The organism is Syntrophales bacterium, from assembly GCA_026417625.1.
Taxonomy (GTDB): Bacteria; Desulfobacterota; Syntrophia; order Syntrophales; family UBA8958; genus JAOACW01.
This window is the reverse complement of the sequence record JAOACW010000011.1, coordinates 1-51,786: the sequence shown is the minus strand read 5'-3', so window position 1 is coordinate 51,786 and position 51,786 is coordinate 1. Positions and strand designations below refer to the sequence as shown.

The window sequence follows — 51,786 nt, the reverse complement described above, 5'->3', positions numbered from 1 at the left end:
GGTTAAGCCTGATCCGGAACACCTCATGATCGCTCTGAATGTCCTCGATATACTGCCCCCTCAAGCAGTTGTGGTGGGAGATCATCCTATTGATATTCTGTTGGGGCAGAGGGTAGGAACAGTTACAGTTGGAGTTTTAACAGGATCATCAACGTATGGTGAACTAGTTGCGGCTGGTGCACATTTTATAATTGAAAGAGTTGAGCTTTTGATAAATTTGATAACTGAGAGGACATTTTTTATCTCGTGACGTACGACAAAGATGTTAAGCATTATAAGAGTTAATACTAACTTCACTTTTTTGAGATAGTATCCACGTAGAAGAGGTGTAGGAGATGGTGGATCCTTCAATTTTTAGAGAATACGACATCAGAGGTGTAGTAGATCTCCAACTGAACTATGAGATTGTTTACCTCATAGGAAGAGCTATTGGAACGATGGCGCGGCGAAAAGGTGTTGGAAAGATGACGGTAGGCAGGGACTGTAGATTGACTTCGGAAGAATTTGCAGAAGCATTGATTGAGGGCCTTAAGGGAACAGGCATAAAGATTATAAATATAGGACTTTGTACCACACCTATGCTCTATTTTTCCATACGGCAGTTTAATGCAGAAGGTGGGGTTATGGTTACGGGAAGTCATAATCCTCCAGAATTCAATGGTTTTAAAGTGTGTATAGGGCCGGATACCATTTATGGTGAGGATATTCAATTTTTGTATCATCTGATTAGATCGGGTGAATTTGAGAGGGGCATAGGTGAGGTAGAGAGTTCTTCGGTATTTGATGCATATGGGGACTTTATTCTAAAATCAGTGTATATTGAACCGGGTATAAATGTTGTTTTGGACGGGGGCAATGGTACAGGAGGTTATTTTGCCCTTCCTTTATTTGAGAGTTTTGGTTGCAAAGTTACCCCCCTTTACTGTGAGCCTGACGGGAGATTTCCCCATCACTTTCCAGATCCGACAATACCTGAATATTTAGAAGACCTTATAAAGGAGGTTAAAAGACAAAGGGCGGATGTGGGGATCGCTTACGACGGTGACGCAGATCGTTTGGGAGTCATAACTGACATGGCTAAAATCCTATGGGGCGATGAGCTTCTTTTGCTTTTTGCTCGTTACATACTAAAGGATAATCCTGGTGCTGCGATAATTGGGGAAGTGAAGTGTTCGCAAAAGCTATACGACGAAATTGCGAAGAATGGGGGACGTCCCATTATGTGGAAAGCGGGACATTCGCTGATAAAACAAAAAATGAAGGAGGAAAAGGCATTGCTTGCCGGCGAAATGAGTGGGCATCTTTTCTTCGCCGATAGGTACTTTGGTTATGATGATGCCGTTTATGCGTCATTTCGTCTATTGGAGATCATTTCTCGTACAGGTAAAAACCTGAGTGAGTTGATGGCAGATATTCCTGTAACGTACGCCACACCTGAAATAAGAATTGATTGTCCCGACAGCATAAAGTTTCGTGTTGTTGACGAGGTAAAATCTCGTTTGGAGAAAAAATTCTCAATTGTAGATATCGATGGTGTACGTGTCCAGTTCATCGATGGTTGGGGGCTGATAAGGGCTTCTAATACTCAACCGGTGCTTGTACTTCGGTTTGAAGCAACAACCGAAGAGCGTTTACGGGACATACGGAGAAGTATAGAATATACTCTAAATGAGGTAATGAATGCCTTTATCCACGATTAGAACTAATAGCCGCATCCATTCAATTAGTTTTGTCGATTCCTGAGAGTGTGTTTTTGATCGGTGATCAACTTTCTTTCCTCCTGGTGATTTTCCCATTGTTTTTTCCGTTTTGCGTTTTAACTTTGTCCAGGGATGACACCAGAAGAACTTGTCCGGCAACTACTCTGTCAGTTTTTATATTGTTAATTCTCTTCAATTCGGAGACGGATGTGTTGAAGCGAGTAGCTATTGATGAGAGAGTGTCCCCTTTCCGTACAGTATATGAGGTTTCATTGTGGGAGACGGCTGCAACTTTTGCATGTCTAGGTGAATATAGTGCACTGTAAACCGGAACTTTGAGTAATTGACCTGCGTAAACCCCTTTTGACTTGAGCGTTTTCTTATTGTGTATCTTTATTAACTTTACAGAGGTATGGTATTTCGCGGCAACGGATGACAGCGTTTCGCCTTTCTTCACTTTATGGTACACAAACACGAGGCGTTTCTTTTTGGATAAGCTAACCGGTTTTTCCCAGGAAGGTATCTGATCAGCTGCGAGGAGGAATTGCTCCAAGGATTCTTCTGGAATTTTGAGATTGTATTCCCGGTTAGGTGTCGCTTTGTACCTAAGTTCTGGATTCAAAAAGTAGAGGATCTCTTCTGAGATGTTTAAGTGATTTGCGATGTCCTTTAGTAACATAGGCTTGTTTGTTTTCACTGTGGTGTATGTTGGGGTTGTAACAGGTGTTTCTGTTAGTTCCTTATCAATACCGTATTGTTTTGGATTTTTCACAATATGGAGCGTTGCTAAGAAACGGGGTACGTAACGAGCCGTTTCGTAAGGAAGTTGACGGTACAGATCCCAGAAACGATCGAAATAGTTTATCTTCTGTGATGATATTACCCTGATAACTCTACCTTCACCGCAGTTGTAAGCTGCAAGTGCGGTTAACCAGTCACCGAACATTTCGTGTAGTTCTTTAAGGTAAGCAATGGCAGCTTTGGTGGCTTTTTCGGGGTCAAGACGTTCGTCAATCCAGTCATCCCTTTCAAGGCCGTATTTGTAACCCGTGGACGCAATAAATTGCCATAGCCCCAAAGCCCTGGCAGGGGAAAGTGCAGTTACGTTAAAACCGCTTTCCACTAGGGGTAACCATGATAATTCTTCAGGAAGACGGGCTTTTTTCAATTCCTTCAGAATCATTGGTCGAAAGAGGAAAGACCGTTTGTAGGCAGCGACAAAGAAGTCCCTTTCCCGTCCTAGAAAAGATTCTATCTCCCTTTCCACATCTTCGTTGAGAACTAAAGGAATTTCGCTTCTTATGCCATTGGCACGGTTTTGTTTCGTACTGTAAATTGCAAGGATTTTTTTAGATATCATAAAACGCAAATCATCTTTTTGTCTCGCAATCTCCGGTTCTTCGCTGTCGGTGAGAATTAGACTGTACGCCAGATCCAGCATTTCAATAGCCCTTTCCATGTCTCCTTTTTCCCAGTAATTTTGAGCAGCTTCGATTAGCTTTTCGGCTTCTTCAATAATCTCCTGTTCTTCGTTTTTTTTCTTTTCTCTTTTTAATTTATTTTTCGCATCTTCCTGGGAGTTAGTCTCATCTCGGTGGGTAGCCATCTTTTGTTCTTTTTTATCCATCGCAACCAACGTTGGTAGTGCTTGTCTATTTCCGCTAGGATCTGCGTAGCTTGTTTTTAAGTGTATGCTCAGTAAGGGAAGAAGTAGAAAAATTGTGAAAAAAGAACACACATAGAACTTCTTCCTCTTCACCACCTTTTCTACCCCCTTTGAGAATCTGATGAGGACAAAATTCCAGGATTTTGTAGCAAAAGAAAGATGAAAAGCCAAGCAAAAATTAAATTTATGAGTGCTGCATCAAAAGATAAGCTTCAATAAATTCATCTAGATCCCCATCGAGTACTCTGTTTACATCACCAACCTCGAGGTTTGTACGGTGATCTTTAACGAGTTTGTATGGATGAAGAATATAAGAGCGAATTTGACTTCCCCAGGCTATGTCTTTTTTTGTCTTTTCTATTTCCATTAATTTCTCTCTTTTTTCCTTGAGTTTTAACTCGTAGAGCCTTGATCTCAGGTATTTCATAGCCATGGCCCTGTTCTTGTGTTGGGACCTTTCGTTCTGGCACTGAACCACAATGCCAGTCGGTATATGGGTTATTCGTACAGCCGAATCAGTTTTATTGACATGCTGACCCCCAGCCCCTGAAGAACGGAATGTGTCAATACGAAGGTCTTTCTCGTCAATCTCGATAACAATATCGTCTTTTACCTCCGGATAAACAAACACAGAGGCAAATGAGGTGTGTCGTCTGGCATTGGAGTCGAAGGGAGAAATCCTCACCAACCTGTGAATACCAATCTCTGCCTTCGCGAAGCCGTATGCGTATTCTCCTTCCAAGGTAATTGAGGCGCTTTTTATGCCTGCCTCTTCACCGGGCTGCAAATCAATGATAGTGGTTTTGTACCCCTTGCGTTCTGCCCATCGGAGGTACATTCTAAGTAACATTTCTGCCCAATCCTGAGCTTCTGTGCCACCGGCTCCTGCGTTTATGGATAGTATTGCATTAAGTGCATCCTCCTCAGCCCCCAACATTAGTTTGATTTCCTCTTTACGTATGTCAAGCTGCAATTTTGTGAGTTCTCTTTCGATATCAGCTAAAATTGAAAAGTCGTTTTCGGTTAGTGCTAGCTCGTACATCATTTCTAGTTCGTTTAACATATTTAGGTAGCTTTTCCACCTCGTTACCATTTCTTCCGATTCAGCCTTTTTTTTCAAAAGTTCTCCTGCTTTCTGGGGTTCATTCCAGAACTCGGGTTGCGATGCCTCTTTCTCAATAGCTGTTATTTCGCTTTCTTTGGCTGGGATGTCAAAGACACACCTTTAGATGGTCTATTCTCTTTTTCAGATCTTCCACTTTTTCAGTCCATCCATCAATCATACCTTTTACTCCTTAGAGTTGAGTAAATGAAAAGTCCTAAAAGGGCGAAAAAACACATTAAGACAAATAGATCTCCAATTCTATCATATAATGTGTGATTTTTCATTATTTTAGCTGACCCCTCAATGCCCGTTGTTTCAAACAGACCACTCGAGGAAATAATTCTTCCCGTTGGATCTATTATGGCGGATATGCCTGTGTTTGCTGCTCTTAATAGATATACCCTGTTTTCTACAGCTCTGAAAATGGCCATGGATAGGTGCTGGTAAGGCGCAGAAGTCCATCCAAACCAGGCATCATTAGTTATATTTACGAGTATATTGGTGCCTTTTTCTTTGTACTTTCTGCTTGCTTCGGGAAAGATGCCTTCATAGCAGATGAGGACACCCAACTTTATCCCGTCAATACTCAGTGGTGAATAGTCCTTTCCCCTCCCAAAATCTCCGATTCCGTGGACGAGTTTCTTTATGAACGGGAAGTACTCCCTCAAAGGTACATACTCACCGTATGGAACGAGATGGACTTTGTCATAACGCATGTATCTATCGTCATTAGGTGAGAGTAAATATGCACTGTTAAACAGGATCAATCTATCATCTTTCCGTTCGTAGCTGGGGCTTCCGAAGAGAAGCCACGATTTGAGTTCGCGGCATAGACTGACTATCTGTTCATGAACTTCATCTCTGTCCTGGAAAAATGAAGGTACTGCGGTTTCCGGCCATACTATTAGCCCTCCTTGGGGAGGTGCAAAACGTCGGGTAAGCGTAGTGTAAATTCCCATCGTCGTTTTCTTGTAGAGTGGGTCCCATTTAACAGATTGGTCGACATTGCCCTGAATGAGGCTTACATGGAGTGTTGGTGCCTTTTCCATCCGTGTATCATTAAACTCAATACTCCAAATCCCATAGACGTAAGTTGTGGTGATTACGATGATACCTACTAGAATTAATTTTACTGACTTCTTTGGGTTTTTCGCCAAGATAACTTCAGCGATGAGAGCGTTAATAAGTACAAGGAGAAAGGAAATACCGTATACACCTGTTATTTCTGCTATCTGAATTATTGGTAAATTTTGGTACTGGGAGTGTCCCAGATTTTCCCACGGGAATCCGGTAAGTACAGTTGATTTAACATACTCCAGTAAAGTCCACCAGGGAGGAGCAGTAAGATAAAGGGGTAACCCCCTTTTTTCAAAGAATGTTACACCTGCGGTAAAGAGTGCTATGTATAAAGAAAGGTATCCTGCAAGGAGAAGAGTCGCACATATACCGAATACAAGAGGTAGATTGCCGTATTGAACCACAACGTGGGAGATCCAATACAGGATTCCTGTGTATCCAATTAATCCTGCAAAGAAACCTAGAGCGGCTGCTTTAGTAGAATTTTTGCCGTGGAGCGAGATCAAGAGGGGGACAAGAAAAATCCATGCAAACATTCCGGATCCGAATTTAGGGAAGGAAAAAATCATTAATATGCCGGTAATTAGAGCAAGTATCCAGGGTAGACTTTTAGCTTTAATATGGGTGATTATGTACAGCGACGTCATATGGGTGGAGAGCTTACAAGGGGAAACTGTCTCGATTTGTCATCGGTAGCTTTTCTTATGCGGACTTTTTTGATACTTCTTTCATCTGCAGATTCGATTGTCATCTCAAACGGATCTATACTAATTGTTTCTCCTTGTACGGGTATGCGACCCGTAGCGCTGAGAATCAATCCTCCCAGAGTTTCGAATTTTCCATCGGCGAATTGTACACCAAAATGTTCTTCAATTTTTTCAATCTCGACATGACCGTTAACGAGGCTTGATCCATCCTCTAAATCTATTATTTCCGCTTCTTCAGTATCGTGTTCATCCCGAATATCCCCAACTATTTCCTCCAGCAGATCTTCCAGAGTTACAAGACCTGCTGTTCCACCGTATTCGTCTATAACGATCGCCATGTGATATTTCATCTTTTTTAAATCGCGCAGAAGGGCATGAACGTTTTTTGTTTCAGGAATAAAATATGGTTTCCTGAGACACGTTCGGAGATCATCTTCAGTTATGGGTTTTGACCAGAACTTAAGAAGATCTTTCACGTTTAAAACGCCGATGATGTTATCTATGCTTTTCTCGTATACAGGCATTCTTGTATGACCGTGCTTCAGAACCAAGTCCAATATTTCGTATATGGTAGCGTTGACGGGGATTGCCACTATTTGTGTTCTTGGCACCATAACTTCTCGTACCACAGTATCTCTGAACTCGAGGATGCTTTCTATCATTTCGCCCGATTCTGGATCGATGTATCCCTTTTCTTCACCTTCATCGATGATGGAACGTATTTCTTTTTCCAATCTTTGGGAGTCCCGACCCCATATTGCATCTTTAATGAATGAAATGAATGACTTGAGCATTTCAACCCATCCTTATCATAGTGCCCTCATAAACTCAGGTCTTAGCATTCTTGGGTCACGTGTTTTCAAAACGTAAGATATTAAGTCTAAGACTTTCTCCTTCTCCTGAGGGAGATTTGCCCTTATCGGTAGATAATTGGACGCGTGATTGGAAGTAAAGAGACAATTTGTGAACTGACTGTTAGCTATGATAACACCCAATTCTTTAATGAAACCGAAGTGATTGAGTGGTTCAAATGTACCACTTTGGTAATCTTCATACAGGGGTGTTCCGGGAATCAGCATCAGGGTAAGAGCTCCCACGTAATGGGGATCTATTTCCGTCAGTATTCGAGCTGTCTTTAGGGCGTGATCCTGACTCCCTTTCAGACCACCCAGGCCAAGTATTATCGTAACAGATAATGTCATGCCTGCTTCTTTCACTCTCAGTGCTGCCTCCACCATCTGATTGTACGAAACTCCTTTGTTTATCCTTGAGAGTATTTCTTCACTGCCCGTTTCTACTCCCAAATAAACAATGCCGAGTCCTAGATCCTTTAAGTATCTGAGTTCGTCAACCGTTTTTCTCAATATGCTTTTGGCATTAGCGTATGTACCCACCCGCTCGACTTGAGGTATATGTTTCCTGATGGATTCTAATATATTGATGAGTTTCTTTTGGGGGATTATAAGGGCATCACCGTCGCAGAGAAAAACCCTTTTAATACCTCTGAATTGTTTGGCTTCAATTATATCTTCCTCAATTTCCTCCAATGACTTTATGCGGAATTTTTTACCTTTGTAGCTACCGCAAAAGGTACACCTGTTATGGGAACATCCAACAGTGACTTGCAGCAGGAGGCTTTTGGCTTCACTGGGGGGTCTTATTATCAGTCCTTCGTACTTCATCGGTGGATTAAAAGGGGGTCAACCCTCTGGCTAACCCCCTATTGAATACTGGCGGGGCCGAAGGGACTTGAACCCTCGCCCTCCGGCGTGACAGGCCGGCGTTATAACCAACTTAACTACGACCCCGTGAGTGTAAACTACTTTAAGTTCAGGTTTTCCTATATCCAACCTTGGGAAAAACCACCTTTCAGCATGGACTTACGTACACGCTAAGATGGTTTCCAGAATTTTCAAGTTGATAGGCGGAACAGGACTCGAACCTGTGACTTCCACGTTGTAAGCGTGGCGCTCTCCCACCTGAGCTACCCGCCCATCTGCAAAAATATTATCAACAGTTAGTAACCTTGTCAAGTATCAACAAAGGTTGTAATTTCTTATTTAGAGTTGATTTTATTAATCCAATCTGGCATTTTAATGTTAAAAATTTTCAAGGAGAAAATCAATGACAGACTATCGTTTCAAGGGTATGGCAAGCGTTGATCGGTTTGTTCATTCCCGTCAGGCGAAATTTACCTTTAGCATTTCACCTGTTGCGGTTACCCTGGCTTACCTAGATTGGGTGGTCAATTTGGCCAATTCCCCAGGGAAGCAGTACCTGTTACTCGAGGAGTTTACAAACAAACTTGTAAAGCTCATTGGGGAAAGCTTGCAGGAAATAATTTATAACCGACCTGCCCCTGTTCCTTCCGATCTTGATCCCCGTTTCAGAGAGCCAGACTGGCAGCAATGGCCGTTCAACTTTATGTATAAATACTTCTTGCTTTTTGAAGATCTCTGGAGAAGTGCAACCACGGACACCCCAGGTGTCTCTGAGCATCACCAGAATGTTTTGCACTTTCTGGGCAGGCAAATTTTAGATTTATTCTCTCCATCAAACTGTTTATTCACTAACCCGGTTGTGTTGAAGACCACATTTGAGCAAGGAGGGGCAAATCTTCTTAAAGGATTACAGAATTTAATTGAGGATCAAGTGAGACGTCTGGCTGGTCTTGGGCCAGCAGGTGTGGAGAATTTTCAAGTGGGGAAGAATGTAGCTGTTACCCCGGGTAAAGTTGTTTACTACAACCGTTTAATGGAACTTATTCAGTACAGCCCCTCCACTGAGAAGGTATACGCAGAACCTATACTCTTTGTACCTGCTTGGATTATGAAGTATTACATCCTCGATCTTTCCCCCCACAATTCTCTCGTTAAATACTTGGTCGACAAAGGACATACCGTATTTATGATTTCCTGGAAAAATCCTACGCCTGATTACAGACAGACAGAGTTGGATGATTATAGAAAGCTCGGTGTTATGGAGGCTATTGAAGCGATTTCTAATATTGTGCCGGGGAGACAGATCCATACTGTGGGTTACTGTCTGGGAGGAACGATACTGGTCATTACTGCGGCCACAATGGCCCGGGATGATGATCATCGTTTGAAAACAATGACCCTTTTGGCTGCTCAGACGGATTTCACAGAGGCGGGAGAACTGATGCTATTCATAGACGAAAATCAGGTGAATTTCCTTGAGGATATCATGTGGGACCAGGGTTACCTGGATGCTAAACAAATGGCAGGTGCCTTTCAAGTGTTGCGTTCCAATGATCTTATATGGTCTCGGATGGTAAGGGAATACTTAATGGGAGAACGTGCGCCGATGACTGATCTTATGGCATGGAACGCCGATAGTACACGCATGCCTTATCGTATGCATAGTCAGTATCTGCGTCAGCTATTTTTAAACAATGACCTTGCCGAAGGGAGATATCAGGTTGAGGGCAGAGAGATAGCTCTGCGGGACATCTGTGTGCCTGTGTTCATAGTGGCAACAGTCCAAGACCATGTAGCCCCTTGGCGGTCCGTTTATAAATTCAACCTTTATGCCGACCCTGTGGAGACCACTTTTGTTCTTACAACAGGAGGCCATAATGCAGGTATCATAAGCGAACCGACAAAAGTTAAGAGGACTTATAGATTGGCTACACGAAAGAGAGGGGAGAAGTACGTCGATCCTGACACATGGTTTGAAGAGGCACCGGAATTCAGGGGTTCGTGGTGGATCCCCTGGCAAGAATGGCTGGTTCGGAATTCATCTCCAGAGCTTGTACCCCCACCACCTCTGGGACTGGAAAAGGGAAAATACAGAGCACGTTGGGATGCTCCAGGGAAGTACGTGTTTGATTGAACCATAAGTGAATTATTCAAAAAATTTCCTGTGACTGTTCGGCTATGTTTTGACAATGGTCAGAGATCCTTTCGAGTCGAATTAACATTTCCACAAAAAGGGGTCCTGCCTCTGGTTGGCAGATTCTCTTGTGGAAACGTATGAGATGTCTGTCACGTGCCTCTTTAACGAGAAGATCTATTTTGTCTTCCCGGCTTGTTAAGGCATGAACAATGTCCATATTTTCCCTTTCGATTAGTTGACGAGCGGCTGCTATATTTTCACCCACAAGGGTTTCTATTACTTCCAGATCTCCTTCTGCGTATGTGCTGAAAGGTATTTTCCTTTTAGCTTTGAGTTCAGCGATACGGGCGATAACCACTATATGATTGGCCATCCGCTCTATGTCATCAGCGGTAGCCGTGTAAGCGAATAACATTCGCGACTGGGTTAAAGCGGGTACGCGGCAGGCCAGTGTTCTGAGATACTCCACTATTTCGTCTCTTAGTTCATTAACTACCGATTCTAAATACATTATTTTGTATACTTTTTCCCGCTTTAACTCTTTCCGAAGTGATACGGCTGTGTGATACATCTCTTCTGTAAGTGTTATCTCTCTGATGAGTTCTTTTCTTACACCATCGAGTGCGGCTTCGCTGTTGTCAAGTGCTTCTTCACTTAGGTACTCAGGCCAGATGGAAATGGTTTCCTCTTTTTTTGGTAAGATTCGTTCGATTACTTGGGAAACACCGGAAAGTGCAGGGAAGAAAATGAGAACGATTATCGCATTAAAGAAAAAATGTCCCAAGGTGATCTGCTGAGGAACGCTGTTTGTAAGGTGCTTGAGTGTTGAAATTAAGGGAACCATTGCAAGGATTGATACGACTGCACCCACTGATTTAAAAAGAAAATGGGCCATGGCTACTTTTTGTCCCTCCCTGCCGGACACAAAACCGGCCATGATTGCCGTAATCGTTGTTCCTACATTCGCTCCAAACACTATGGGAAGCGCCATTTCAATGCTTATGAGGCTCTGTTGGGCAAGGATTACAGCGACACCTATTGGAACGGCTGAGGCGTGAACCAAAGCGGCGATGATAAGACCTAGAATGAATCCCAGCCAGGGGTTAGGTGCTCCTGTGAGTGTTTCAACTATCATCGGGGAGTGCCGGAGTGGTTCTGTTGCTTTACCCACAAGAGCAAGCCCAAAAAAGATCAGTCCAAAATGAAATATCATTTCTCCAGTTTTTCGCCAGCGATTCTCCGTTAGAAAGAAAATAGTGCCTCCGCTGAGGACAATTATCGGTGCAATGTCAGTTACTTTCCATGTTATGAGTTGGATGATCATGGTAGATCCAATATCGGCTCCGAGAAGTATGGCGAGGGCGTGATATAAACTTATAAGACCGGCACCAACCATGCCAACGGTAATGGTTGTCGTTGCCGAACTACTCTGGAAAAAAAGTGTTGCTCCAATTCCCGTCAACAAACCTAAAATTGGTCGTTTGACGGCGTATAGAATTATTTTTCTTATCTTAGTTGTAAAGAGGCGCTGAATACCGGCACTTAGGTTCGCCATCCCGTACAGGAATAGAGTAACACCCACAGCTACTGTAAGTAAATGTTGCAAGTACCCCATTTTCTATCTATGGATATGTAAACTCCAAAAACATGCATATTATTATATTGATCTCAGAATGATCAAACTTATTTTGTTTATCACCTTTACATGGGTTATGAATACTGATATGTAGTCGCAAGATGTATAGACGCTATTCTTTACTATGTCCCAACTGTGGTCGCCTGATAGCCTTTGATGAATCAGAATGTCCTTATTGTGGATTAAGAAATCCTCGATGGCGATCCCGTTTTCGTCGCTTTGATCCCTCGCTTTGGAATCCTGTACGGTCTCTCGTTCTTATAAATGTGTTTATGTTCGTTATTTCTCTTCTCATTGTGCCCGAGAATGTGCACAATGTTTTCACACCGTTTAGCTTTCTCTCTCCCTCAGATGGATCCCTTTTTCTTTTGGGGGCAACGGGCACAATTCCTATTATCTACTTTGGTCGATGGTGGACCCTAATTACAGCTTGTTTCCTCCACGGTGGTTTTTTGCACATTCTATTTAACATGATAGCTCTCTACCATATGGGACCCTTCGTTGAAAGAGAATACGGTTTTTACAGATTTATTACTATCTATTTAATTTCTGGTATAGGGGGTTTTTTCCTTTCTCTCATTGCCGGTGTTAAGTTTACAATAGGTGCATCTGCTTCTATATGTGGTTTGATAGGGGCTATTCTCTACTACGGTAAGAGCAGAGGTGATATTTGGGGTGAATTTATATACAGGCAGGCTATGGGATGGGTGGTTGGTCTTGTGCTTCTTGGTCTTTTGATGCCGGGGATTAACAACTGGGCCCACGTAGGAGGGCTTATATCTGGAGTGATTATGAGCGCACTACTAGGACATGAAGGTAAAGTTCCGGAATCATTTTGGCATCGTGTAATAGGTATAATCCTTGTTGTTATTACTGCTATTACTATAGTGGGAAATTTGCTTGCGGTTTTGTTTCGTGTATTTGTTCCATGATATGGGGGTAAATATGAAAAGGATTATTTATTTGAGTATTTTTGTAGGGATTTATATTGTGTTTGTCGCGTGTGAGGGTGGGATTGTCCTTGGGAGTAAATCCGTTAGTTTTCAGTCTGGAAAATTCGTTTATGGGGAGGGTTATGTAGTCAACATATATAGATATCCTTTTGAAATGGTGTGGAGTGCGGTGGAGGAATTAGTAAAGGAAATGAATTTCTCAAACGTTGAAAGGGAAAAGAAAATCGGAGTAGGTCAAATTACAGGCGTATTACACGATGAGAAGGCTGTATTTAAAGTTGTGTACACAGACAGAGATTTAACCGAGGTAAGTGTTCTTGTTGGACTGGGGGGTAACAACGTAGCTGCCCGGTTCCTCCATGAGAGAATAGCAGGAAAACTAAGGAAAGGTTTGTTTTCTGATTAGCTTTCACCAAAAAATTTTCTTCACTTTTTATCATTGAATCCTACTGTGGATCCCCAGTTCTTCAAAACGTATTCTTTTGCTTCCTCTTTGGTTACAATTTGTCCATTCAGCTGGGCATCCTCTACTTCTTTGAGAATCTTCCCGAATAGAGGACCTGGTGTGAATCCCAAGGCAATCAGGTCGTGGCCTGTTAAAAGAGGATTAGGTTTGAGTTTCTCTGGGGGTAGTTCCTCCAATTTTCTTCTGCAGTAGTCGTAATTTTCCAGGATGCCATGACTTGCAAGGCAATCGAGAAGATGGAGTGTGAGGTGAAGAGAAAAATCGGGCATTCTGAGAAATCGTTTGAGAGTTGATAGTTTCATTTCGCGAACATGCAGAAAGCGCATGTGATTATGGATGAGGGAGATTACTTTCTCTGTGTCAGTGTTGGAGAATCTGAGGCGTTTCATTATGCTGGCAGCTATATTTTCACTAGCTTTGACATGACCGTAAAAATGGATCCCATTTTCGTCTTCTGTTTTGGTGACCCGTTTTCCAGTATCGTGGAGGAGCGCTGCCCATGCCAAAACGGGTTCCCAAGAGGTTCCTTTAATATCAGGGAGGATCTCGAATATACGTAGTGTGTGGGTCCAGACGTCACCTTCAGGGTGATATGTGGGTGGCTGTTCCACACCACGTAGGGCAGCTACCTCTGGTAGGATTTCCTCAAGAAGACCAGTAGAAAAGAGTAATTCCAATCCTTTATCTGCGCCTTTTTGGGAGACAATTTTGGTAAGCTCTTCTCTGATTCTCTCCGCACTTATTCTGTTTATCATATAAGCGAGAGAGTTAATAGCGAGAAGTGTGGACTCTTCTATAGTAAAGTTCAGTTGAGCTGCAAAGCGTATTGCACGTAGCATTCTCAAATGATCTTCTTGAAACCTTTCCTCAGGTTTACCTATAGTTCTGATCAGGCGTTTCTCTATGTCTTCCATACCTCCGACGAGATCGGTTATTTCCCCTGTAACGGGATCCATTAGCAGGCCGTTTATGGTAAAATCTCTCCGTTTAACGTCCTCCATAACATCTGCAAAATTCACCTTTGATGGGTGTCTTCCGTTTTTGTATTCTTTTTCCTCTCTGTACGTTGCCACCTCAAACTTTTTGTCGTCAATGATCACTACCACCACACCAAATGCTGCTCCCACCGCTACGGTGTGATTGAAAATCTTTTGGATTTTCTCTGGTTTAGCGGATGTAACTATATCGTAGTCCTCCGGTATAACGCCCATAACAAAATCTCGGACACAACCGCCAACGAAACTTGCCTCGTATCCAGCTGAGCGCAAGCGCTGCACTATGTATGTAGCTTTCTCGAGGGAAGGAGAATGAAATTTATTCAGCTTTAATTTTTTTTTACGAGCTTCCATCATTTTCTTCAGTACCAAGCGATTCGTCTTTGCGTCGCTGAATTTTCCCTTTGATGTAGGAAACGGTGAAAGTAACAGCGAGTCCAATTGTGATGCCCACAAGCAAGACACTTTCTAGGGAGATTTCCTTCTTTAGTATAAGAAGACCTACGAAAAGTATGGTGAGTAGGGTAAAAAGCCATAAAATATTTTGAGCCATGATTTCTACCTCAATTTGTTTTGTAAAAATGTATTCTCCATGTGTTTTCTCAAGAATGAAAAGTGATCCATAGGTTTGTGCCCAGTACCAATGTCCAAAGTATTGTTTATATTGAGCGCAATGAATCGGCTTGCTCGGGCGACGGCCTCCGTTATAGGTGAGCCATTGGCAAGGGCTGTGGCAAGAGCAGCGGAGTATGTGCATCCTGTCCCGTGGATTTCACCAGGTATCCGTTCAAAGGGAAACTCGTAGTAGTTAAGTCCATCGTACAGAATGTCCACTGCTCCCTGCGAAAGGTGTCCCCCTTTTATCACCACATTTCTTGCCCCCATTTTGTGAATGATTGCAGCCGCATGCTTCATGTCAGAAGGTGTCTCGATCATAATTCCGGAAATGTACTCCGCTTCAGGAATGTTGGGAGTTATTACGAACGCAAGGGGTATGAGCTCTCGGATGAGTGTTTGGGCAGCGTCTTCTAATAGTAGATGGACACCTCCCTTGGCTACCATCACAGGGTCAACAATTAGGAGATCCACCTTATGGCGACGCATCCCTTCAGCGACAGCGTGAACTGTGGAAGAGGAAAAAAGCATGCCGGTTTTGACGGCATCCGCACCTATGTCTTCAAGCACTGCATCTAGTTGGAGTTTGATGATCTCTGGGGGAATCTCATAAATTGCTTTTACTCCACAGGTGTTCTGAGCAGTTACAGCTGTTATCACACTCATTGCGAAGCCCCCCAGAAGGGTTATTGTTTTTATATCTGCCTGGATTCCCGCTCCTCCTCCGGAATCTGAACCTGCTATTGTTAAAACTCTTTTAACATTCACTATTTTCACCTCCGGGAAATCTTCCGGGTCTGTGGAACCTAATGACCAGCAGTTTTCCTTTTTCAACTTTTATCGTTGCTTTTTCACGGATAAGACGGTTGCTTATACCGTATGGTTTTAAAGGATACATTTTAGCGTTCTTTAGAGGATATTCGAATCCTTGAAGGGTAATTCCTGTAGCTCTTCCGGGGAATGGAAGGATTGAAACTGTTTGTCCCACTTGGCCTTTTAGTGTGTATTTATCATCGACAAGAAATATTTCACACCACTCATCTATAATTCTTACAGTTATACCTGCTTTGTTGCCTTTCAAAAGAAGAGATAAATTGGCCAAAGTGTGATCTATTCTATAGCCAGTTGCTCCAAATATTACAATTTCATGTGGTGTAAGTTTTATCGCCTCTTCCAGGGCTAACATTGAATCAGCTTCGTCTTTTTTTTCAGGGTGTTTTATAATTTTGCAGTTGCATTCTACCAAGTCACGCATTGTTGCCTCATCGATAGAATCCAGATCTCCCACCGCTAAGTGGGGTTTTATACCCATTCTGAAGGCATGTTTGACTCCCCCATCAGCGCATATAATTACTGAGGGGTTCAGCTGCTGGATGCAGCTAAGCACGAAGTGTAGGTCTGTAAGAGCTCCACCTGCGATGATGCACGCGATTTTTTTCTTTTCTTTTTTATTCATCTTCGTCAATTATGCGGAGGGAGACAGAAGAGAAGGCGAGCGTTGATACTCGTTATCCGGTCTACCTCTTCTAAAGGTACTTCTTTGATTTCCGCTATTTTCCGTGCTGTGTGACCTATATAGGCTGGTTCGTTTCTTTTCCCTCTGAATGGCTGCGGAGGTAGATAGGGAGCATCAGTTTCGATTAGAATTCTCTCGAGAGGTACAGAGCGAACCACTTCTCTTAATTTCTCTTTCTTTGCGTAGGTAACAGGTCCCGCAATGGAGATGTAAAAGCCAAGATTTATGAATTCTTCCGCCATTCTCAAGTTTCCGGAAAAGCAGTGTATAACACCACCCCGCTTTCCATTCCATTTTCTAAGTATTTCCAGTACCTGTGAGTGGGCTTCGCGGTCGTGGATGATCACAGGCAAATCAAGTTCAGAGGCCAGTTCCAGTTGTTCGCGAAACCTCCATGTCTGTATATGTCTCGGTGAGAGATCGCGAAAGAAATCCAGTCCTATTTCTCCAAATGCAACGACTTTTTTATTCTTACATAGTTTACGCAAGCTTTCATATGTATTATCGTTTATTTCCTTCGTTTCATGGGGATGGATGCCTACAGCTGCGTACACACATTTAAAAGAGTTAGCTATTTCTACAGCTTTGTAACAATCCTCAACAGTGGTACCCACTGTTATCATTGCCTCAACCCCGGCATGTTCTGCCCGTTTGATAACTTCGGCACGATCTTTGTTGAATTCTTCCATTTCCAGGTGAATGTGACTGTCTATCATGGTTCCTCTAATTCTATTTCTTCTGCATATTCTGAAAGATCGGGAAGGATAGCGAGGTACTCTTTGAGATCTTCCTCTTTTAACTCCCCTAAGAGTAATTTGCGTTGAATCATACGTTTGTCCAGTTCTTGCTTCGCGAAAGTTTCCTTGATACCCATATATCTAAACCCCCTTTCACTGTGGAGATTTTTGTATGTAGTCATTATTTACGTATATTTACGTATAAATCATGTGTCAATATACATTCTAATGGGAGCTTGGTTTTTTATCTTGATAAGAAACAGAAATTTAGACTATTAGATTAAAATAAATCAAAGTTGTATTTTTTGTATGTCGAAATCTTTAATACTAAGAATACTAATAATTGCCACGATTGTTATTATTGGTGGATGGTTCGTTTATAAGTGTGAACTACACATCATACTGACGGATCGGAAAAAGCTTACCCACTTTTTGAAGTCCTTTGGAGCTTTTTCTGTTATCATTTTTATAGGTCTTCAAGTGCTGCAGGTGATCTTTGCTCCCATCCCAGGAGAAGTAACTGGATTTATAGGGGGGTATCTTTACGGACCTTTCCTGGGTCTTATATATTCAACGGTGGGTCTCACGTTGGGTTCATTGCTCGCCTTTTTTTTGGCGCGATGGTTGGGCCTTCCCTTCGTAGAGAGGATGGTTTCTCCATCGGTATTGAAAAAGTATGACTACTTCATTGAGCATCAGGGGCTCTTGATAACCTTTATACTTTTTCTTATCCCAGGCTTTCCTAAGGATACACTTTGTTATCTCCTGGGTCTAAGTCACATGAAAGTGGGAAGCTTCCTTCTGGTTTCAACGCTAGGGAGACTATTTGGTACGGGCATGCTATCTATTAGCGGCGGGTTGGCATATCAGAATCGCTACGGTTCGCTAAGTGTTTTACTCTTGGTAAGTGCTTTTATGGTGTTTGTTGCTTATATTTACAGGGACAAAATTATTCATAAGTTTCGGAAAAACACTCAATGAGAGGGAATAATTCCTCATGATAAGGGGAATAACTCCCCAAATGTTATACTTAATGACTGTGTATGGTTGGCAAAGACTACGTAGTTTCTTGATATTGACTGGATTGTGTGCGTTAATTTGATGGCATACCTTTCGCATACATAGTAGAAAAAAAAGAAAGGAGGTGACAAATAGATGAAGAAGCTGCTCTCCATTCTCGTATCCGTTCTTTTCGCGCTCTCTCTGAGCGGTCTAGCCTTTGCTCAGCAAGCGCAGCCCGCAAAGCCCGCTGAGCCTGCAAAGGCAGAAGAGAAGGCTCAAGCGAAGGAGAAGGAAAAGAAGGAAGTAAAGAAGGCAAAGAAGGCAAAGAAGGCAAAGAAGGCTGAAGAGAAGAAGGCTGAAGAGAAGAAGTAAAGTCAGCTTTCCATTTTGGGCTTTTGGAAGGACCTCCCGTTTAGAAAGGGGGTCCTTTTTATTTGTAGCGCAAGCGGGGATCAAGGGCGTCTCTGATGCCTTCACCTATAAGATTGAAGCCAAGGACAGTGATGAGAATTGCCAGACCCGGGAAAAGGGAAAGCCACCACGCAATATCTATGTATTCTTTGCCAGCCGTGAGTATGTTACCCCAGCTTGGTGTTGGAGGCTGGACACCTATACCAAGGAAGCTAAGTGCTGATTCTGTAAGTATAGATCCAGCTATGCCAAGGTTTGCTGCTACAAGAATAGATGACATAGAGTTGGGTAAAATGTGGAGAAAGATGATACGGAAATCGCTGGCACCCATGGCACGTGCTGCTTGAACGAACTCTCGTTCTTTGAGGGATAGAAAATCAGCACGAACAAGCCTTGTGATATTCATCCAGTTAGTTGCACCTATAACAACCATTATATTCCAGATGGAAGGTTCTAGAAAGGCGATTACGGCGAGAATGAGAAAGAAAGTGGGAAAACACAACATGATGTCTACAAATCGCATAATTAAGGCATCTACCCATCGTCCATAGTAACCAGCAAGTGCACCCAGTATTGTGCCGATAACAAGGGATATGCCAGTGGCAATGAAACCTACCTTTATAGATACACTTGCTCCGTGAACCATGCGGGAAAACACATCTCTTCCCAGTTGATCCGTTCCAAACCAATGTGTAGCAGATGGTTCCTTTAATACGTTATCCAGATCTATGAATGTGGGGTCGTAAGGAGCTATGAGAGGGGCAAGCAATGAGATGGAAAAGATAACCCCAATGATCAAAATCCCCGTTACTGCGAGAGTATTTCTCTTGAATCTATTCCAGAATTCCCTAAACATGGCGAGGTGTTATGAGACCCTTACCCTGGGATCGGCGATGGCGTATGACACATCAGCAATGAGGTTTCCAATCAGTGTCAATAGAGCACCTATGAAGAGAATACCCATAACTGTGGGGTAATCCCGAGCCATCACAGCTGTGTAGAAAAGCTGTCCCATTCCGGGTATGGAGAATATGGTTTCGAAGATAACGCTCCCACCGATGAGGCCAGGAATGGAAAGACCAAGAATAGTAATTATGGGGAGCAACGCGTTTCTCAGGGCGTGTTTAAAGATCACCGTCTTTTCACTCAACCCTTTTGCTCTAGCCGTTAGAATATAGTCCTGGTTTATAACTTCTAGCATGCTTGATCGCATGAACCTTGAAAGTCCGGCTAATCCACCGAAGGCAGATAGGAGAACTGGCATAATGAGGTGTTGCAAAAGATCCAGTATAGCTTTTCCCGGAGGGAGGTATTCCCAGTTGAGTGATCGTATACCCGAGATGGGTAACCACCCTAGATGAATGCCGAAGAGTATCATCATTAGAAGGGCTAGCCAGAATGTGGGCATAGCAAAACCTATAAATACTAAAACGGTCGTTATTCTATCGAACAGTGAGTTTTGGTAAACTGCACCAAGAACACCCACCGGAATAGCTACAACAACGATGAGTATCATTGAGAGGATATTTAATGTTATGGTGATAGGTAGGCGCTCCATGATTTTTTCTTTTACAGGTCTGCGGTCTGGCGCAAAAGAGCGGCCGAAGTCTAATACCGCTGCTTTTTTCAGCCATAACCAGTACTGCACATGTAGTGGTTTGTCTAAATCATAGAGTGCCCTTAGTCTATCTCTCATTTCAGCAGTAACTCGGGGGTTCATCTGCGTTTCCAGATCAGTTGGAGAACCTGGGGCAAGATGCATTACTACAAAACATATGACGGTGATCCCCAACAGGAGGGGTATCATGAATAGCAGTCTTTTAAAGATGTACGCTATCATCCTAAAGATCTATGGCAGAGTAAATTTTCGAAGGTTGTTGAGAAACTTGTTAAGGGTGCTTTCACTGTGGGCTTCCAGGGTGAGTATTGGTTTAATGTTTTTTTTCTTCAAAAGGGTGAGCATGTACTCAAACGGAAAGGTGCCTTCACCTATCGGTAGATGTTGGTCCGTTTCACCCAAGTTGTCGTGGAGATGAATTTCCTCCATGTAGGGGGCTAGATCTTCTATCCATGACTCCAAGGGTACTTTTGAAAAGCAGTTGAAGTGTCCAGTGTCAAAACAGAAACGCAATCGGGGAGATGAACAGATCTCCAGTACACGCCGTAGAGGCCTTGGGTGTGTTTCATAAACATTCTCCAAACATATTACGGTTTCTGTGTCGTTGATCAATGATATAAGGTACGACCATGTTGAAAGACTGTTTTCGACCCAGAGGTCTTCCGTAGATGAGTAGTACCGCGGATCAAAGGAAGGATGACATACGATTGTCCGAGGATGGAATACCGGAATTAGTTTAATGACCTGTACTATTCTTTCGATGGATATCTGTCTTATCTTCGGATCGAGTGCGCCCGGTCTGAGGTCCATATAAGGGGCATGGATGGTGACTGAAAGATCGAATTTTTTTACAAGGCTTCCGATGAACTCCAGTTCACTGCGATTATAACTATCGAGCATTTGGGCATTGAAGTATATTTCGGGATTTATCTTTTTTTCCAGAATTAAACTCTTATGGTGTTCTAGAAGGTATGTGAAGGGCACATGGATCTGAACATTGCGTGGGATGGCATCCATGGGTGGTATATCTACCACATGCCCGTGTTCAAAACAACGATGAATTTTGAAAGGAGAATGAGCTTATTAGTTAGAAAGGGGATAGTTGGATTAGGTACCGGATAAACGGCAGAAGATAGTCGCCGTTTATCCGGTATGGAGAGCTTACAGGGGTTTTACGTTTATAGCGGCGGGACCTTTTTTCCCTTGAGTAATTTCAAAACGTACCCTTTGCCCTTCAGTTAGTGTGCGGAAGCCACTTCCTTGAATGGCAGTGTAGTGTACAAATACGTCACCACCTCCATCTTTCTCAATGAAACCAAAACCTTTCTGCTCACTGAACCACTTAACTCTTCCTTCTGTCATCCTTACTTCCTTTCTTTTTAGTAAATTTGCCACTCCCAAATTGATGAGTGAGGAGTGGCTAATCATTTTACTTAATGACATAACAAGTGCACTAAAGACTTTTTTAGGTAAAAAGTCAAGCTTTTTATGTTGGTTGACACAATTTTTTGCATATACTATTAGAATGTCGATGGTAAGCAAAAAAGTGGAGGAAGGATTGCAGGAAAGAGTATTACGGTGTGTCAATTCTGCGCTAAAGCGCAAGGCCAGACGGCTTACGGTTTTGGATGTCCAGGGTTATTCTTCTTTTGCAGATTTTATCATAATATGCAGTGGATCCTCTGACAGGCAGGTAAAGGCCATCGCTTCGTGGATCCGGGAGGATCTTGAACGATATGGTATGACTCCCCTCGGCGTGGAAGGAGAACAGCATGGGCGATGGATTTTGATGGATTATGAAGATATTATAATTCATATCTTCCTGGACCCCGTAAGGGAGTTCTATGATATCGAAAGATTGTGGATAGATGTACCTAAGGTTACTCTTGATGATGATACTGTGGAATTAAAAACTTTATCAGGATTAAAAGTGGTTCATTGATCCCGTCTATCGTTATAGAAAATATCAGAAAATCTGTAGCGGCTATTATTGAAGTTGTTTATCCGAGGCGGTGTTTTTCCTGTGGAGCGCAGATGAGTTCTGACATTGACCAACCTTTTTGCATAAATTGTATCCGCAGTATAAAAATCATAGGTTCGCCCATTTGTTTGCGCTGTGGCCTTCCCTTTGAGTCTTCAATAACCGTAGACCACCTGTGTAGCCAGTGCGTATCTAAGGTACACACTGTTGATGAGGTTCGTTCTCTATGCAGGTATGAGGGTACGTTTCTCAAGCTCATCCATGATTTTAAATACAGGGGCAATACGATACTTGGAAGTGTTTTGGGAGAGTGGTTGGCGACAAACACGTATCCGCATTTTTCTATTGAAGAATATGAAGTTATCATACCTGTTCCACTACACAGGTGGCGTCTATACCGGAGAGGGTTTAACCAGGCTGTGATTCTTGCTCGTGCCGTGGCTGACCGGTTTGGAATTCCCCTCGATTTTGAGGTTCTCGTTAGAAGGAGACACGGTGAACCACAAACGTCCTTGGATCGAAAAGCACGAAGACAGAACGTAAAGGGGGTTTTTGAGGTCCTGGATGGTAGTAGGATTTGCGGATCTAAAGTACTTCTCATCGATGATGTTTATACAACGGGTAGCACCCTTGAGGAGTGTGCGAAAGTGTTAAAAGCACATGGTGTTCGGAAGGTTGGAGCCCTTACTTTGGCACGGGTGGTGTCGTGAGATGAAGATGAACAAGATCTTTGCTTGGGATGAATTGAAGAGACGGTTGGATATTATCCGGCAGGAGGGAAAGAAAGTTGTTTTTACAAATGGATGTTTTGACCTACTCCATGTAGGGCACATACGCTACTTGAAGGAGGCAAAGAAACAGGGTGATGTTCTCGTGGTGGCTTTAAACAGTGATGTTTCCGTACGTTGTTTAAAAGGGGATAAAAGGCCGATAATACCCCTCTCGGAAAGAATGGAAATTGTAGCGGCGCTGGAAATGGTGGATTTTGTAACTTTTTTTAACGAGCCCACGCCAGAAGAGTTAATAAGGTTCATCGAACCCGATGTTCTAGTAAAAGGTGGGGATTGGAGCGAAGATACGATAGTGGGAGGTGATTTTGTGAGGTCCCGAGGGGGAAGAGTTGTAGCTCTCACTTATGTAGAGGGAAGGTCTACTTCTGATCTTATAAGTCAAATTGTTACCCGTTACAGATAGTATCAGTCCTAATTATATTTTTCTTTACTTTTTTCCCTTCGTTATGTAAGAACACACTTCCAAAAAAATTTAGGTGAGTGGTATGCCTCTTAAGCCAGAGCGTTTGGAATTTTTCCGATACATGCTTACTCAGGAAATAAATAAACTCCTCAGTGAAGCGGAGAAGACTGTTTCGGAAATGACTAGTGCGAAGGAAAATTTTCCGGATCCTAATGACCGTGCCTCTTTAGAGTCGGATCGAAATTTCGAATTGAGGATACGTGATCGGGAGAGAAAGCTGATTGCTAAAATGAGGGAAGCGTTACAGCGGATCGATAACGGGACTTATGGAATTTGCGAGATGTGTGGAGGAGAGATTTCAGAGAAGCGTCTTCTTGCAAGGCCAGTAACCACTTTGTGTATTGATTGTAAAACTAAACAGGAGAAGATGGAAAAATTAATGGGAGAATAAGTGGGATATTCTTCTGGCTCAGGGAACACTGATGTGAAATTTGCCCATGTGGCCCTGAACATTCCCACAGATAAGACTTTTGTCTATATTGTCCCCCCCTATTTAAAAGAAAAGATTAAAGTAGGCAGTAAAGTTCTTGTACCCTTCGGTCCTCGTCAATTACAGGGTTATGTTGTGTCCATTGATGATGTGTGTGAATTTCCAGCCCCAAGGGAGATTCTGACTGTAATCGGTGATGAGACTTGGTTTGATGAGGAGGAGCTGTCTTTTTACAGCTGGATTGCCGATTATTACCTTTACCCCTTAGGTAAGGTGTTCGCAGAAATTATACCCAGTAATAGGAGGGTAAGGGGTGCGCCCACTGGGACGAGTTGTTCAAATACTACTAAGATTGAGGCTTTTACTTACGCTGATGTGAAACTTAATGATCATCAGCAAAGAGCTTTCAAGGAGATCTGTGAAGGGATTTGTTCGAGGAAATTCTGCTCTTTTCTTCTTCACGGGTCCATAGGAAGCGGAAAAACTGAGTTACATATTCAGCTTGTTCGTGAGGTGTTAAAGAACGGAGGTGGAATTATATATCTTGTGCCCGAGATTGGTTTCACACCTTATTTATTGAAGCGCATCAAAGGTTGTTTCCCAGATGAACCTATTGCATTGTTTCACAGTGGTGTATCCCGTGGCAAGAGGGCAAGTATGTGGAGCCTCCTCCGCAATGGAGAGGTAAGATTCGTACTTGGAACCAGGTCAGCTCTTTTTGCGCCGGTGAGAGGGTTACGGCTGTTGATTGTAGAAGAAGAACATGATGAATCGTATAAACAGGACGCGAAGCTTTGTTACAATGCCCGGGATCTTGCTATCCAGAGGGCACGATTGGCGAACGCTGTGGTTGTGCTGAGTTCAGCAACTCCGTCGGTGGAGTCCTATTTTCAGATGATAAAAGGTGAACATGGATATTTTTTCCTCCCGCCTCGTGAGGATAATCATCCGTTACCGGAAATTACCATAGTGGACATGAGGCGGGAAAGAAAAAAGATGAAGGAGGAGGAACCACTGATTATATCCAACTTTCTTTTTCAGGCTATACGGGATGTTCTCAACAGAGGAAAGCAAGTATTGCTCCTTCTCAATCGGCGTGGTTTTCACACGGTGAAGATCTGCAGGATGTGTAATGAGGCGTTGCGCTGTAATAGTTGTTCTTCAACTTTAACTTTTCATGCTGACAATGATGCGCTGAAGTGTCACTACTGTAGTTTTTCTATGAAGGATACGTTGCGTTGCCCCTATTGTAGTGGTGGACCGGTAGTGAGTTACGGTTATGGAACGGAGCTGCTGGAGGCTATTATGCGCAGGCACTTTCCCCACAGTCGTATTGTCAGGATGGATCGTGATACGGTAACCCGCAGGGCTGTATATGACAAGATTCTTTTATCATTGGAGAGGGGAGAGATAGATATATTGATTGGTACTCAGATGGTTGTAAAGGAGCATGATTTTTCTGGAGTTGTTCTTGTAGGAGTTGTTTCTGCAGATACAGCTTTAAACCTACCTGATTTTCGCGCCTCAGAGAGAACATTTCAGCTGTTGGGCCAAGTTGTCGGTATGGTAGGCAGAGAAGCAGAACCTGCACGTGTCGTAATTCAGACGTTTAATCCCGAGCATTACACGGTTAAGTGGATCAAACACCGTGATTTTTCAAGATTTTTTGAGGACGAAATTGCTATTAGAGAATCCCTTAATTTTCCACCATTTTCGAGGTTAATCCAGATCTGGATTACATGTCCCCACGTGGAGAAAGGTGCTGTCGAAGCGAAACGTATTGGAGAAGAAGCACGTAAACTTGCTGATACTTGTAACTTCAATCAGACTTTAGAGATTATTGGTCCAGCAGAAGCACCTATTTTTAAGCTAAGGGGTCGGTATCGCTGGCATATGCTGCTTAAAGGTAATTCTGAAGACCTGCATCTTTTAGCTAAGAATCTTCTGGCCATTAAAGTGCGTTCTGGTGTTAGCGTTAAGGCAGATGTGGATCCTATAAGTTTTTTGTAATGATCAGAGTTCATATATTGTTTCATCAACCTTTGGTTTTTTCTGTCTCTTCCCCAGCTTTGGTGATTGGGTTGTGAATAGGAGGGGTTCCTCTTCTTCCAAAAGGGAACCCATTTCTTCTTCAATCTTTTCTGGGTCTTCACCCAACTCTAAACGCCTTATAGCTTCTTCCATGGCGGGACCGAAACGCATCCCCGCTGCTTCGGAGAGTTTTCTCATCAGGCTGGCCGCTCGCCTTGGATCTTCATCGTCAACATGTTCTACCTCACTCGCAATTGCTTCAATAGCTTTTTCCATACGTTCCTCATCAATTGGTGGTGTGTCTGGAACGTCTTCGCTTTCTTTACTGATCCTCGATATTTTGGCGAATAACGACACTTGCCGCTTCAGTGCGACATTTTTACATTTTGGGCACATAGGTATTTTATCCGTGTTCACCCGTTTGGAAAAGAAGTTAAAGATTGTGTTGCATTGCGTGCATAAAAACTCGTAAATGGGCATGTATCCCCCCGATATTTCTAATAAGTGCTTATCCCACGAACGGCGGCGGATAATCCTCTATTTTAGATGTCGTCAACAGTTTGTCCACTGACACCAGAGCTTCCTCCACGCTCTTGACATGTGTGTAATATAGGTTTCCCTTTATAAAATCAGGAGGAGAAATATGTAAGCCTACAACAGGCGTTCCGGCTTTCAAAGCGAGAGCCAATTCTGAGAAGGTTCCTGGTCCTCCCGGCATAATCACTACCACGTGGGGAGTTTTTACGTTTATGACGTTGCGGGCGTCCATAAGACCTGTGTAAATGGGTATGTCTACGAATTCGTTTGGATATCCCCGCATGGGATGTGTCCTGTCGTTGGGTAAAATCGCAATAACGAGACCACCCGCTCTCCAAGCACCCTCAGAGGCAGCCCTCATAACGCCAGGTCCACCACCGGTGAGGAGTACATATCCTCTTTTTGCAATACCCTCCCCCAGGAGATACGCTTCTTGTAGAAGGTTTCCTTTGATGTCGGAACCGCCCATAACACCCACAATCGGGGGTTTTCTTTTAATAGTGATGGACATGGTTTGTGTTATAGGTTAAAAAACTCTACTCGTCAAGTTATCCCATTGCTGAGGAAGCCATGCATCATTTTGTTATGAGGATAGCTGCCTTTTTCATTACAGTTGTTTTGTTTTTGCCGTCTTGCCTCTTTGGAGCAAACGAGAAGATTCTCCCTGGAGAAGTTCTCGTTGTTTTGGGTAAACCTATTTATAGGTATGCGAAATGGGGGATCCACGTAGTGGATATCGAAACGAACGAAATTCTATATTCCTTGAATGCTGGAGAGTTTTTCCATCCCGCTTCGATAACTAAGTTGTTCACTGCGGCGGCTGCATTAGAGCACCTCGGTGGAGATTATAGAGTAAAAACCACCGTTCTTGGTGATGGGTTTTTGGACAGAAGGGGGACATTTCACGGAAATCTTATAATTGTACCGAGAGGAGATGTGTTTTTAAATGGTTGGAAAAAAATGTTTGGCAGTAACCATGGGGAAGGTCTGTCGCTACCAAGTGGTCTTAAAACTATTGTTCTTTCTTTAAAGAGTAAGGGGATTAACAGAATTGTGGGCAACGTACTCGTGGATGATCGAGTGTTCGAGCGGAGGAGTATTTATAGTCTTTTACGACCCGGAGTGTTTCTTTACACTATATCTCCTTCGTCTTTTGAAGGAAATACTAAGGAGCCTAGCCGGTATTTGCCGATTTTTTTTAAGAGAGCTTTGACTGAGGAGGGAATAAAGGTTCAACTACAAGAGGTGGGTGAAAGGAGTAAAAGGAAGAAGTTCTCTAGAAAGAAAGAGGTGCTTGTGGAATATGAATCTCCTCCGCTTAGGGAGTATCTCAAGGTGATCATTAAGTACAGTCATAATCCAGGTGCGGATATGATTCCCATGTTGCTTGCGTTAGAAGATGGTAAGAGAACTTTCGAAGAGGGGATACGGAGGTTGACAGATGTATTGTTGATGGCCCGTATTGACGCGATGGCTGTTTCCTTTGGCGATTGTTCTGGCATTTCTCCAGCCAATCTTCTAACCCCAGAGAGTGTGGTTAAACTGCTCGTTTTTATGAATGCCCATAGGGAGACAAAGGCGTTTAAAGAGTGTTTATCTGTCCTAGGTGTTGATGGCACGTTACAGAGCGTTGTTGGCAAAGAGAGTCCCATATATGGTAAGTTAATCGGTAAAACGGGAACTTTGAAGTCATTCGACGTTCTAAATAACACCAGTTTGATTAAATCCAAGGGTGTGGCAGGATATATAACCACTGTGAAGGGACGCAATTTGGCCTTGGTAATAATAGTTAACAATGTTCATCTACCGGACGCACAAGACGCACCCTCTTCTGGCCTTGATGATGTGGGTAGAGATCTGATTAGAATTGCGGAGATTATACATGCGAAGAATTGACTCAGGGGGAGTGACTTAAAGTAATAACATGATGATAAGGAGGGCCGAGTTATGAAAAAAAATGCGATCATTTGCGAAACTGTTCCCGCAATTGGACCCTATTCTTCAGCAGTTGAGGCGGGTCCATTTATTTTCTGTTCGGGACAGATTCCCATCGATCCAAAGACGGGAGAAGTTGTGACGGGCAATGTTGCCAAAGCGGCCGAACAGGCGTTGAACAACTTGAGAGAGGTTCTTAGGTCGGCTGGTGTGGACCTTGAGGATGTTGTAAAAGTAACCCTTTTTCTAGTTGATATGGATGATTTCCCTGTGGTGAATGAGATATACGCCCGTTTCTTTGAGAGGGATTACCCCGCAAGGACAACGGTTCAAGTGGCCCGGCTGCCGAGAAATGCTCAAATAGAGATTGAGGCTATTGCAATGAGGCAGTCGTGGAAATAAAATTCAGATTTCAGTGTAGGCCTTTTCCACAGGTTGCTTCAAGCGTTCTTCTTGAAGTGCGTAAGGCAGAGTTTCCATAATATCTGAAGCGGTGATGCCATCCATGCCCAGACGGGAGGCAGCAATATCTCCGGCACGGCCGTGTATGTAAACACCTTTGGCTACCGCATCTTCGATGGATAAACCGGACCCGTACATGGCTGCAATTGTTCCTGTGAGCACATCACCGGACCCTGCCGTCGCCATCCCTGCGTTTCCTGTCGTGTTGATCAGTACTCGTCCATCAGGATACCCAATTAATGTGTGAGCCCCCTTGAGTACGATGATAGAACGCAGTTTATCAGATGTTTTTCTTAGGATCTCTACTCTGTCTTTTGTTAATTCATGAATGGTCATCTTTGTTAGACGGGTCATTTCCCCCGGATGGGGGGTAATAATAGTGGGTTTTTCTCTTGACCTTATAACATCCTGTGAGTCAGCAATGGCCGTTATGCCATCACCATCGATGAGAAGTGGTTTTTTAATTTCAGCGGTGAGGCTGCGAACGAGCTTTTTTGTTTCCTCGTGAAGGGATAGACCCGGTCCAACAACAACAATATCCACTCTATCAGCAAGAGAAAGTAATTTATCCAGGTTGCTGTATGCGATTGTACCCTCATTGGTTTCATCTTGTGGTAGAAATACAATTTCACTGCCGCCCCGGGAGAGAAAGCCTACTATTGAACGAGGAGTTGCGAGACGGGAATATCCACCTCCTGCTTTGTAGAAGGACATGGCTGCAAGATACGGAGCTCCATAGTATCCGGATGATCCGGCTATGAAGAGACAGTCTCCAACACTGCCTTTGTGTGCTTCGGGATCTCGTGGTGGTAAAGGTGGAGGCTCGTTAACGGCAACTTTCAGTGAGTCCTTTTCCAGAAGTTCAGGTGGCAAGGATATATTACTTATGTACAATTTGCCTCCCATTTTGAATCCTGGGTATAGAAGGTTCCCTAGTTTTGGTAAACCAAAAGTCACCGTTGCATGAGCTTTAATTGCTGTACCCATGATAATACCCGTATTCCCATTTACCCCTGATGGGATGTCGAGACTTAGCACTTTTTTCCCACTTTCATTGATGGTCTCAATAATCTCTCTGATGTAACCATCAATCGGACGTGAAAGGCCTGTGCCGAAAATGGCGTCAATTATGCAATCACACTCTGAGAGATCTTTGCTGAGTAGTTCTTGGGAGGGGTTTATGTGAACCGGTATATTTAAATTTTTGACTATTTGAAAGTTGAGCTGTGTTGCCCCCTTGAACTGAGTGTGAGATCCTACTATGAAAACACGAACATCACCACCTTGGGAATGTATTTTGCGGCTTACTACGAGTCCGTCACCTCCATTATTGCCCGTTCCGCATACTACAACGACTATTTTCCCTTTGATTTTACCTACTTCTCTCTCGATAACTTGATAGGCGGCGAGACCCGCATTTTCCATAAGGATTTCTTCTCTGATATTTAGATATTCAATTGCATATTTATCAATTTCTCTCATTTCGGAAACAGTAACTACTTTCATGATGGTAAACTCCCGAAACTTTCTGTTTGCTGATAAGTTATCTTTTCTGTTAGTATGGAATAAGAAGATAATCAATAGAGAAGTAAAGGGGGTAGTGATGTCACGTACAATCGGTGAGTGTCTGCTCTTTGATAAACCTGGACCTGGCAATACGAGGGATGTTTTGGAGGCGGTTTTGAGGACTGTTGTGACAACGGGGATTGATACAGTAGTGGTTCCATCCTGCACAGGAGAAACGGCCTTCATGGCAAGGGAGATACTGGGAGATAAGGCGCGTATAATTACAGTAACCCATGTTACAGGTTTTGTCGAACCGAATCTTCAGGAAATGGACTTAACTACTAGAAGAAAACTCGAGGGTATGGGTGTTACAGTATATACGGGACAACATGCCTTTGGTGGTGTGGGTAGAGCGGTGCGCCGTAAATTGGGTACGTATGAGCTTGAGGAGATCATAGCCTATACCTTAAGGGTTTTTGGTCAGGGTACAAAGGTGGCCATCGAAATAACGTTGATGGTAGCTGATGCTGGGCTTGTGCGAACTGATAAAGACGTTATAGCACTCGGTGGGACAGAGTCGGGAGTGGATACAGCCTTAATTTTAAAACCTGCCAACAGTTTTAATTTTTTTGACCTGAAGGTTAGGGAATTTATATGCAAACCGTGTGATTTTTAGAAATTTCCAGGGTAGAAAAATGAATAAGCACAATGTATCGTTGATTTTAGTTGTTTTACTCCTTCTAGTTTTCCCCGGGCATATCCGAAGCGAGAACTTCACGTTAACGGGTAATATGGAATCTTCGTTTATCTATGAACTTCAAGACAAGATCACGCTGGAGGGAGGAATAAACGAGCTTGTTTTGAGTTTTGTGATACCGGAGAGTTTCTCTTCGCCGACGTATAGCCAGGAGATAAGTGATTTTAGGTTGGTCTTCAATCCTGAGCCAGGAAGTCAGTCGAGATCAAATGACAAAAGGGGCAATACTATAGTAACGGCAACGTGGTTTTCGCCTCCCAGAAGTATAGACGCGCGACTCTCCTGTCATGTAAAAAGCGCAACTACTTTAAAAATCCTGGAAACAAGGGCACCGTTTCCACTGACTGAAATAAAAGGAGATCTTCAAGATTATTTGCGAGCTACGGAGCTTGTCCAATCCGATCACCCCAAGATAAAAGAATTGGCCGAAAAACTTACGAGGGGCGTGAATACAGAATTCGATGCAGTTTTGCGTATTGTTTCTTGGGTCGTAGACAATGTAAAGTACGTCACGCCTCCGGTTAGGTACGATGCCCTTTATACGTTAGAATCAGGGAAGGGTAACTGCCAAAACTATTCACACTTGAGTGCCGCACTGCTCCGGGCTTCGGGAATACCAGTACGCATTGTAAATGGTATTACTCTCAATCACCCCTATGATATCGAGTTGGAAAAGGGAACCTTAACACTAAAGATGGGTCAGGGGAGACATTCGTGGATTGAGGTGTGGTTTCCTGATCTGGGGTGGGCTCCTTTTGATCCTCAGAACACTGTTCTTTTTGTATCGAATCGCTTTATAAGGGTTGAGGTGGGAGTGGATAATAACGAAACTAAAAATGATGGCTTGCTCCGTTGGGCACAGTTGAAGGACGCAAAGCAACCCCTGCTTCAGGAAAATATATCTGTTTCTTTCAGATTGGACAAAATAAAAGTCGCGGGGGTTCGGGAATCTTATGGTCCTCGTAATCTCCTGTTAACGCCCAATGTAAAAGCCATGTTTGAACCAGTGAAAGTTGAACCTCCGCCACCGCTTCCTCCACCGCCGACGGAGGAGCAGAAGAAAAAGTTGCGTTACGAGATCCCTTACGTTTTTGGGAATCTGGAATTCCCTGAGGATGTGGATTTTGCTTTTCCTCGTACTACTCAGGAGACGGGATCGGGTACATTTGAGATGAGGAAGAATTTTTTTGTGGAGACAGCAGAGTATGTAACAACTAAACTAATTCAGTATGCACAGGTATTCATATTGAAGCGACCATTGAAGCTTCAGGAAGTAGCCCTTGCTCTTCATAATTTCGGTGGTGATGGTTGGCTGTGGGTAGATCTTTATAGAGACAACAAGGGAAAACCAGGGGAATTAATCGCAACCAGTGATATGGTACCCTTAGATGCATTGTCACTAAAGCCCGGCTACAGATGGACAGCCTTCGATTTCAGGAATGAAAGTCCGGAACTTATGCCTGGAGCGTACTGGATTGCCCTCGGATTTACAGGCAGTCCCATTGTTAATTGGTTTTACACCTATGGGAAACCTGTTGGTCCAGTGGATGGGACACGCTATAAGGGGGTTTATCAGGAGGATTGGAGTGGGGCCCTAAATTACGAGTTCAATTACAAAGTGACAGGGCTTACCGTTAAAGATTTTGAGAGCAGAGATGAAAAAGTTAACAATCCACCGTCATCTTTGAAAAAGGGAGGTCAAAGGGTAAAAAAGAAAAGTTAACCTTCTTATTGGATTGGGGAAAGGGAAAATAAAGTTCGAAGGTTCGACTGCACGCAGGGTCCAATGCCTTCTTCAAGAATTTGCCGTTCTAGGCATTGACTACCCTGCGTTTTAAGATTTCATTTTTAGCTTTTCTTGCTCGTTTTTACCTGAAATATTGAAATTTGCTGTTTGACTTTCGTGCTTTTACAGTTGGGACAGGTAACCTCTGTTTTACCGTGGTCGGAAATACGCTGAACTACAGAGAACTGATGTTTGCATCCCTCGCATTGATACTCATAGGTCGGCATACACATTCCTCCTTTCAGTTTATTTCCTCTGTTCTTATGAGAACAGACCCGTTTTTTGGAATTCGTCTATTTCTTCGTCTGTGTAACCGAGCTCCTTAAGTACCTCTCGGTTGTGGAATCCTGAGGGAACGGCTATGCTTTTATATTCTTGTTTGGTTTCTGAAAACCGGATGGGGTTAGCCAGTTGACGCACCGATCCCCCGTTTGGCAGAGGTACATCAACAACCATTTCTCTGGCCTTTACGTTTTCACTGTTGAACGCCTCTGTTAATGAAAGAACGGGTTCTACACAGCAGTCTTCGTTTTTAAAGATGGCCACCCATTCGTCCCGCGTTTTGGAGCGAAATATATCTCTGATCTCGTTCTTCACTTTGTCCAGGTTTTTGGGTACCACAGTTTCCTGGATTAAATCTGGTCTACCTATAGCACGGCAGAAAGCTGCAAAGAACTGAGGTTCCAGACTTCCCACGCTTATGTATTCTCCATCTTTTGTTTCGTAAAAATCGTAAAGAGATCCTCCGTTCAGCCAGTTACCCTCCCTACCCGGTTCTTTACCATCAACTAAAAAAGCTGCCCCGGCCATAGCGTTAAATGCCACAACTCCGTCTGTCATGGAGATATCTATGTACTGACCTTTTCCAGTTTTCATTCGGTATATAACTGACGCAAGGATTCCTAAAATAGCGTTGTAGGATCCAGAAGCGATATCGGCTATTTGCATCCCCGTTAGAACTGGTCCTGTTTCTTTTCGACCTGAATAAGACATCAAGCCGGAGAGGGCAAGATAGTTTATATCGTGCCCTGCCCTTTCCTTTAGGGGCCCTGTTTGTCCGTACCCACTTATGGAGCAATAGATAATAGCTGGATTTACCTTTTTAAGACTCTCGTAATCAAGCCCAAGTTTGGCCATTACTCCGGGGCGGAACTGTTCGACTATTATATCGTAATCCATGATCAACTGGTGAATTATCTTGATTCCTCTTGGATCTTTGAGATTCAAGGATAAGTTTCGTTTCCCCCTACCTAAATATGCAGACACGGCACCCATTTCCGTTCCTGGTATTTTGGGAGGCAGGAGCTCAACGAGGTCGGGACGAGATGGTGCAACTACTCGCAAGACATCGGCACCTAAATCTGCGAGGAACATGGTGGCATATGGGCCGGGTAGGAGAGTTGTAAAATCGAGGATCTTCAAACCAGTTAATGGGCCTGCCATTGCATCTTCTCCTTTTTTATTATGAGTACCCCTTATTAATTTAAATAATTAATGGTAAATGGGCAAGAGGAAAATAGTTGACAGTACGCCTTCGTAATGCTATGAAATTGTAAAAAGTAACACGATGGGCATGTCGGATCTTGTACGTTTCGGTATATCGGTTGATAGGTGGTTACTTGAGAGTTTTGATCAGCTGATCAGAAGAAGGCACTATACTAACAGGTCCGAGGCGATACGTGACCTTATACGTCAGGAACTGGCAAAGAAGGAGATTGAGGAGGACCGTGAAGTCGCAGGTGCAATAACGTTTATTTACGATCACCATCAGAGGGAACTGCTGAATAGAATAACAGATATTCAGCATAACTATTTAGAGGTAATTAAGTCTTCCCAGCACATCCATCTTGATCATCACAATTGTCTGGAAGTTGTTGCTGTAAAGGGGAGATTTTCTGTGATTGATAACCTGTTCAACTCTCTGAGATCGTTAAAAGGTGTTGTGAATGCATCGTTGAGTATTTCAACCAACGTGTCTAACTGAAATTTTATTGTCATTTCGTAGCACGTTTTTTATATAAATAACACAAATTATGGGGCAGTACTCGGGATTTTCAGAGAAAGAGATTGGTATAGTTTCGTCGATTGTTTTGCATCTTCTTGTTTTTTCGCTTTTTTTTATCGCCCCAGCTATTGGAGTTTCTACTCGCTCGGATACCATTCATGTGTCTTTAGTTTCTTATAGTGATCTTCGCAGGGAAAGTGATTTATCTCGGAGGGAAACTGTAAAAAAGAGCATACCCAAGTTATCTGATACGGTTCCTGATCAGGGGCGTGAGTTACCTTATACTTCTCCAATGCCGGTGAAAGATGTGCAGTCTGTGGAGTTAGAGAAAAAGGATGTGGTTCCGTCTGATGTTACAGCTGGAGTGAGTTCAAAAGATGTTACATCCGCCGCTGGATTTTCCGCATCAGGTCTAACAGTGTTAGATACGAGTTTTGGAAATTCAGAAGGACCTAAATTTCTCCACCAAGAAAAACCGGTGTATCCTTTTTTGGCCAAGCGGTTGGGCAGAGAGGGGCACGTTGTTTTGCGTCTTTTTATAGATAAGCACGGTGTTCTAAGACATGTTGAAGTTGTTCAACCTGGTGAACTTGGATTTACAGAAGCGGCAATAGAGGCTGTGAAAAGATCCACTTTCATTCCTGCCATACGTAATGGAAAGCACGTGGATTGTCGGGCATTACTGACAGTCTGGTTCAAACTAGAGTGAACATTGAGAGGGGGTGTTAAGGGTTAGGTCTGAAAGTTAGCGTACCGAGGTGTGAGATGGGGGCTGCGGATACCACCCCCACCTCGTTTTAAAGGTGATTGATCGAACCACCTCATAATATCCTAGCAAAGAGGAGGTGGATTGTAAAGATTGTTTGGGGAGGTTCTTGTATGAAGCGATTGTGTATGACGCTTGTTTTTATTTGTTTCACAGTTTCTCATGTCATGGCTGATGGGCTTTATGAAACCAGGATGAAGGACATTGTAGTTACTTCCACTAGGACGGAGAAGAGTTTGGAAGCAGTGCCTGGTGAAACAAGGCTAATATCAAAAGAAGATTTTGAGAAGAGAAACGTTATTACAGTTGATAGCGCTATGAATGCGCTTCCAGGTGTATTTGTAAGACGGACGAACTTGATGGATACTCTATCATCGGTGACACTCCGCGGTATACCTGGTCAAAGCCGAACACTTGTGATGAAAGATGGTATACCTCTAAACAGTGCCTATACGGGAGATGTTACGCTTACAAGCATGGCAACAGGTGATGTTGAAAAAATCGAGGTAGCACAGGGACCATATTCCAGTCTCTACGGGGGTTATGCGATGGGAGGGGTGGTGAATATCATCACCCGATTACCCGAGAAAAGGGAACTCATTTTAAGGGGTGGTTATGGAACGAGCTGGCATCGAGGAGAAAGTCTTGATGATCTCCAGACGTATTACATTTCGTACGGTGATAAACTAACTAATAATTGGAAGCTCCTTGTTAGCTATGGGTACAAAGCCACAAACGGTTATCCGAAGGATCTCGTAACCACCTCTGTAAAACCACCAAGTGGGTATACAGGGTGGTCCTACATCTCTTCTACGCAGGGAGCGACGAATTATCTGATCGGTGACAAAGGAGATAACACCTGGTGGGATGATAGTTTAAGTGTCCGAACCGCCTACGCTTTAAGTACAAAAGCCAACCTGAAGCTCTCCCTCATGAGGACCCGCTATAAGTACAACTATGACGAACCTCACACGTACATAAGGGATGCCAATGGGAATCCCGTTTATTCCTACACGTCAGGTTCGAGTACGGTGAGGGAAAGTGCTTACACGAGCGGGATGGGCATGAGAGTAATTAACATATACGATGCCCAATTGGAGACAGAGATAGGATCTGTAAAATCGAAGCTTACAGTTGGTTTGAATGATGTGGAAAAGAACTGGTACACTTTGCCCAATACTGCTACATCACCGTACGCGACTCTGAGCGGTGAAAATGGCAAACTCTCCAGCAGTCCTAATCAGAACTTCCTGAGCGATTTACAGTTTTCTATTCCGCTACTGAAGATGCACTTTTTAACGTTGGGTGTTTCTTACAAGTTGGGAAGGGCAAACACGGAGGAGCATAATGTCAAGTACTACAAAGATGAGGATTCAAAAAAGGACTTGACGTACAATTCTGGAGGTAAGGATGAGGTTTTCGCGGTTTATGCCCAGGATGAGATTGCTATTCTGGAAAATTTGAGCGTGTTTGTTGGTCTTAGGGGCGATTGGTGGAGAACGTACGATGGTTATGCGAACCAATTTGGAACTGGTGCTTTTGCAAAGACATACGATTCACGTAGTTCTTCGTCTTTCAGTCCCAAGTTGTCGCTGGTCTACAGGCCCTTTGAGAAAACTACTCTGAAAGGTTCTGTGGGAAAAGCGTTCCGTCCACCAACTATATACGAACTTTATAGAACCTGGGTTGGAACAGGAACTGGGTCTAGTCAGTCTTCCCCTAGAGTTACGTACAAAGGTAACCCCGATCTACAACCAGAGAAGGTTTGGGCATGGGATATGGGAGTAAAGCAGCAACTTTGGAGAGGTGCTGGCTTTGGTGTTACCTATTTTGAAAACCACCTCAAAGACCTTATTTACAGGAAAACTGGTGATACTGTTCAGAGTGGTGGTATATGGGTTAGGGAAGATGTCTTCATAAATGCTGGTAAAGCCGAGTGCAGAGGTGTTTCTTTGGAGATGGAACAACGTATCGCAGATTGGTTGCGTTTAGTGGGGAACTTTACTTATCAAGATGCAAGAATCAAGGAAAATATTGCCAAACCCTCCACAGTGGATAAGAGATTGACATACGTACCAGATAAGATGTTCAACGTAACAGCAGAGCTTGAGAGAGGGGCCTTTTTTGCGTCTGTGACTGGCAGGTATCTCAGTAAGCGCTACACAGATGATGAGAATAAGGATACTGTTAACAGCGTTCCTGGTTCCTACGATCCTTTCTTTAGGTGGGATACGAAGGTTTCGTATAAGTTTAACAAACACATAAAGGCATCCATCACTGTGGAAAATGTGTTTGGAGAGGAACACTATGAATCATACAGGGCACCGGGAAGGTTGTGGTTCGCGGAGTTGGAATTGAAGTTTTAAAGAGATGTATAACGAGGACTTACGTATTTTAAGATCCTTACAAATTCTCACTTTCTTACCAGTGGTTCTCTTTGTGGGTATAGCAGTGGCAGCTCGTCCTTCGGTTGCTGCCACTGCTCTTCGTCACGTAGATAGATTGGGTCGACATGTGGAAATTCCTGTTCCTGTAAAGAGAGTTGTGTTCCTCCAGATGTATGAATTGATCCCGGTCCTTGAGATCTGGGATCGCGTGGTGGGACTGAGTAGATATGCTATAAAAAATGATCTTTTGATGGCAGCCCGGCCAAACGTGAGTAAACTGTACCCTATTGTTGGTGGTGGGACGGATATAAATCTAGAGGTCCTTGTAGGAGTTAAACCGGAGTTGATAATCACCTGGGCGGCAACACCAGAGCAAGTCCGTTTCTTGGAGAGGAAGGGATTCAGGATTATCGCTGAGTATCCGGAGACTATTAATGAACTCTGCGAATTTATGCGCCTTTTAGGTAGAATTTTTCAGTGTGAACAGCGGGTATCCCGTGTGATAGTTGAGATGGAGTCGGTTTTGAGGGATATACGTGCACGTTTAGCTTATTTACGGGAGTCACAGATCCCCCGAGTGCTCTGGCTGGGATCCAGACCTACAACAGTTGCGTGTCGTCACAGCATAAGTCACGAGTTGATAAGTATTGGTGGCGGAAAAAATCCTGCGGGCGATCTACCGTACCGCAACATAGAGGTATCTTTGGAGCAAATCATCAAGTGGAATCCTGATGTGATTTTCATCTGGGGAAGTGCAAGGTACGGTGTGCACCAAATATTGAACAACCCTCGTTGGAGAATTGTTAATGCGGTGAAAAAGGGCAGGGTGTATAAGGCCCCGGAGTGGTCCACGTGGTCACCCCGAGTTGCCCTGCTGGCACTGTGGATGGCTATGAAGATCCATCCGGACCTTTTTAAGGAGGTGAGTTTTACGCTCACCGCAGACCGTTTTTATCGTAAATTTTTTGGCATTCCGAGCAGTCATGGAGGAGTTTTTTGAGACCTAGAAGATCTCTATACTTTATCATTCTGCTTTCCCCATTATTTGTGGGGATTTTATCTCTGTTTGTCGGTTCGTATGACATTGCAGTTACGGATGTTCTCCGTTTTTTTGTCCGCGCAATTCTTAATCCAAGTGGAAGTTTCGACAGCGCTGAATGGGTGGTAGTATTTGATATCCGCCTGTGTAGGATCCTCCTCGCAGGAATTGTAGGTGTTGTACTGGCAGCCACAGGTGCTACATTTCAGGGTTTGTTTCGTAATCCCCTTGTGGATCCTTACATTCTGGGCATTTCCGCTGGGGCAGCGTTTGGTTGCGCCATTTCCATCGGTTTTTTGCCTTACTATACGACATCGCTTTTTGCTTTTTCCTTCGGAATTCTGGCGGTTTTGCTCACGTGCTGGATATCTCAATGGGGGCATGAAAGTCGTTTAACAATGGTACTTTCTGGAGTAGTGGTTTCAGCTTTTTTTACCGCTTTAGTGTCCATCGTTAAATTCCTCGTGGATCCCGCAAAGCTTCAGAACATAGTATATTGGTTGATGGGTAGTTTTTCCCTTGCGGAGTGGAAGTCTGTTTTTATTGTGGGTCTCACTTCTCTTTTGGGTTTGACTCCTATCTACCTAATGAGATGGCGTCTGAATGTGATAAGCATGGGTGAGGAAGCTAGGGCGATGGGGGTAGATATCAAGAGAGACAGGGCTATTTTCATCACAGCGTCCACCTTAGCGGTGAGCACTGCCGTGTCGGCAAGCGGCATAATTGGTTGGGTTGGACTTATGGTGCCACATCTCGTTAGGATGATTTCCGGTCCCGATCATAGATTACTGATACCTCTTTCTATGTCTGGTGGAGCGGCGTTTCTCATAACTGCTGATACGATAGCGAGAGTCCTTACCGCTTACGATCTTCCTGTGGGTTTGGTGACGGCTATTACTGGAGCCCCCTTTTTTGTTTACCTACTCAAAAAGGGGGGAAGGGAAAGCTGGGGGAGGTAAGGTGAATGTTGGAAGTTAGAGACCTTTATTATGCACATCACTCACTCGGAAAAGAGGTGCTACAAGGGGTGTCCTTTGCCGTGAGTAAGGGATTGGTAACTGCCATTTTGGGACCCAATGGATCAGGAAAAACCACTCTTCTTAAATGTTTAACGGGTTTATGGTCTGCCTCTAGGGGCCAGATAATGGTGAATGGGAATGATGTGTCGGCTCTTTCTGTTACTGAAAGGGCGCGGATTTTTGCAGCGGTTCCCCAAGATCATGTGCCGCCTTTCCCTTACACAGTACTTGAGGTTGTACTGATGGGAAGAGCACCCTATATATCTCCATTTGCCCTTCCATCTCCTCAGGATTATGGAATTGCGGAGAGAACATTGCAGACCCTTGGGATTGTTCCCCTGAAGGACAGGCCTTACACAGCTGTAAGTGGAGGGGAAAGACAGCTCGTTTTAATAGCCCGTGCGTTGGCCCAGGAGGCTCCATGTTTGCTACTGGATGAACCAACGGCCCATCTCGATTTTCGTCATCAGGTGCTGGTTTTGAACACCTTGAGAAAGCTCGTTATCGAAAGGCAACTCATTGCTCTAATGACACTCCACGATCCCAATTTGGCTCTTCAGTTTTCCGATTATGTGGTTTTGATGGACGACGGTAAAGTTGTAAATCAAGGACCACCCGATGAGATAATAACAGAGAAAAATATAAAGGAAATATACAAGGTCAGCTGTAGTATTTTTGCCGTAAATGGACAGAGGTTCTTATGCCCAAAAATCGAACGATAATAGAGTTGAAGAACCTTACAAAAACTTACGGGGAGTTGAAAGCTATAGATGATGTTACGTTTACTGTGGTGCAGGGGGAGATTTTTGGGCTTCTAGGACCAAATGGTGCAGGTAAAACCACAACCATTAGAGTCATGACCACACTTAGCCTTCCAGATGGGGGTACGTGCAAAGTTGGTGGGTTTGATGTTAGGGAGCATCCCAGGGAGATTAGAAAGATTATTGGGGTTGTGCCCCAAGAAAACAATCTCGATCTTGAGTTAACGGCGTACGAAAATCTCCTCATTTATGGAATGTTGCATGGTGTAGATAATTTGGATCAGGCGATCAACGAGCATCTTAAGATGGTGGATCTCTGGGAGAGAAGGAATCAGGTAGTTTCGGAGTATTCTGGTGGTATGAAGAGACGGTTGCTTTTAGCTAGAGCCCTTCTTACCCAACCACAGGTTATATTTCTCGATGAACCATCCACGGGGTTAGATCCTCAGATAAGACGTCACCTCTGGGATATAGTGAGGAGAACGCAAATGGATGGGCGGACCGTGATTCTAACAACCCATTACATTGAAGAGGCTGAGGCTCTCTGTGATAGGGTGGGTATTATATCTCGGGGGCGTTTAATCGCGGTGGATACCCCTTCGCGTTTGAAGGGTACGGTGGGGGAATACGTTGTGGAATACATAAACGGGGAGGGGAAGCTTATACAACATATATGCAGAAGTCGTGATGAGGCACACCAAATTGCAAAAGGTATAGATGAAAACGTGACGATCCGCAGGTCGAATCTGGAAGACGTGTTTATAAAATTAACGGGTGAGAGGATAGAGTGATTAGGGCAGAGTGGTATCCTGTTTTTTTGAAGGAAATGTTGCACTTTAAAAGAAAACTCCTGAAGTTGGGATATCTCTTTTCAGCTATGATTGTTCCTCTTATATACCTTGTGGCCTTTGGTTTCGGATTGGGACGGAACGTTCAGATCGGTGATGGTGATTATCTAGCCTTTTTACTGCCTGGATTGGTTGCTATGAGTTCTATGTACAATTCTTATGCGTGGATCGCCAGTTCTCTGAATATTAACAGACTGTACTTTAGGACGTTCCAGATTTTCATCCAGGCTCCAATTTCTCCATCTTCCATTATGATAGGAGAAGTTCTAGCAGGAATGGTAAAGGGGATCTTTGCCTCATCTCTTATCATCATTGCTGGAATACTCGCATCTTCTCATTTTTCCATAACCATGCCACTGCTCATTTCACTGTTTGTAAACTGTTTTCTCTTCTCGAGCCTGGGTGTTGTCGTTGGTATGCGCACGAAATCCCATGAAGAGACAGCGACTTATTCAAATTTATTCATCATGCCTATGGCTTTTTTTAGCGGAACATTTTTCCCCATAAATGAGCTCCCATTTGTGTTGAAGTCATTTATATACCTCTTGCCTCTTACCCATACGAGTATCCTCATAAGAAAGACGATTTTCGATGGAGAGGGTCTTGTTTCGCTTCTTGTACTTACGATTTACGCGACTCTTTTGTTCCTGTGGGGATCCCGTTTGATTGCAAGATACAACGAATAACGGAGGAAAGGCGATGAAAATCTTTGCGATAAGCTGGTCAAGTTACCTTCCCCTTATGAAACGCGCAGCAGAAGTTCTGGGAATTGATCTTCTTTCTTATTCCACTAAAGTGCTGAGCACAGCTCCCGAAATAGTAAAGAAAATCCAGGCGGAGATGCTCGATGCAGATCTCATATTGCTTTACAGAACAAATGATCCCTTCTGGGGGGAATTGGAGGATACGCTTAGTGCTGCAAAAAAAAGTATCCCTGTAGTCGTGACGGGCAGTGATCCAACTTTTATGGCTTTGTCAAATGTGTCTACTGAGATCGCTTTTACCGTTTACCGCTATTTGATCTTTAACGGTTTTGAGAATATCCAGAACATGTTCTGTTATCTCCTCTCCCAGCTTTTTCAAAAGGACTTACCATTTTCAGAACCTGTGGAAATACCCTGGGAGGGTATTCATCACCCTCGGATTGATGGGATATTTGAAGATACCGAGTCATTTCTCCGTTTTTATCAACAACACCTTTTGTTCACCCCAAAGGCTTTTGTTGGTCTTCTCTATCCGCGGACCAACTGGGTCACTGGGAATATGGAGGTGGAGAAGGCTTTTATAGAGTCGATGGAAAAGCTTAACTTTGGTGTTGTTCCCGTTTTTCTTTATTCATTGAAGGATGATTCTTTGGGGAATTTAAGCGGAAGAGATGTTGTGGAGAGGTTTTTTCTGAAGGATGGCAGGCCAATTGTGGAAGGTGTTGTTAAATTAACATCTTTCTTTTTGGGGTCCGGTAAAGGGGATGAAGATATTTCGGGTGCGAAAGGAGGGGTCGATATATTCAAGCAGTTGAACATTCCGCTGTTTAATCCTGTGATTTCTTATTACCGGAGTAAAAAGGAATGGCTTGAGGACCCCGAAGGGTTAGGTGTGCAGGTAGCGTGGAGCATAGCCTTGCCGGAGTTTGAGGGTGTAATTGAACCTTTGGTGATCGGTGCGGTGCAAAGTATTTCCGGTTCGGATGGTGATATCTACGCTCCCTTTAATGAAAGGATAGAGCGTATGGCTCAGCGCGTTGCCCGATGGTTAGAGCTGAGGAAGAAGCCAAATAGTGAGAAGAAGGTAGCTTTTATCCTTCACAACAATCCCTGTGCTTCTCTGGAAGGTACGGTAGGAGGTGGGGCGCACCTTGATACACTGGAGAGTGTTGTTGTTATTATGCGGCGGATGAAGGAGCAGGGTTACGATGTGATACCACCGGAAAGTGGAAGTGCTCTAATTGAGGAAATAATGGAAAAAAAAGCTATTTCTGAGTTCCGATGGACGACGGTTGAGGAGATAGTGGATAAGGGGGGCGTATTAGATTTCGTTGATAGGGAGCAGTACGAGGAATGGTTTGAAGAACTTCAGGAAAGTAGTCGCGAGAGGATGTGTGCCGCTTGGGGGGATCCTCCGGGCACGTCTATGGTGTATGAGGGGAAGATACTGATTACGGGTGTGAGGTTTGGGAATGTTGTAATTTGTGTTCAACCAAAGAGAGGTTGTGCTGGGGCACGTTGTGATGGTGAGGTTTGTAAGATCCTTCATGATCCTTCTGTGCCACCCCCTCATCATTACGTTGCTACGTACAGATGGTTATCCAGGATTTTCAAAACCGATGTTATAGTCCATGTAGGTACACATGGAAATTTGGAGTTTTTACCGGGAAAATCTTCCGGTCTCTCGCAGATGTGTTTCCCTGATATTGCTGTAGATTCTATGCCTCATCTTTACATATACAATGCGGATAATCCAGCTGAAGGAACGGTGGCCAAGAGGAGGAGCTACGCTGTTATAGTGGACCATATGCAGACGGTGTTGGTTAAAGGAGAACTATATGGAGAAATGGAGGAACTGGAAAGATTGCTGGAAGAATACAGGAGGTATGAGGTCCAAGAACCTGCAAAGGCCCATACAATAGCACATATGATCCATGATAAAGCCAAACAGCTAAATTTGTTGGAGGAAGAGATAGAAACTGGAGAGAGAACCCATAACAATTTCCAGGAACTTCATGAAAGACTTTCCTTAATGAAGAGCACCTTTTTCCCAGAAGGAATGCACGTATTCGGAGAGGTCCCTTGTGGGGAAAAATTAGCGGATTTTGTTTATTCTATCATTCGTTTCGATGATTCTTCCGATGCCCCCAAGAGCGTGTTAAGGGACATAATAGCCCGACAAGGACTCTTGGGTGAAGATGCTCTGGAGGAAAAAATTGATGAATGTTTAAGGGACCTTTGCCGTAATTTTGTTTTAGGAAGAACATCCTTAAGGACTCAACTTGAGGAACTTTACACCATAAAAAAGGAGGATCACATTCGGCTTGCAAAAGTAGAGGAGAGAATAAAAGAGGTTATTGTCCGTATAGAAGCTTCTGATGAGATTGGTTCATTCCTAAATGGCCTAAGCGGTGGCTATATAGAGCCGGGTCCTTCAGGCTTAATCACACGGGGCAGGAGCGATGTGCTGCCTACTGGACGTAATTTTTACTCCCTTGATCCCCGAAGAATCCCCACGCCATCAGCTTGGCTGATTGGAATAAAATTGGCGGAGAAAACAGTTGAGAGATTTTTTAAATCGGAGGGGAGGTATCCAGAGAACATCGCTTTTTATTGGCAGTGTAGTGACATTATGTGGTCTGGTGGAGAAGGAATGGCAATGATGATGTATCTCATGGGGGTAAAACCTGTGTGGGACAAAAGTGGAAGGGTAAAGGGGTTCGAAGTGATACCACTGTCAGAGATTGGTAGACCCAGGATTGACGTAACGGTGAGAGTGTCGGGAATAACGAGGGATAACTTCCCTGGATGTATTGAGCTTTTAGACGAAATCGTGCAGCATGTGGCTTCTCTTGATGAGTTGCCGGAATGGAATTTTGTGAAGAAACACACTTTTGAAAAGATCAGGAAAGAAAGTGCTCAGAGCCATGATCATCATTCGGTTATTTCTGATGAGCTTTTTCGCAAATATACTTATCGGATATTTGCCAGTATGCCAGGAACCTATCAAGCGGGGACACAACTTGCTGTTTATGCATCTGCATGGAGATCGGAGGCTGATCTTGCAGAAGTTTTTGTTAGGTGGAACGGTTATGCGTATGGGAAAGGGGTTTTTGGGACCCCAGCTCATGAGGGTTTAAGAGGTGCTTTAAGAACCGTGGAAGTTACCTTCAATAAGGCAGTGACTGACGAATATGATTTGACAAGTTGCTGTGGGTATTTTGGAACTCATGGTGGAATGATCAATGCCACAAGGGTTTTAACAGGTAAAGATGTTAAAAATTTTTACGGTGATACGAGGGAACCGAACCGTGTAACAGTGAGAACACTTGCCGAGGAGATACAGAGGATAGCGAGGGCTAAGATTCTCAATCCTCGATGGATTGAAAGCATGAAGAGGCACGGTTACAAAGGAGCAAGTGAAATAAGCAAAAGGGTTGGTAGATTGTACGGTTGGCAGGCAACGGCTAAAGAGGTGGACGGAACGATTTTTGACGATATCGCACGGACCTTCGTTATGAATGAAGAAAATAGAAGGTTTTTTGCGGAGAGTAACCCATGGGCCTTAGAAGAAATGGCCCGAAGATTGTTGGAAGCTACAGAAAGGGGACTCTGGACACCTTCTCCTGACGTTGAGGGAGCTTTGAGGGAAATCTACATGGAGATCGAGGGTTTTTTGGAGGAGCGGATGGAAAATGTCCGTGGCGATTTTCAGGGAGGTAACATAGATATCTATACTGTAGCTGATGCGTCAAAATGGAGAGAAGAATGGGAGGAAAGTAAATGATAGTTTTTCCTTTTACAGCTATTGTGGGTCAGGAGGCGTTGAAGAAAGCACTGGTCATAAACGTTATTGATCCTACCATTGGTGGTTTGCTGATAATGGGTGAGAAGGGGACAGCCAAGAGTACCGCAGTTCGTGCTCTTGCAGAGTTGCTTCCAGAGATCGAGGTTGTCAAGGACTGTCCCTTCAATTGTGACCCTGATGGTCCATTGTGTCAGAGGTGTAAGGAATCTATAGAAAGAAAAGGGGTGCTCGAGCGGGCACACAAGAAAATGCGGGTTGTGGAATTGCCCCTTGGTATTACGGAAGATAGGCTGGTGGGAACATTGGACATTGAGTATGCCCTGAAAAGAGGGGAGAAGAGATTCGAACCGGGGATTCTTGCTGAGGCCAACAGAAACTTTCTCTACGTGGATGAAGTTAATCTTTTGGAGGACCACCTGGTGGATCTTTTACTCGACTCCGCTGCTATGGGTGTAAACACTGTTGAAAGGGAGGGTGTCTCCTTTTCTCATCCCTCGAGGTTCATCCTTGTGGGGACAATGAATCCTGAGGAGGGCGATCTCCGTCCCCAGCTTCTTGATCGCTTTGGATTGTGTGTCCGAGTCTCGTCTGTAACTGACAAAGAATTACGAGTGGAAATACTCCGACGAAGAGCTTCTTTTGATGCAGATCCGGAGACTTTTGCCAAGCGATGGGAACATGAACAGAGGTCCCTTGCCACAACAATCGCAAATGCTAAAGCTAAACTGGAAAGTATTGTCCTGACGAATGAAGTGCTGGAGAGGATTGTAGAGATCACCTCATCTTTTAACATTGATGGCCATAGAGCGGATATAGTAATAATGAAAGCATCCAGAGCTATTGCTGCCTTATATGGAAAATCATCCATTGAAGAGTCTGATATCAAAGAGGCGGCCGCACTAGCACTGAGTCACAGGTTAAAGCGTTCACCATTTGAGGATGTGGAACACAGTCACGAAAAGGTTTTATCTTTACTAGCGGAGTATTAATCTTATGCTAATTTCAAGTTTTGTTGGTCATGAAAATGCAAAGCTCGCTTTGGTTCTTAATGCCATTGATAAGAACTGTGGTGGTGTGCTCTTTGTTGGGGGAAGAGGCTGTGGCAAATCCACCTTGGCAAGGCAGGTCAGGAATCTTTTGCAGGATGGGATGCCGTATGTGGAGCTCCCTTTAAACGTTACAATAGAATCCCTCGTAGGGAGCTTAGATATTGAAGCGAGCATCAAAAGTGGAGCGAAGGTGGTCCAGAAGGGGGTACTGGATCGTGCTGCGGGTGGAATTCTGTATATAGATGATATAAACCTTCTCCCTCCGGAAATATTAAGTGTGCTGTTAAAAAAACAGGGTATGAGTTTATCTCTCTCAGAAGATTCCCCTCCTTTTAGTGATTTTATTGTTGTAGCTACCATGAACCCAGATGAGGGAGAGCTTTCACCCCACCTCCTTGATCGTTTCGGCATGTGTGTATTTTTTGTTTCTCACCCTGATTTTGAAGAGAGGGCAGATGTGTTGCGTAGGTTTTTGGACAATGATCCGCCTGACGGTGATGAAGAGCTAAGACGTAGGATCGCAAATGCCCGTTTGGGGCTCAGTGATATTCGTATTTCAGAGCGGATTATGGAGTACATAGTTGATTTGTGTGTAACAAATAAAATTGAGGGACACAGAGGCGAAATTTTTCTGTTATACGCTTCCCGCGCCTTTGCTGCCTTTACCGGTGCCACCGAAGTGTCTAAGGAGCATGTGGATGTGGTTTCTCCTTTTGTTTTTGCTCATAGGAAGTCATGTTTTGATGAAGATCATCTTGTGCATGAAGCTGTACAAAAAATGGGGAATGGTTCTGCTGATCATGAACGCCATCATGACCATTCTGAGTGGCGAGATAGAGGGGAGAAGTACTCTAATGTAGGAGAGAAAGGAGATTGCTGTGCTAATGTCCGTTACATTGGGGAGACTAGGTCAAAGGAACACGTTTTCGAAATAGGATCTTCATTTAAGGTTCGCCGTTTTTTACTAAAGAAAGATAGGATTATCCGCCGTGGAGGAGGTAGAAGAACCAAGACGATAAGCCGGGGCGCATCCGGTAGATATATACGTAGTGTATTGAGAAGAAACGGTGATATTGCTTTTGATGCTACGATCCGTGCGGCGGCACCATTTCAGATCTTACGGGGAAGAAAGGACAAGATAATTCTCCGAGATGAGGATTTGAGGTTCAAACAGAGAGAGAAGAGAACAGGACACCTTGTTGTATTTGTTGTTGATGGTTCCGGTTCTATGGGTGTTAATAAAAGAATGATAGAGACGAAAGGAGCTATACAGTCATTGCTTCTCGATTGCTATCAGAAGAGGGACAAGGTTGCTCTGGTACTTTTTCGCAAAGATAGTGCGGAAGTGGTACTTCCTCCCACATCCAGTGTGGAAATGGCGTATAAAAGATTGAAAGGATTGCCTGTGGGAGGGAAAACTCCACTGTCTGCTGGTCTTTTGGAAACGTATAACCTTGTAAAAAAGATGACTTTAAAAACACCTTATATGAGGTTCTTGGTTGTACTCATCACTGACGGGCGGGCTAACCACAGCATATCGGGTATTCCTGTCTGGGAAGAGTTAAAGAGGTTGTCCTTTTATCTCAAAAAACTACCGTCAACGGACTACATCGTTATAGATACAGAAGATAAGAGAAATTTTCTTAAAACCGACTTGGCTGCAAGGATGGCTTATCTTCTCGATGCGGATTATTATAACTTTGATACCTTAAAGGCGGAATACCTCGTGGAGATTGTTCAGGGGAAAAAGAGAGAAATGTGCGAAATGGTGTGAGTAATTATAGTTGACTTTAATGTAAAGAAATTCTGAATTGTGAGCTCTCCCTTGGTCTTTCGGTCTTGATGTTTTCAAATGGGTACAGGTGAACTGAGATTGACAATGCTGTTTTGGGTATATATAAAACCCAAGGCGGCGTATGTGGGCCATTAAGCTTAAATGGGTTTTTGGGGATAGTTTTTTGAACATGTGGCTTAAAAAAACTGAAGGGGGTTTAATATGGAAATAAAGATTTTTGGGCCAGGATGTGCCCGTTGTGGGGCTGTTGAAAAAATGGTCAAGGAGGTCCTAGAGGAGACAAGAACAGAGGCCACTATAACGAAGGTAAAGGATGTTAAAGAGTACGCGAAACACGGGGTTCTCTCCACTCCAGCCGTTATGGTGAACGGAAAAGTGAAATCTATGGGTAAGATTCCAACGAAAGAAGAGATAGCCTCGTGGTTAAAAGAACAGTGATCCACAGACTGGTTAAGCAATTGGGGTGATCGCACAGTTTCTTGAGCACGTGGAGATGCTGTTGGATAAATAGAGAGGAGCAAAACTTGTTCTTATAAAAAACGTTGTCTTGTGTTACCAATAGCATTGCCGAACAGTGACCTTTATCGATCAGACGCTTTTGAGAAGTGGTGAGCTAGAAGAGGTGGCAAAAACGGCTGCTTTTCTTGCCTCTGGCGATGCCTCTTAGTGGAATATGGGACACTGATGCGGAAAATCTTTCAAATAGGTTGATGGATGTCCATGGATAAATCCATTGATAAAATAATTGATGCGTACAGTCGTTTTGTTCCCCAGGAATTTATTAAATTGATGGGCAAAGACAATATAATGAATGTAGAGCTTGGTGACCATATAGAGATCACCATGACGATACTTTTTTCTGATATAAGAGATTTTACAGCCATTTCGGAAAATATGTCACCTAAGGATAATTTTTCTTTTATAAATTCTTACCTCGAAAGGATGGAGCCGGTTATTGCAAATTCAGGAGGGATCATAGACAAGTATATAGGTGATGGGATCATGGCACTTTTTCCACAGGGTGCTGATTCGGCATTAAAGGGCGCAATAGGTATGCTTGAAGAACTTGAGGCTTACAATTCAGCGCTGGAGAGAAAAGGGCATAAATCAATAAAAATAGGTATTGGCATCAATACAGGCCTGATGATGCTTGGAATAATAGGGGGAAAACACTATATGGAAAGTACAGTGATAAGTGATGCCGTGAACCTTGCCTCGCGTATAGAATCCATGACAAAAGATTATATGACATCGATTTTAATAAGCGAACATACATATTATAGCCTTCATGATTCTTCAGTTTATCATATCCGTTTTGTCGACAGGGTAAAGGTTAAGGGGAAACAGCAATGTCAATCTATATATGAGGTCTTTGATAAGGATCCTTTAAAATTGAGAAAGGCAAAAATGGAGACTAAAGGGATTTTTGAAGAAGCTCTTGCCCATTATCACCTGAAAAAAATCCCTGAGGCAATGGATATGTTGTCTCAGTGTTTGGATATTGCACCGGGTGATACTGTTGCCCGGGTATACTATGAACGTTGCAAGCGATTCCTTGAAACCGGTATCCACGAGAGTAGCGGCGAAGCAGGTCTTGCTGTCCGCTGGGATGATTCCATGCTTATCGGTCATCCGGTCATAGACGAACAGCATAAAAGTCTCATTGAACATGCCAGCAGTCTCGTAGAGGCTATGGACAGGGCATATGATTATTCGCAATTAAACAATCTCATTGAATTTTTGAGTAATTATGTTGTTGAGCACTTTCAAACAGAAGAGGAGCTTATGAGAGAGATTGATTACCCCTTTGTGGACCTCCAGATAAATCAACACAGGCAGTTTACAGATTATTTCACTGCATTTAAAGAGGAGATAAGAAAAGACCTCAATACTCACAGGGTATTTCTTCTTTTTAAGGCGCAGATACTGGTTACGGATTGGCTTTTAAATCATACAACAAAATTGGACAAACACCTCGGCAGGTTTTTAAAGTTACAGCACAAAATCAACTGAACATACATTAAACAGAGGAAACTTATGTGAGTTTCTATTGCTTTCTAAAAAAGAGCTATTCCCACTATCCTTATTCTTTCATCATCCTACTTGGAGATCTCATCTTAAGCTTTTTATAGGGATGATGTATGCGCCTCTGGCGGACGGACGTATTTTGGTTAGAAGGGTGTCTGGTGTAAATGGGGGCTAGTACAGAGCGCAACGGAATTGTCAATCCTAGTTGATGCGGTTGTTATTCCACCAACTCTATAATTTTGTTTTTGTCTATCAAGCCGAGCTTCGTCAAGGTTTTTAGCAAGAACAATATCTGCTCTGTTCCCAAAACTGGAGGGCCACCTGGACCATAGCCCAATTTTAGGCGACCTCCAGTTTCACGAAGGTCTTTGTAGTAAGAGAACCATAGGTCATTGACCGTCCCATTTGGTTCGTAGCTGACCATGAAAACAAAAGGCTGATAAGTTTCCTCTGGATCTCCGAGGCGAATGGCCCCACGCAAATATGGCTTCCACGTTTCACCTGGCTCTTGCAAGTCGAAGGATTTTTTGATGAAACCGGAAGCACCACAACGCCCGCAAACAAACCATCCTTGAGAGTCGGTATGATTGTCTATCAAATCTACTATGTTCGATGCCCATGTGTATTCTTTGCAATCAGGGTTGTTACACTGAATTGACCACCCCATAGGCGCATCTCCTTAAATTCATTGGTGAGCGGAGGGGTAAACTGGTTGCTCACCCCTCTCAAAAAGTTGAAAAATTCATGTCGATTAGCGATTAAGCACAAGGCCTTTTGTCGGGCTTTTGCTACAAGAACCGCTAGCACTAGGACTCCTACCACAGTACTTGAATTTC

Annotated in this window: 50 protein-coding genes and 2 tRNA genes; 29 read left to right on the top strand and 23 right to left on the bottom strand. The window is 43.6% G+C overall.

Translation table 11 applies throughout. The annotated features are described in order from the left end of the window. Together N2317_07650 and N2317_07645 are read left to right on the top strand one after the other, a co-directional pair. Positions 1–250: HAD hydrolase-like protein (locus tag N2317_07650; protein MCX7817366.1), on the top strand; the 250-nt coding region annotated here is incomplete at its 5' end. Between the two features lie 85 nt (positions 251–335). Beyond that, a complete protein-coding gene (locus tag N2317_07645; protein ID MCX7817365.1) occupies positions 336–1,700 on the top strand; it encodes a phosphomannomutase/phosphoglucomutase in 1,365 nt (454 codons plus the stop codon). A 64-nt stretch (positions 1,701–1,764) separates the two neighbouring features. Here N2317_07645 and N2317_07640 read toward each other — a convergent pair whose 3' ends face one another. The 7 genes from N2317_07640 to N2317_07610 form a co-directional block, all read right to left on the bottom strand. Continuing rightward, positions 1,765–3,462 carry a LysM peptidoglycan-binding domain-containing protein gene (locus N2317_07640; protein MCX7817364.1) on the bottom strand — a complete coding sequence of 566 codons (1,698 nt, stop codon included), beginning with the start codon at positions 3,460–3,462 and terminating at the stop codon, positions 1,765–1,767. A gap of 88 nt (positions 3,463–3,550) precedes the next feature. After that, positions 3,551–4,649 (bottom strand): peptide chain release factor 2 gene (prfB, locus tag N2317_07635; GenBank protein ID MCX7817363.1). Its coding sequence is split into 2 segments (ribosomal slippage): positions 3,551–4,579 and positions 4,581–4,649, totalling 1,098 coding nucleotides; the frame shifts between segments, so codons are not numbered across the junction. Then, the gene (lnt, locus tag N2317_07630; protein MCX7817362.1) at positions 4,642–6,117 is read right to left on the bottom strand and encodes an apolipoprotein N-acyltransferase; all 1,476 of its coding nucleotides are present in this window, start codon (positions 6,115–6,117) and stop codon (positions 4,642–4,644) included. The genes prfB and lnt overlap by 8 nt, the downstream gene beginning before the upstream one ends. A gap of 74 nt (positions 6,118–6,191) precedes the next feature. Next, positions 6,192–7,049 carry a hemolysin family protein gene (locus N2317_07625; protein ID MCX7817361.1) on the bottom strand — a complete coding sequence of 286 codons (858 nt, stop codon included), beginning with the start codon at positions 7,047–7,049 and terminating at the stop codon, positions 6,192–6,194. A gap of 15 nt (positions 7,050–7,064) precedes the next feature. After that, complete coding sequence (locus tag N2317_07620; protein ID MCX7817360.1) at positions 7,065–7,937, bottom strand: radical SAM protein; 873 nt, start codon at positions 7,935–7,937, stop codon at positions 7,065–7,067. 49 nt (positions 7,938–7,986) lie between these two features. After that, positions 7,987–8,063, bottom strand: a tRNA-Asp gene (locus N2317_07615). A gap of 113 nt (positions 8,064–8,176) precedes the next feature. Continuing rightward, a tRNA-Val gene (locus N2317_07610) sits at positions 8,177–8,249 on the bottom strand. Between the two features lie 130 nt (positions 8,250–8,379). Between N2317_07610 and N2317_07605 the strand changes: the two genes are divergently transcribed. Further along, the gene (locus N2317_07605) at positions 8,380–10,110 is read left to right on the top strand and encodes an alpha/beta fold hydrolase (protein ID MCX7817359.1); all 1,731 of its coding nucleotides are present in this window, start codon (positions 8,380–8,382) and stop codon (positions 10,108–10,110) included. Between the two features lie 16 nt (positions 10,111–10,126). Here the strand turns inward: N2317_07605 and N2317_07600 are convergent, their stop codons facing one another. Next, positions 10,127–11,728 carry a Na/Pi cotransporter family protein gene (locus N2317_07600; GenBank protein MCX7817358.1) on the bottom strand — a complete coding sequence of 534 codons (1,602 nt, stop codon included), beginning with the start codon at positions 11,726–11,728 and terminating at the stop codon, positions 10,127–10,129. A gap of 122 nt (positions 11,729–11,850) precedes the next feature. Here N2317_07600 and N2317_07595 point away from each other — a divergent pair, with 122 nt between their 5' ends. Continuing rightward, positions 11,851–12,681 (top strand): rhomboid family intramembrane serine protease, encoded by an 831-nt coding sequence (locus tag N2317_07595; protein ID MCX7817357.1) that lies wholly within the window; start codon positions 11,851–11,853, stop codon positions 12,679–12,681. A gap of 13 nt (positions 12,682–12,694) precedes the next feature. Next, the gene (locus N2317_07590; GenBank protein MCX7817356.1) at positions 12,695–13,108 is read left to right on the top strand and encodes a DUF3568 domain-containing protein; all 414 of its coding nucleotides are present in this window, start codon (positions 12,695–12,697) and stop codon (positions 13,106–13,108) included. A gap of 20 nt (positions 13,109–13,128) precedes the next feature. On the opposite strand, the gene N2317_07585 is transcribed toward N2317_07590, so the two are convergent. From N2317_07585 to N2317_07560, 6 genes are read right to left on the bottom strand one after another with little or no spacing between them, the layout of a single operon-like run. Further along, the gene (locus N2317_07585; GenBank protein ID MCX7817355.1) at positions 13,129–14,517 is read right to left on the bottom strand and encodes a CCA tRNA nucleotidyltransferase; all 1,389 of its coding nucleotides are present in this window, start codon (positions 14,515–14,517) and stop codon (positions 13,129–13,131) included. Next, entirely contained in the window at positions 14,504–14,716 is a 213-nt protein-coding gene (locus N2317_07580; protein MCX7817354.1) for a hypothetical protein, read from the bottom strand. Before N2317_07580 ends, N2317_07585 begins: the two co-directional genes overlap by 14 nt. 5 nt (positions 14,717–14,721) lie before the next feature. Next, positions 14,722–15,546, bottom strand: coding sequence for a bifunctional hydroxymethylpyrimidine kinase/phosphomethylpyrimidine kinase (gene thiD / locus N2317_07575; GenBank protein ID MCX7817353.1), 825 nt, complete (start codon positions 15,544–15,546; stop codon positions 14,722–14,724). Continuing rightward, on the bottom strand, positions 15,536–16,234 hold the full coding sequence (locus tag N2317_07570; protein MCX7817352.1) for a thiamine diphosphokinase: 699 nt from the start codon (positions 16,232–16,234) through the stop codon (positions 15,536–15,538). The genes thiD and N2317_07570 overlap by 11 nt, the downstream gene beginning before the upstream one ends. A gap of 5 nt (positions 16,235–16,239) precedes the next feature. Beyond that, positions 16,240–17,010, bottom strand: coding sequence for a TatD family hydrolase (locus tag N2317_07565; GenBank protein MCX7817351.1), 771 nt, complete (start codon positions 17,008–17,010; stop codon positions 16,240–16,242). Further along, on the bottom strand, positions 17,007–17,168 hold the full coding sequence (locus N2317_07560) for a hypothetical protein (protein MCX7817350.1): 162 nt from the start codon (positions 17,166–17,168) through the stop codon (positions 17,007–17,009). The genes N2317_07565 and N2317_07560 overlap by 4 nt, the downstream gene beginning before the upstream one ends. Before the next feature lie 172 nt (positions 17,169–17,340). Here N2317_07560 and N2317_07555 point away from each other — a divergent pair, with 172 nt between their 5' ends. Together N2317_07555 and N2317_07550 are read left to right on the top strand one after the other, a co-directional pair. After that, the gene (locus tag N2317_07555) at positions 17,341–18,012 is read left to right on the top strand and encodes a TVP38/TMEM64 family protein (GenBank protein MCX7817349.1); all 672 of its coding nucleotides are present in this window, start codon (positions 17,341–17,343) and stop codon (positions 18,010–18,012) included. Between the two features lie 174 nt (positions 18,013–18,186). After that, complete coding sequence (locus tag N2317_07550; protein MCX7817348.1) at positions 18,187–18,405, top strand: hypothetical protein; 219 nt, start codon at positions 18,187–18,189, stop codon at positions 18,403–18,405. Positions 18,406–18,463: 58 nt separating this feature from the next. On the opposite strand, the gene N2317_07545 is transcribed toward N2317_07550, so the two are convergent. The 4 genes from N2317_07545 to N2317_07530 all read right to left on the bottom strand — a co-directional run bounded on the left by N2317_07545 (position 18,464) and on the right by N2317_07530 (position 21,424). After that, positions 18,464–19,300 (bottom strand): ABC transporter permease, encoded by an 837-nt coding sequence (locus N2317_07545; protein ID MCX7817347.1) that lies wholly within the window; start codon positions 19,298–19,300, stop codon positions 18,464–18,466. 9 nt (positions 19,301–19,309) lie between these two features. After that, positions 19,310–20,284 carry an ABC transporter permease gene (locus N2317_07540; protein ID MCX7817346.1) on the bottom strand — a complete coding sequence of 325 codons (975 nt, stop codon included), beginning with the start codon at positions 20,282–20,284 and terminating at the stop codon, positions 19,310–19,312. Positions 20,285–20,293: 9 nt separating this feature from the next. Continuing rightward, a complete protein-coding gene (locus N2317_07535; GenBank protein MCX7817345.1) occupies positions 20,294–21,079 on the bottom strand; it encodes a sugar phosphate isomerase/epimerase in 786 nt (261 codons plus the stop codon). 144 nt (positions 21,080–21,223) lie between these two features. After that, positions 21,224–21,424, bottom strand: a complete 201-nt coding sequence (locus N2317_07530; GenBank protein MCX7817344.1) for a cold-shock protein — start codon at positions 21,422–21,424, stop codon at positions 21,224–21,226. Between the two features lie 169 nt (positions 21,425–21,593). Between N2317_07530 and rsfS the strand changes: the two genes are divergently transcribed. The 5 genes from rsfS to priA all read left to right on the top strand — a co-directional run bounded on the left by rsfS (position 21,594) and on the right by priA (position 25,737). Next, positions 21,594–22,004 carry a ribosome silencing factor gene (rsfS, locus tag N2317_07525; protein MCX7817343.1) on the top strand — a complete coding sequence of 137 codons (411 nt, stop codon included), beginning with the start codon at positions 21,594–21,596 and terminating at the stop codon, positions 22,002–22,004. Beyond that, positions 22,001–22,753, top strand: a complete 753-nt coding sequence (locus tag N2317_07520) for a ComF family protein (protein ID MCX7817342.1) — start codon at positions 22,001–22,003, stop codon at positions 22,751–22,753. Before rsfS ends, N2317_07520 begins: the two co-directional genes overlap by 4 nt. Position 22,754: 1 nt before the next feature. Then, the gene (gene rfaE2, locus N2317_07515; GenBank protein MCX7817341.1) at positions 22,755–23,237 is read left to right on the top strand and encodes a D-glycero-beta-D-manno-heptose 1-phosphate adenylyltransferase; all 483 of its coding nucleotides are present in this window, start codon (positions 22,755–22,757) and stop codon (positions 23,235–23,237) included. Between the two features lie 82 nt (positions 23,238–23,319). Then, on the top strand, positions 23,320–23,688 hold the full coding sequence (dksA, locus tag N2317_07510; protein ID MCX7817340.1) for an RNA polymerase-binding protein DksA: 369 nt from the start codon (positions 23,320–23,322) through the stop codon (positions 23,686–23,688). After that, a complete protein-coding gene (priA, locus tag N2317_07505) occupies positions 23,689–25,737 on the top strand; it encodes a primosomal protein N' (protein MCX7817339.1) in 2,049 nt (682 codons plus the stop codon). 3 nt (positions 25,738–25,740) lie between these two features. Here priA and N2317_07500 read toward each other — a convergent pair whose 3' ends face one another. Further along, positions 25,741–26,238 (bottom strand): zinc ribbon domain-containing protein, encoded by a 498-nt coding sequence (locus N2317_07500; GenBank protein MCX7817338.1) that lies wholly within the window; start codon positions 26,236–26,238, stop codon positions 25,741–25,743. A gap of 28 nt (positions 26,239–26,266) precedes the next feature. After that, on the bottom strand, positions 26,267–26,806 hold the full coding sequence (locus N2317_07495; protein MCX7817337.1) for an LOG family protein: 540 nt from the start codon (positions 26,804–26,806) through the stop codon (positions 26,267–26,269). Positions 26,807–26,865: 59 nt separating this feature from the next. Between N2317_07495 and N2317_07490 the strand changes: the two genes are divergently transcribed. Both N2317_07490 and N2317_07485 read left to right on the top strand, forming a co-directional pair. Next, the gene (locus N2317_07490) at positions 26,866–28,191 is read left to right on the top strand and encodes a D-alanyl-D-alanine carboxypeptidase (GenBank protein ID MCX7817336.1); all 1,326 of its coding nucleotides are present in this window, start codon (positions 26,866–26,868) and stop codon (positions 28,189–28,191) included. Between the two features lie 51 nt (positions 28,192–28,242). After that, positions 28,243–28,632, top strand: coding sequence for a RidA family protein (locus N2317_07485; GenBank protein ID MCX7817335.1), 390 nt, complete (start codon positions 28,243–28,245; stop codon positions 28,630–28,632). A 3-nt stretch (positions 28,633–28,635) separates the two neighbouring features. Here the strand turns inward: N2317_07485 and N2317_07480 are convergent, their stop codons facing one another. Continuing rightward, positions 28,636–30,198, bottom strand: coding sequence for an NAD(P)H-hydrate dehydratase (locus tag N2317_07480; protein ID MCX7817334.1), 1,563 nt, complete (start codon positions 30,196–30,198; stop codon positions 28,636–28,638). A gap of 97 nt (positions 30,199–30,295) precedes the next feature. Between N2317_07480 and N2317_07475 the strand changes: the two genes are divergently transcribed. Together N2317_07475 and N2317_07470 are read left to right on the top strand one after the other, a co-directional pair. Continuing rightward, a complete protein-coding gene (locus N2317_07475; GenBank protein ID MCX7817333.1) occupies positions 30,296–30,874 on the top strand; it encodes a hypothetical protein in 579 nt (192 codons plus the stop codon). A 19-nt stretch (positions 30,875–30,893) separates the two neighbouring features. Further along, complete coding sequence (locus N2317_07470) at positions 30,894–32,678, top strand: transglutaminase-like domain-containing protein (GenBank protein ID MCX7817332.1); 1,785 nt, start codon at positions 30,894–30,896, stop codon at positions 32,676–32,678. A 324-nt stretch (positions 32,679–33,002) separates the two neighbouring features. Here the strand turns inward: N2317_07470 and N2317_07465 are convergent, their stop codons facing one another. Then, positions 33,003–34,184, bottom strand: coding sequence for a CoA transferase (locus tag N2317_07465; protein ID MCX7817331.1), 1,182 nt, complete (start codon positions 34,182–34,184; stop codon positions 33,003–33,005). 130 nt (positions 34,185–34,314) lie between these two features. Here N2317_07465 and nikR point away from each other — a divergent pair, with 130 nt between their 5' ends. The 13 genes from nikR (at position 34,315) to N2317_07400 (ending at position 50,935) form a co-directional block, all read left to right on the top strand. Then, positions 34,315–34,725, top strand: a complete 411-nt coding sequence (gene nikR, locus N2317_07460) for a nickel-responsive transcriptional regulator NikR (GenBank protein MCX7817330.1) — start codon at positions 34,315–34,317, stop codon at positions 34,723–34,725. A gap of 49 nt (positions 34,726–34,774) precedes the next feature. Next, positions 34,775–35,455: a TonB family protein gene (locus tag N2317_07455; protein ID MCX7817329.1), complete on the top strand. Its 681-nt coding sequence runs from the start codon at positions 34,775–34,777 to the stop codon at positions 35,453–35,455. 170 nt (positions 35,456–35,625) lie between these two features. Further along, positions 35,626–37,878, top strand: coding sequence for a TonB-dependent receptor (locus N2317_07450; GenBank protein ID MCX7817328.1), 2,253 nt, complete (start codon positions 35,626–35,628; stop codon positions 37,876–37,878). A gap of 4 nt (positions 37,879–37,882) precedes the next feature. Then, the gene (locus N2317_07445; protein MCX7817327.1) at positions 37,883–38,899 is read left to right on the top strand and encodes an ABC transporter substrate-binding protein; all 1,017 of its coding nucleotides are present in this window, start codon (positions 37,883–37,885) and stop codon (positions 38,897–38,899) included. Then, on the top strand, positions 38,896–39,897 hold the full coding sequence (locus tag N2317_07440) for an iron ABC transporter permease (protein ID MCX7817326.1): 1,002 nt from the start codon (positions 38,896–38,898) through the stop codon (positions 39,895–39,897). The genes N2317_07445 and N2317_07440 overlap by 4 nt, the downstream gene beginning before the upstream one ends. 5 nt (positions 39,898–39,902) lie before the next feature. Then, on the top strand, positions 39,903–40,679 hold the full coding sequence (locus N2317_07435) for an ABC transporter ATP-binding protein (protein ID MCX7817325.1): 777 nt from the start codon (positions 39,903–39,905) through the stop codon (positions 40,677–40,679). After that, complete coding sequence (locus N2317_07430; GenBank protein MCX7817324.1) at positions 40,658–41,509, top strand: ATP-binding cassette domain-containing protein; 852 nt, start codon at positions 40,658–40,660, stop codon at positions 41,507–41,509. Before N2317_07435 ends, N2317_07430 begins: the two co-directional genes overlap by 22 nt. Further along, complete coding sequence (locus N2317_07425; protein ID MCX7817323.1) at positions 41,506–42,252, top strand: ABC transporter permease; 747 nt, start codon at positions 41,506–41,508, stop codon at positions 42,250–42,252. The genes N2317_07430 and N2317_07425 overlap by 4 nt, the downstream gene beginning before the upstream one ends. Before the next feature lie 13 nt (positions 42,253–42,265). Next, entirely contained in the window at positions 42,266–46,057 is a 3,792-nt protein-coding gene (cobN, locus tag N2317_07420) for a cobaltochelatase subunit CobN (GenBank protein ID MCX7817322.1), read from the top strand. Beyond that, on the top strand, positions 46,054–47,067 hold the full coding sequence (locus tag N2317_07415) for an ATP-binding protein (GenBank protein MCX7817321.1): 1,014 nt from the start codon (positions 46,054–46,056) through the stop codon (positions 47,065–47,067). Before cobN ends, N2317_07415 begins: the two co-directional genes overlap by 4 nt. Positions 47,068–47,071: 4 nt before the next feature. Further along, a complete protein-coding gene (locus N2317_07410; GenBank protein ID MCX7817320.1) occupies positions 47,072–48,901 on the top strand; it encodes an AAA family ATPase in 1,830 nt (609 codons plus the stop codon). A 222-nt stretch (positions 48,902–49,123) separates the two neighbouring features. Next, on the top strand, positions 49,124–49,360 hold the full coding sequence (locus N2317_07405; protein ID MCX7817319.1) for a thioredoxin family protein: 237 nt from the start codon (positions 49,124–49,126) through the stop codon (positions 49,358–49,360). A gap of 276 nt (positions 49,361–49,636) precedes the next feature. Next, entirely contained in the window at positions 49,637–50,935 is a 1,299-nt protein-coding gene (locus tag N2317_07400; GenBank protein ID MCX7817318.1) for a bacteriohemerythrin, read from the top strand. Between the two features lie 232 nt (positions 50,936–51,167). On the opposite strand, the gene N2317_07395 is transcribed toward N2317_07400, so the two are convergent. Further along, positions 51,168–51,617 carry a hypothetical protein gene (locus N2317_07395; GenBank protein MCX7817317.1) on the bottom strand — a complete coding sequence of 150 codons (450 nt, stop codon included), beginning with the start codon at positions 51,615–51,617 and terminating at the stop codon, positions 51,168–51,170. Positions 51,618–51,786: the final 169 nt, after the last annotated feature.

Bases quoted from the DNA above. Each gene is read 5' to 3' on its own strand.
- N2317_07645 (MCX7817365.1), top strand. From the start codon at position 336: ATGGTGGATCCTTCAATTTTTAGAGAATACGACATCAGAGGTGTAGTA.
- lnt (MCX7817362.1), bottom strand. From the start codon at position 6,117: ATGATTTTTTCCTTCCCTAAATTCGGATCCGGAATGTTTGCATGGATT.
- N2317_07625 (MCX7817361.1), bottom strand. From the start codon at position 7,049: ATGCTCAAGTCATTCATTTCATTCATTAAAGATGCAATATGGGGTCGG.
- N2317_07620 (MCX7817360.1), bottom strand. From the start codon at position 7,937: ATGAAGTACGAAGGACTGATAATAAGACCCCCCAGTGAAGCCAAAAGC.
- N2317_07605 (MCX7817359.1), top strand. From the start codon at position 8,380: ATGACAGACTATCGTTTCAAGGGTATGGCAAGCGTTGATCGGTTTGTT.
- N2317_07600 (MCX7817358.1), bottom strand. From the start codon at position 11,728: ATGGGGTACTTGCAACATTTACTTACAGTAGCTGTGGGTGTTACTCTA.
- N2317_07595 (MCX7817357.1), top strand. From the start codon at position 11,851: ATGTATAGACGCTATTCTTTACTATGTCCCAACTGTGGTCGCCTGATA.
- N2317_07590 (MCX7817356.1), top strand. From the start codon at position 12,695: ATGAAAAGGATTATTTATTTGAGTATTTTTGTAGGGATTTATATTGTG.
- N2317_07585 (MCX7817355.1), bottom strand. From the start codon at position 14,517: ATGGAAGCTCGTAAAAAAAAATTAAAGCTGAATAAATTTCATTCTCCT.
- N2317_07580 (MCX7817354.1), bottom strand. From the start codon at position 14,716: ATGGCTCAAAATATTTTATGGCTTTTTACCCTACTCACCATACTTTTC.
- N2317_07570 (MCX7817352.1), bottom strand. From the start codon at position 16,234: ATGAATAAAAAAGAAAAGAAAAAAATCGCGTGCATCATCGCAGGTGGA.
- N2317_07565 (MCX7817351.1), bottom strand. From the start codon at position 17,010: ATGATAGACAGTCACATTCACCTGGAAATGGAAGAATTCAACAAAGAT.
- N2317_07560 (MCX7817350.1), bottom strand. From the start codon at position 17,168: ATGGGTATCAAGGAAACTTTCGCGAAGCAAGAACTGGACAAACGTATG.
- N2317_07555 (MCX7817349.1), top strand. From the start codon at position 17,341: ATGTCGAAATCTTTAATACTAAGAATACTAATAATTGCCACGATTGTT.
- N2317_07550 (MCX7817348.1), top strand. From the start codon at position 18,187: ATGAAGAAGCTGCTCTCCATTCTCGTATCCGTTCTTTTCGCGCTCTCT.
- N2317_07545 (MCX7817347.1), bottom strand. From the start codon at position 19,300: ATGTTTAGGGAATTCTGGAATAGATTCAAGAGAAATACTCTCGCAGTA.
- N2317_07540 (MCX7817346.1), bottom strand. From the start codon at position 20,284: ATGATAGCGTACATCTTTAAAAGACTGCTATTCATGATACCCCTCCTG.
- N2317_07535 (MCX7817345.1), bottom strand. From the start codon at position 21,079: ATGGATGCCATCCCACGCAATGTTCAGATCCATGTGCCCTTCACATAC.
- N2317_07530 (MCX7817344.1), bottom strand. From the start codon at position 21,424: ATGACAGAAGGAAGAGTTAAGTGGTTCAGTGAGCAGAAAGGTTTTGGT.
- rsfS (MCX7817343.1), top strand. From the start codon at position 21,594: ATGGTAAGCAAAAAAGTGGAGGAAGGATTGCAGGAAAGAGTATTACGG.
- rfaE2 (MCX7817341.1), top strand. From the start codon at position 22,755: ATGAAGATGAACAAGATCTTTGCTTGGGATGAATTGAAGAGACGGTTG.
- dksA (MCX7817340.1), top strand. From the start codon at position 23,320: ATGCCTCTTAAGCCAGAGCGTTTGGAATTTTTCCGATACATGCTTACT.
- N2317_07500 (MCX7817338.1), bottom strand. From the start codon at position 26,238: ATGCCCATTTACGAGTTTTTATGCACGCAATGCAACACAATCTTTAAC.
- N2317_07495 (MCX7817337.1), bottom strand. From the start codon at position 26,806: ATGTCCATCACTATTAAAAGAAAACCCCCGATTGTGGGTGTTATGGGC.
- N2317_07490 (MCX7817336.1), top strand. From the start codon at position 26,866: ATGCATCATTTTGTTATGAGGATAGCTGCCTTTTTCATTACAGTTGTT.
- N2317_07485 (MCX7817335.1), top strand. From the start codon at position 28,243: ATGAAAAAAAATGCGATCATTTGCGAAACTGTTCCCGCAATTGGACCC.
- N2317_07480 (MCX7817334.1), bottom strand. From the start codon at position 30,198: ATGAAAGTAGTTACTGTTTCCGAAATGAGAGAAATTGATAAATATGCA.
- N2317_07475 (MCX7817333.1), top strand. From the start codon at position 30,296: ATGTCACGTACAATCGGTGAGTGTCTGCTCTTTGATAAACCTGGACCT.
- N2317_07470 (MCX7817332.1), top strand. From the start codon at position 30,894: ATGAATAAGCACAATGTATCGTTGATTTTAGTTGTTTTACTCCTTCTA.
- N2317_07465 (MCX7817331.1), bottom strand. From the start codon at position 34,184: ATGGCAGGCCCATTAACTGGTTTGAAGATCCTCGATTTTACAACTCTC.
- nikR (MCX7817330.1), top strand. From the start codon at position 34,315: ATGTCGGATCTTGTACGTTTCGGTATATCGGTTGATAGGTGGTTACTT.
- N2317_07455 (MCX7817329.1), top strand. From the start codon at position 34,775: ATGGGGCAGTACTCGGGATTTTCAGAGAAAGAGATTGGTATAGTTTCG.
- N2317_07450 (MCX7817328.1), top strand. From the start codon at position 35,626: ATGAAGCGATTGTGTATGACGCTTGTTTTTATTTGTTTCACAGTTTCT.
- N2317_07445 (MCX7817327.1), top strand. From the start codon at position 37,883: ATGTATAACGAGGACTTACGTATTTTAAGATCCTTACAAATTCTCACT.
- N2317_07435 (MCX7817325.1), top strand. From the start codon at position 39,903: ATGTTGGAAGTTAGAGACCTTTATTATGCACATCACTCACTCGGAAAA.
- N2317_07430 (MCX7817324.1), top strand. From the start codon at position 40,658: ATGCCCAAAAATCGAACGATAATAGAGTTGAAGAACCTTACAAAAACT.
- cobN (MCX7817322.1), top strand. From the start codon at position 42,266: ATGAAAATCTTTGCGATAAGCTGGTCAAGTTACCTTCCCCTTATGAAA.
- N2317_07415 (MCX7817321.1), top strand. From the start codon at position 46,054: ATGATAGTTTTTCCTTTTACAGCTATTGTGGGTCAGGAGGCGTTGAAG.
- N2317_07410 (MCX7817320.1), top strand. From the start codon at position 47,072: ATGCTAATTTCAAGTTTTGTTGGTCATGAAAATGCAAAGCTCGCTTTG.
- N2317_07405 (MCX7817319.1), top strand. From the start codon at position 49,124: ATGGAAATAAAGATTTTTGGGCCAGGATGTGCCCGTTGTGGGGCTGTT.
- N2317_07400 (MCX7817318.1), top strand. From the start codon at position 49,637: ATGTCCATGGATAAATCCATTGATAAAATAATTGATGCGTACAGTCGT.
- N2317_07395 (MCX7817317.1), bottom strand. From the start codon at position 51,617: ATGGGGTGGTCAATTCAGTGTAACAACCCTGATTGCAAAGAATACACA.